Below are 57,671 nucleotides of genomic sequence, written 5' to 3'. Positions count from 1 at the left end.
AAATCCACCTTCCTCTATGTTACCCATGACCAGACAGAGGCTATGACCCTGGGCGACCGCATCGTCATCATGAAGGATGGTGTCATCCAGCAGATTGGAACTCCGCAGGAGGTATTCGATCATCCGTATAACCTGTTTGTTGCAGGCTTCATCGGTATGCCCCAAATGAACTTCTTTGATGCGGAGCTGGTGGAAAAAGACGGTGCTTACAGCGTCAAGGTGGGGGGAATCGAGGTTGCCCTTTCTGCTGAGAAGCAGGAACGTCTGAAAGCAAAACAGGTGAAATCTCAGGAAATCACCCTTGGCGTGAGACCGGAGCATATCACACTGCTGGCAGACGACCAGAGCGGCATCCACGGAACCATTGAAGTAGCCGAGATGATGGGAAGCGCGGTACATCTGCATGCATCCGCCTGCGGCAAGGACACCATCATTATTGTAGATACCATGAACCTGGACAAGGGGCAGAACCTGTCTATCGGTGCAAATGTTCAGTTTACCTTTGACGGAAATGTAGCTCATGTATTTTCAAAAGATGGTCTGAACTTGGAAATGAAATAGGATATTTTGGAAATAGAGGCAGGAAAGAAACTGGCTGGAGTAGCTGGATTCTTTCCTGCTTTTCCTGTTTTTCAGTTCAGGTAATTCCGCATGGCTTTCAGCGCGTTTTTCTCAAGCCTTGACACCTGGGCCTGGCTGATGTGGATTTCCTCAGCAACCTCGGTCTGAGTCTTTCCTTCAAAGAAGCGCAGGTCGATGATATGGCGTTCCCGTCCGGGCAGCCGGTTCATGGCCTCACGAAGGGAGATTTCTTCCACCCAGTTTTCCTCGGAGCTTTTCTTATCTTTGATCTGGTCCATCACATAGAGGGGATCACCGCCGTCGGTGTAGATGGGTTCATAAAGACTCACCGGGCTCTGGATGGCATCCAGCGCGTAGGTGATATCTTCCTTGCTGATGCCAATTTCCTGGGCAATTTCCATGAGAGTTGGCTCTCTGGCATTTTTTCGTGTCAGACCTTCCCGTGCATAGATGGCTTTGTAGGCAGTATCACGTAGGGAACGGCTGACTCGGATGGAATTGTTATCCCGCAGATACCGCCGGACCTCACCCAGGATCATGGGAACCGCATAGGTTGAAAAACGGACATTCTGGGTAATATCAAAATTATCGATGGCCTTGATCAGTCCGATGCATCCGATCTGGAACAGGTCATCCACATTTTCATTGCTGCTGGAAAAACGCTGGATCACGCTTAAGACCAGGCGCAGGTTCCCTTTGATGTACTGTTCTCTTGCTTCTTCGTCACCCTCCAGGATCCGCCGAAAGAGCGTATCCTTTTCTTCATTTGTAAGCAGGGGCAGCTTCGCCGTATTGACTCCGCAGATTTCCACTTTGTAGCCTGCCATGTTCCTTACCTCCGCAAATTGTGTTATGTTCCGGGATGTGATACATAGAACATGATTTACGGAAATGCTCACAATTATACTTCCAGAAAATTGCAGATGAGAAAAAAGTAGGGTAAAATAAGGGAGAAACATAAGCAATTGCAGGAGGATGAAAAGAAATCCATGGGACATTTATATTTTGTAAGACACGGACAGACAATATGGAATGTGGAAGGAAAAATCTGCGGGGCCACAGACATTGCCCTGACAGAGCTGGGACATGAGCAGGCCATTGCGACGGGAAAAAAGATTCTGGAAGAGCATATTTATGCGGATGAGATTTTATATTCTCCCCTGATGCGGGCGGCGGACACGGCAAAGCATATCTCGGAGGTGACCGGCATTCCTGCGAGGGTGGAACAGCGTCTGAAGGAACAAAACTTTGGCAGGTGGGAATCCACACCGAGAAACGGAGCAGAGTTTCAGGTGGCTAAGCAGTCCTTTGTCTGCAGCTATGAGGGCGGCGAGTCCATGTTGCGGCTGGCTCAGCGTATTTACAATCTACTGGATGAAATCAAGGCACAGTCCGGTGAAAAGACCTACATCCTGGTAGCGCATAATGGTATTGCCAGAGTCGTGCAGTCTTATTTTACGGATATGACCAATGAAGAGTTTGCAGGGTATGGCGTGAAGAACTGCGAGGTGGTGCGGTACGATTTTTAGTTTTTTACAGTTTAGGTTCTGCCGGACCTGACTTATAATAAAAATGGTAATTGTGTTTTCTTTGTTAAATTTATTCTTCCCCCTTGCTATTCGTAAAACGCGTGTTATAATACAAATAGAACAAGATGATGTTGTAATATGAACTCATACAGGCTGTTGCCATATGAATTGAACGGGCAGCAGCCGATTTAGAAAGCAGGGTGAGAACAATGGCTGCAAAGAGAGATTTTTATGAAGTGCTCGGTGTTTCTAAAACAGCGAGCGAAGCAGAAATTAAGAAAGCATACCGTAAACTTGCCAAAAAGTATCATCCGGACAGCAATCCGAACGATGCCGTGGCAGCAGAGCGGTTTAAAGAGATAAATGAAGCCTATGATGTCTTGAGTGATCCGGAGAAAAAGAAACTGTACGACCGGTTTGGTGCGGCAGCATTTGAGGCCGGGTTCGATCCGAAGGCGGCAGCCGGAGGATATGGCAGCTTTGGCGGCTTCCATGGCAGTTTTGGCAGTGGAAGCGGCGGCTTCCACAGTTATTCCGGTGACCCGAACAGCGGGTACCAGGAGTTCCACTTTGAAGGAAATCCGGAAGATATGGATGACATTCTGGGCGGCATGTTCGGTGGAATGTTTGGAGGACATGGCGGAAAGAGGAGAACATCCAGTGCCTACGGAAGCAGTTCCCAGGGCAGCGGTTTCCATAGTGGCTTTGGTGGCAGTGGCTATCAGGGCAGCGGCTTCCACAGCGGTTTTGGCGGCAGCGGGTTTGAAGGTTTTACCTCCGGTGCCGGATATCAGAGCCGAGGTCAGGATATCACTTCCGACCTGACTGTTACCTTTGATGAAGCAGCTTTTGGCTGTGATAAGATGATCACGCTGACTGGTTCTGACGGACGAAAGCAGACGCTGCAGCTGCACATTCCGGCGGGCATGGAGGACGGCAAGAGCCTTCGCCTGCAGGGCAAGGGCGGCGCAGGCGTAAACGGTGCTCCGGCGGGTGACCTGCTGATCTGTATTCATGTTGCGGAGAAGCCTGGCTTTACCAGAAAAGGCGCGGATGTTTACACCACAGCGAACATTCCGTTTACTACTGCAGTACTGGGCGGCGAAGCGATCATCAATACCTTAAATGGCCGTGTATCCTGCCGCATCAAACCGGGCACCCAGTCCGGCTCCAAGATCCGCCTGAAAGGTAAAGGCGTAGCCAATATGCGGGACCCGAAGACCTTCGGTGATCTTTATGTAACCGTCCAGATTGAAGTGCCGACCAGCTTAAGCGCCGAGGCACTGGCAAAGCTGAGAGAGTTTGAAGCAGCAAGTGATAGAAAGAAAGGCGGGTTCCACGCTGCTTAATGTGAAGTGAAAAAGTTCTGCACAATGAGAGCGATTTCTCAAAGTGCAGAACTTTTTTCTTCCTTGTGATATGGAACCTGCTGGGGTATAATATGGTTAATATATAGAAATCAGAATGAATCAGCATCTGTTTATGGACAGGCGGGAGGTGTGGAATGGGCAGTTATCTGAATCCGGGAAATGCATTGTTTAAAATGGCGGTAAATTCGCAGATTTTTGTGGATAAAAGTATGCTGATTGATGTGACAAACCGCTATCTGAATACCATGCAGCGTTTTATCTGTGTCAGTCGTCCGAGAAGATTTGGAAAGTCGGTGGCAGCAGATATGCTGGCCGCTTATTATGACAGAAGTGTTGATTCCTCTGCGCTTTTTGAACATCTGGAAATCAGCAGTCAGAAATCATATGGAATACATTTGAATCAGTACGATGTTGTCAAACTGAATATGCAGGAATTTTTAAGCGGAACGAAGAATGTAGATGAAATGCTGGAGCGAATTCAGAAGTTTCTGATTTTTGATCTGCTGGATGCATATCATCAGGTACGTTTTCGTGATGAGAAAAGCCTGATCCAGGTGATGAAAGATGTCTATTCTCATACCGGACATCCGTTTGTGATTTTGATTGATGAGTGGGACTGCCTGTTTCGGGAATGCAAACACAGTGAGGAGGCTCAGAAAAAATATCTGGATTTTCTGAGAGCCTGGCTGAAGGATCAGAGCTATGTGGCTCTGGCTTACATGACAGGAATCCTTCCGATCAAAAAATACGGTTCCCATTCTGCACTTAATATGTTTACCGAGTATTCTATGACAGAACCAGGAGATATGGCCCCGTATTTCGGATTTACGGAAGATGAGGTTCAGACATTATGCGAAACTTACCAGATGAATTATGAAGAGGCCAGAGCCTGGTATGATGGTTACGGCCTGATACAGCACAGCAAAGACGGTGACATCTGCTATTCCATGTACAGTCCGAAATCTGTTGTGGAGGCAATGCTGCGCCACAAATTTGGAACTTACTGGAATCAGACAGAAACCTATGAAGCTTTGAAACTTTACATTCAAATGAATTTGGATGGATTAAAGGATGCAGTGGTACAGATGCTGGCCGGAGAAACAGTCCCAATCAATACCGGAACATTTGCCAATGACATGACCAGCTTTTCTTCTAAAGATGATGTCCTCACACTGCTGGTACATTTGGGCTATCTGACCTATGACAGTGAGAATGAAACGGTAGCAATTCCAAACAAAGAAGTTTCTCAGGAATATATTAATGCCATCAGTACCATGGGATGGCATGAAGTTATGGACGCAGTTCAGGCGTCCAGAAAACTTCTTCAGGCATTGTGGAATATGGATGCAGATACAGTGGCGCAGGGAATTGAGCAGGCACATCAGGAAATTTCTATTCTGCAGTACAATGATGAAAATGCTCTGAGCTGTACCATAAATCTTGCTCTTTATTTTGCAAGGGAATATTACACGATTATCCGCGAACTGCCCACAGGAAAAGGCTATGCAGATATTTGCTATATTCCGAGAAAATTATATGCGGATAAACCTGCGATTGTCGTGGAATTAAAATGGGATAAGACCGCAGAGGGGGCAATTGCACAGATTAAAGAAAAGCAGTATGTAAATGCGCTGAAGGAGTATCGCGGAAATCTGCTTCTGGCTGGAATCAATTATGACCGTGAGACGAAAAAACACTACTGCATAATAGAAAAATTGATCATGGAATAAAAGCAGAGCAGGAAGAACAGTTAAGGTTCTTCCTGCTCTGCTTTGCGGGCAAAGTGATAGGGATTATGCCTTGTTTTTTTCGTAAATGATCATGAGCCCCTTCAGGAGCAGGGCATCGTCATAGATGATTTTGTGTTTGCAGAGCGGAACCACGAAACGGGAGAGACCGCCGGTAGCAATGATGGTAGCCGGTTCGCCCAACTCTTCTTCCATATGCTCCAGGATGCCGTCGATCATGCCGGCATTGCCGTACATGATGCCGCTGCGCATGCAGTCGATGGTGTTTTTACCGATGACACGCTTCGGAATGTCCAGGCTGATGGACGGAAGCTGTGCCGTCTTGCTGCTTAAGGAGTCCAGGGAAACGCGAAGACCCGGATAGATGATGCCGCCGATATAGTTGCCGTTTTTATCCACAACGGACATGGTAGTTGCGGTACCCATATCAATGATGATGATCGGACCCGGGTATTCCCTGATGGCAGCTACGGCATCTACGATCATATCGCTTCCGACGGTTTTCGGGTTATCCATGATGATGTTCATGCCGGTTTTGATGCCGGCGCCTACCAGCATCGGGTGATAGCCCAGGATTTTCTTTACAGCAGAAGAAATCGCTGCGTTTAACGGCGGAACAACGGAGGACATGATAGCTCCTTCAATGTCAGCAGGGTTGATCTGATGGATCTCCAGAATATTTTTAATATTAATTGCATATTCGGTTCCGGTTTTGGCGTGGTCAGTGGTGACACGCTCTACAAAATAAGTTTTCTGGGAATCGATACAGCCAATGACGATGTTGCTGTTTCCCATATCCAGTGCTAAAATCATGGAAAAAACTCCTTCTATTCGTGATAAATGGTGGTGGTTCACAGGTGAAAAAGCCTGTATATTATTTTACATCCTATCACATTTTACAGGGAATGACAATTGAAAAAGGAGCGATCCACTTCACCCTTTTCCTGTCCGGTAAAATATGCTATACTCATAAAATATGACTGATCTGAAGAAGAACGAGGAGGTTCTTATGTTAAAAGGAAAAACCGTAGTATTGGGTGTGACCGGCGGAATTGCTGCTTATAAAATTGCCAATCTGGCCAGTATGCTGGTAAAACAGCATGCCAATGTGCGGGTGATCATGACACAGAATGCAACGAATTTTATCACCCCGACCACCTTTGAGACTCTGACCGGGAAAAAATGCCTGGTAGATACATTTGACCGGAATTTTGAGTTTCAGGTGGAGCATGTCTCTCTGGCCAAGCAGGCAGATATCTTTATGATCGCTCCGGCTACGGCCAATGTGATCGCGAAGGTGGCGCACGGTCTTGCAGATGATATGCTGACTACCACATTTCTGGCCTGCAGGAGTCCGAAGTATATCGTTCCGGCCATGAACACCCAGATGTATGAAAATCCCATCACCCAGGACAATCTGAACATCTGCCGGAAATACGGCATGCATGTGATTGAACCGGCCAGTGGCTATCTGGCCTGCGGCGATACCGGAGCCGGAAAGATGCCGGAGCCGGAGACTTTGTTTGAGTATATTTTACAGGAACTTGCCTGTGAGAAAGATCTGGCTGGAAAGAAGGTTCTGGTAACGGCCGGGCCAACACGGGAGGCCATTGATCCGGTGCGCTATATCACCAATCACTCCACCGGAAAGATGGGCTATGCCATTGCAAGGGCAGCAGCCAGAAGAGGAGCAGAGGTGACTCTGGTAAGCGGACCGGTAGATTTAAAGGCGCCGCTGGGGGTGAGGCTTGTGCCGGTCATCAGTGCGAAGGATATGTTTGACGCGGTAACTTCTGTCAGCGCAGAGCAGGATGCCATTATCAAGGCAGCGGCTGTGGCAGATTACCGTCCGGCTGTTGTCGGAGCCGAGAAAACGAAAAAGAGCGATGGCAACATGAATATTGAACTGGAACGCACCGATGATATTCTGGCATGGCTTGGAGCCCACCGGAGAGAGGAACAGGTGCTTTGCGGCTTTTCCATGGAAACTCAGAATATGCTGGAAAATTCCCGGGCAAAGCTTGCGAAAAAGAACGTGGACATGATCGTGGCGAACAGCCTGCGCACAGCCGGAGCCGGATTCGGAACGGACACGAACCTTGTGACTGTCATCACAAAAGATGGCGCAGAGGAGCTGGAGCTGATGAGCAAGGACCAGGTGGCGCATGAGCTGCTGAACCGGATCTTTGACGGAAAGCATTAAAATCAGGAATTTTTCAATGAAAATGCCATGTTTTCCGGCAACTCTGACTCTTGTCAAAGCGCAGTATGTCTGATAAAATGTAAGATTGGAGTAACTGCGCGGAAGCTGCGCAGTCAGCTAACTGAAACGAACAGAAAAAGCGGATGGATTCAGACCGCTTTCACCTATAGAACGGAGGACTTATTTTTGTCAAATATTACAGAAGAAATTAAGAAACGAAGAACCTTTGCGATCATTTCCCACCCAGATGCCGGTAAGACAACCCTGACTGAGAAATTCCTTCTTTACGGAGGTGCCATCAACCTGGCCGGTACCGTAAAGGGAAGAAAGGCTGCAAAGCATGCAGTTTCCGACTGGATGGAAATCGAGAAGGAGAGAGGTATTTCCGTTACCTCTTCCGTTATGCAGTTTGAGTATGATAACTACTGCATCAACATCCTGGATACCCCGGGACATCAGGACTTCTCTGAGGATACTTACCGTACCCTTATGGCTGCCGACAGCGCGGTCATGGTCATCGACGGATCCAAGGGTGTTGAGGCCCAGACCATCAAGCTGTTTAAGGTCTGTGTCATGAGAGGCATCCCGATCTTCACCTTCATCAACAAGATGGACCGTGAGGCGAGAGATCCCTTTGAGCTGATGGACGAGATCGAAAACGTGCTTGGCATCCGCACCTGTCCGATCAACTGGCCGATCGGCTGCGGCAAGAATTTCAAGGGTGTGTATGACCGCCACGAAAAGACTATCACGACCTTCACGGCTGCCATGGGAGGACAGAAGGAGATTGCGTCCCAGACCTTCCCGGTAGAGGGAACCGATGTTGAATCCGTGATCGGAGCAGATTACCATCAGCAGCTCTTAGATGAGATCGAGCTGTTGGACGGTGCAGCCGATGAGTTTGATCAGGAACGTGTCAGCCGCGGAAATTTATCTCCGGTATTTTTCGGTTCCGCTCTGACCAACTTTGGTGTAGAGACCTTTCTGCAGCATTTCCTGAAGATGACTACTTCTCCACTGCCGAGACGGGCTATCACAAGAGAAATCAGTCCGTTTACCGATGATTTTTCCGCGTTTGTCTTTAAGATCCAGGCAAATATGAACAAGGCCCACCGTGACCGTATCGCGTTCATGCGTATTGTATCCGGCAAGTTCGAGGCCGGTATGGAGGTAAACCACGTTCAGGGCGGCAAGAAGATCCGTCTGTCCCAGCCGCAGCAGATGATGGCGCAGGACAGAAAGATCGTGGACGAGGCCTATGCCGGCGATATCATCGGCGTATTCGATCCTGGTATTTTTGCCATCGGAGATACGCTGTGCCTGTCCAACGAGAAGTTTGAGTTTGAGGGTATCCCGACCTTCGCTCCGGAGCATTTCGCCCGCGTGCGCCAGATTGATACCATGAAGCGCAAACAGTTCTTAAAGGGTGTCAGCCAGATCGCCCAGGAGGGCGCGATCCAGATCTTCCAGGAGTTCAATACCGGTATGGAAGAGATCATTGTCGGCGTAGTCGGCGAGCTGCAGTTTGAGGTTCTGACCTACCGACTGGAGAATGAGTACAACGTAGAGGTGAAGCTGGAGAAGCTGCCATACGAGTATATCCGCTGGATCGAGAATAAGGACGAGGTGGATGTAGCCAAGATCCAGGGAACCTCCGACATGAAGCGCATCAAGGACTTAAAGGACAATCCGCTGCTGATCTTTGTCAACAGCTGGAGCATTGGCATGGTGGAGGACCGTAATCCGGGACTGAAGCTGAGTGAATTCGGACGTAACTAAAAGCAAATAAAACAGAAAAGGAGTGTTACGATATGAGCAAGATTGACGTAGTAAGAGCTGCAATGGTAGAGGCTATGAAGGCAAAAGACAAGGCAAGAAAAGATTCCCTGTCCATGCTGCTTTCCGCACTGAAGAACGCGCAGATCGACAAACGTGAAGAGCTGACTGAGGATGAGGAAAATGCAGTTGTAAAGAAAGAGATCCGCCAGACCCAGGAGACCTACGACATGGCTCCGGCAGACCGCACCGATATCCGCGAGGAAGCCGCTGCGAGACTTGCTGTATACAAAGAGTTCGCTCCGGAAGATATGAACGTAGAGCAGATCACCGAGGTGATCAAAGGGGTGCTCGCAGAGCTTGGTATTGAGAAGCCGACTGCAGCAGACAAGGGTAAGATTATGAAGGTTCTGATGCCGAAGGTAAAAGGTAAGGCAGACGGCAAACTGGTAAACCAGACTCTGGCAGCAATGACAAAATAATTCAGGGGGAATTTGTTATGTATAAAGAGAAAATCAGCGCATGGGTAGACGCGCATAAAGACGAGATGCTGGAAGATATCTGCGAGCTCTGCCGTATCAACAGCGAGAAGATGCCGGCAGAGGAGGATATGCCGTTTGGGCCTGGCACTGCTGAGTGTCTGGACATGGCACTGGACATGGCAGAAGGCTATGGCTTTGAGACCTGCGATTACGATGGCTATGTAGGCTGTGTGGATATGAATGAGCTTCCTCATCAGCTGGATATCCTGGCACACCTCGATGTTGTACCAGCCGGGGAAGGCTGGACTGTGACCGAGCCGTTCAAGCCGGTATTAAAGGATGGAAAGCTGTACGGACGCGGCACCGCAGATGACAAGGGACCAGCAGTGGCTGCCCTTTATGCGATGCGCGCAGTCAAAGAGCTTGGTATTCCGTTAAAGAAAAACGTGCGCCTGATCCTGGGAACGGATGAAGAGTGCGGCAGCAGCGATATCCGCCATTACTACAGCATTGAAAAAGAAGCGCCGATGACCTTTTCTCCGGATGCGGAATATCCGCTGGTTAACACGGAAAAGGGACGCTTCCCGGGCCATTTTACTGCTGGATTTGAAGCATCCGATGCACTTCCAAGACTGGTTTCTATCAAGGCAGGAACTAAGGTGAATGTTGTTCCTGGCAAGGCGAAGGCTGCGGTAGAGGGCTTTGAGATGGCAGCACTGGAAAAAGCTGCGGCCGAGACAAAGGAAGAGACCGGCATCAGCTTTGAGTTTGCGGCAGAAGGAACAGTGACTGAAATTACCGCCACCGGAATCGGTGCTCACGCCTCTACTCCGGATGTGGGCAATAATGCGCTGACCGGCCTTCTGGTGTTCCTTGGAAAACTGGATTTTGCATCCTGCCCGCAGGTTGACATGGTCAGAAAAACAGCATCCCTGTTCCCACATGGCGATGTAAACGGAAAGACCCTGGGTGTGGCTATGGAGGATGAGCTTTCCGGAAATCTTACCCTCTCCTTCAACATGCTGAGTGTAGATGCGGCAAGCATGGATGGTGAGTTTGACGGCCGTATCCCGGTATGCGGAAACGATGAGAATGTGCTTGAGGTTGTAAGAGCACGCATGGCAGAGCAGGGTCTTACTTTGTTAAACAAGGCGTTGATCCCACCGCATCATGTATCTGCAGATTCCTATTTTGTAAAGACCCTGCTGGCTGCGTTCGAGCTGTATACCGGCCGTAAGGGCGAGTGTCAGGCACTGGGCGGCGGCACTTATGTTCATCATCTGGAAAATGGCGTGGCATTCGGCGCAGCTATGCCGGAGACTGACAACAAGATGCATGGACCGGATGAGTTCGCAGTTGTAGACGAGCTTCTGGTAAGCGCAAAGATCTTTGCGCAGGCGATTGTGGATCTGTGCGGCTGATCTGTTATCAAAACGAATACGAAATGGATGAGAGTGCAGCAGTAAAATGTGATTCATTTTACTGCTGCTTTTTTGTATTCTGTTGTATTTTCAAAAAACACCGATAAACCTATTGACATAGTAGGTTATGGTGGCTATAATACAGAACAACGAATCACCTATGGAAATACAGGGTAATTTAAAACACGATCTTAAGTAACGGAACCGTTATGGATGAATGGAAAGGCAGGTACATACCATGAGCAAGAATTACAAGTTTGAGACTCTTCAGCTTCACGTAGGACAGGAAAATGCAGATTCGGCAACAGACTCCAGAGCCGTACCGATCTATGCAACCACCTCTTATGTATTCAAGGATTCCGCACAGGCGGCAGGACGCTTCGCTCTGACTGAGCCGGGCAACATTTACACCAGACTGATGAATCCGACCTCTGATGTCTTCGAGAAGAGAGTTGCAGCCCTGGAGGGCGGTATCGGAGCACTGGCAACCGCATCCGGTTCCGCAGCGATCGCTTACGCAATCCAGAATATTGCAAAGGCAGGAGATCATATCGTATCCTCCACCAACCTGTACGGCGGAACCACCAACCTGTTTGAAAACACACTGCCGGAGCAGGGAATCACTACTACCCTGGTGGATCCGGCCGATCCGGAAAACTTTGAAAAAGCCATTCAGCCGAATACCAAGCTGCTCTATGCAGAGACGCTTGGCAACCCGAATTCAGATGTGGTCGATCTCGAGGCAATCGGAGAGATCGCTCACCGTCACGGCATCCCGTTCATTGTAGACAGCACCTTCGCTACTCCATATCTGCTCCGTCCGCTGGAGCATGGTGCTGATATCGTGGTACATTCTGCAACCAAGTTTATGGGCGGTCACGGTACCGTAATGGGCGGTGTTATTGTGGACGGCGGCAAGTTTGACTGGGCACAGAACGACAAATTCCCGGGCTTAAGCCAGCCAAACCCATCTTATCATGGCATCGTATTCACTGAGGCATGCGGGAATGCTGCCTACATCACGAAGCTCCGTACAACTCTGATGAGAGACCTGGGTGCTACCATTTCTCCGTTCAACTCCTTCCTGTTACTGCAGGGGCTGGAGACTCTGTCCTTAAGAGTAGAGCGCCACGTAGAGAACGCACTGAAGGTTGTAGATTTCTTAAAGAATCATCCACAGGTAGAAAAGGTAAATCATCCGTCCCTGTCTACCGGTCGTCAGAAAGAGCTGTATGACCGCTATTTCCCGAACGGAGCAGGCTCCATCTTTACCTTTGAGATCAAAGGCGATGTCAATACCGCAAAGAAATTTACGGAGAGTCTGGAGCTGTTCTCCCTGCTTGCAAATGTGGCTGATGTGAAGTCTCTGGTGATCCATCCGGCATCCACCACCCATTCCCAGCTGGATGAGGAAGGCCTGCTGGCATGCGGTATCAAGCCGACCACCATCCGTCTTTCCATCGGTACCGAGCATATCGATGATATTATTGACGATCTGAAACATGGCTTTGAAGCAGTAAAATAATAACGGTGCATAATGCAAGGAGGACATCAGGATGGCAAACATTTATACTTCCGCAGATCAGCTGATTGGTAAAACCCCGCTTCTGGAGCTCACAAACATTGAGAAAAAGTTTGGTTTAAAGGCAAAAATCCTGGCAAAACTGGAATATTTGAATCCGGCAGGTTCTGTAAAGGACCGCATTGCCAAGGCTATGATCGATGCTGCTGAGGCAAGCGGTGAGCTGAAACCGGATTCCGTGATCATTGAACCGACCTCCGGCAATACAGGAATTGGTCTGGCGTCTGTGGCTGCAGCCCGCGGCTATCGCATCATAATCGTAATGCCGGAAACTATGTCTGTGGAGCGCCGCCAGTTAATGAAGGCGTATGGTGCAGAGCTTGTCCTCACCGAGGGGGCAAAGGGCATGAAGGGAGCGATTGCCAGGGCAGATGAACTGGCCAGGGAAATTCCGAATGCATTTGTGACAGGACAGTTTGTGAATCCGGCAAATCCCAGGGCACATTTTGAGACCACCGGACCGGAAATCTGGGAGGATACCGATGGCCGGGTAGATTATTTTGTGGCAGGTGTCGGTACCGGAGGCACCATCACCGGAACCGGACGTTTCTTAAAGTCCAAAAACCCGGATGTCAAAGTGGTTGCGGTAGAGCCTGCTTCCTCCGCAGTGCTTTCCACTGGTGTGGCAGGAGCACATAAGATCCAGGGAATCGGAGCCGGCTTTGTACCGGAAGTGCTGGATACCAAGATATACGATGAGATTATTCCGGTCAGCAACGATGACGCGTTTGCAACCGGAAAGGAAGTTGGAAAGAATGAAGGCGTACTGGTAGGAATTTCCTCCGGCGCGGCTCTCTGGGCTGCCATAGAGCTGGCAAAACGCCCGGAAAATGAGGGTAAGACAATCGTAGTGCTGCTCCCGGATACCGGAGACCGCTACCTGTCTACTCCGTTATTTGCAGATTAACAGGAAACTGTGAGGGTAACGGAGCGTTATAGAACGATAGATTGAATATGAGAAGGATGGTTGGGGATTATGATGATTTCAACAAGAGGAAGATATGCACTGCGCGTGATGATCGATCTGGCAGAACATGCCACGGGGACATTTACTCCGTTAAAGGAGGTGGCACAGAGACAGGACATTTCTCAGAAATATCTGGAATCTATCATGTCCAACCTGTCGAAATCCGGTTTTGTGGAAGGTGCCCAGGGAAAAGGCGGCGGATACCGCCTGTCCAGGGCGCCGGAAGATTATAAAGTAGGAGAAATCTTGCGCCTGACGGAAGGCTCCCTGGCGCCGGTAAGCTGTCTGGAGGCAGGTGCCAAGCTCTGCGAAATAGCGCCGCACTGCCGGACCCTGCCTATGTGGACCCGTTTAAACAGCGTGATCAATGAATTTTTTGACAGCTATACCATTGCCGATCTGATGAAGACCGAAGATGGCGGCGACTATGTGATTTAAATGAGCAATGCGAAGCATTTTCGAGCCTGCATTGCAGAGAAAAACGGTCTCAACAAATTTACAGATATCTCTTGACAAACCCCTTTCCCTGGCGTAGAATACGCCACATAGGGTAGTAAAAACATACTACGGAAATGAGGAATCAGCTATGACTCAGGTTAAGACCATGCAGATGAATATGGCTATGATGTGCGGCATGATGATGGACATGTGCCGTATGTTTGTATGCAATCAATTTCATCAGTAATCTGCAGGGTCAGGAAAGAGCATAGAAGAAGCATAAAATCAGAGACGAGAACGCATTCTAAGCCGTAAGCCTGTTGCAGGTTTACGGCATTTTTATTTCATAGGAAAATCCGTCATTTCCGTATCACAGGGAAAGGAAAAGAGTATGGCATTAGAGGAAACCATTATCCAGTTAAAGCACATGGGCAAGGAATTCAAAACGGCTAACGGGCCGGTCAAAGCCCTGGATGACATTAATCTGGAAATCAGGCGCGGAGAAATCTTCGGAATTATCGGACTTTCCGGAGCAGGAAAGAGTACGCTGGTCCGCTGCATCAACATGCTGGAGATCCCGACCTCCGGCCAGGTATTGTTTGAGGGAGAAAACCTGGCAGCATTAAATGACGCCGGACAGAGAAAGGCAAGACAGTCCATGGGTATGATCTTCCAGCAGTTTAATCTGCTGGCGCAGAGAAACATTCTCCGGAATGTATGCTTCCCCATGGAGATTGCGGGAATTCCAAAGCAGCAGGCGAAAGAGCGCGCCATGGAGCTGTTAAAGCTTGTGGGACTGGAGGACAGGGCAAAGGCTTATCCGGCACAGCTTTCCGGCGGACAGCGTCAGAGAGTGGCCATTGCCCGGGCCATTGCAACAAACCCGAAGGTGCTTTTGTGTGACGAGGCTACCAGTGCCCTTGACCCGAACACGACCAAGTCGATCTTACAGCTGATCAAACAGATCAACCGGGACTTAGGCATTACCGTGATTGTAATCACTCATGAGATGGCGGTCATTGAAGCCATCTGTGACCGGGTGGCCATCATCGACCACAGCCAGATTGCTGAGTATGGCCGGGTATCAGAAATCTTTTCTGAGCCAAAGTCTAAGATTGGCCGTCAGTTAATTCTGGGCGATGCGGTGGAAAATGTAAGATTCGACAAATCCAGAAAGATCCGCATCACCTTTGACGGACGTTCTTCCATGGAGCCGGTTCTGGCCAATATGATCCTGGCCAGCAAGGTCCCGGTGAACATCCTGTACGCTTCCACGAAGGATATTGGCGGCACGGCTTATGGCCAGATGATCATTCAGCTGCCGGAGGATGAAGCGGACGCGGCGAGAGCCCTGCATTATTTAAAGACCGTGCAGGTGCCGTATGAGGAGGTGAACAGTGATGCTATTTAGTCAGCAGATTTTAGAACTGATTCGGAACGGAATCGGAGAAACCTTATGTATGGTGATCATTTCCACCATCGTTTCCTATATGATCGGAATTCCGCTGGGCATCATCCTGGTGGTGACCGACAAGGAGGGCATTCGTCCCATCCCGGCCTTGCAGAAGGTGCTGGGACTGATCATCAACCTGCTCCGGTCGGTACCGTTTCTCATTCTTCTGATCATGATGATTCCGGTTACCAGAAAACTGGTGGGAACCAGCCTGGGCTGGAGGGCAGTGGTACCGCCGCTGGTGGCCTCTGCAGCTCCTTATATTGCCCGCATGGTAGAATCCTCCTTTAAGGAGATCGATGCCGGAGTTATTGAAGCAGCAAAATCCATGGGAGCTTCTACGTCCCAGATCATCTGGAAGGTATTGCTTCCGGAGTCAAAGCCGTCTCTCTTGATCGGAGCGGCTATCTCCACCACCACCATACTCGGCTATTCTGCCATGGCAGGCGCGGTCGGCGGCGGTGGACTGGGAGGTATCGCGATCAACTACGGTTATTACCGTTATGAGACCGACATTATGCTGGTGACGGTAGCGATCCTGGTCATCATCGTACAGATCATTCAGGAAATCGGCATGAGACTGGCAAGAAACAGCGACAAGAGAATACGTTAAAATGGATTTAGCAGCCGCAGGACGGCTGTCGGCTAAAGGCCATATAAATCAAAATTATTGATCGAGGAGGATAAGTATTATGAAAAAGAACATTGGTGTAATCGCAGCAGCATTTTTAGCAGCAGCAGCTCTGACCGCATGCGGCGGCAGCAAACCGGCTGAAACCACTGCAGCAGAGACCGGCGCAGAGGCAGCAGAGACTACCGCAGCAGAGGCAGAGAGCAGAGAAGCAGAAGCAAAGACTGACGATTTAAAGGAACTGACTGTAGGTGCAAGCCCGGCTCCCCATGCAGAGATTCTGGAGGCTGCAAGAGAGGAACTTGCAAAGAAAGGTTATGATTTAAAGATCGTTGAGTATACCGACTACGTTCAGCCGAACCTGGCACTGGACGCTGGTGATCTGGATGCAAACTATTTCCAGCATCTTCCGTATCTGGAGCAGTTCAATGAGGAGAGAGGAACCAAGTTAGTCAGCGCAGGCAAGATCCATTACGAGCCGTTCGGCATCTACGCAGGCAAGACCGCAACTCTGGATGCGCTGGCAGATGGCGCAAAGGTGGCTGTTCCGAACGACGCGACCAACGAGGCACGCGCACTGCTGCTTCTGGAAGCACAGGGCCTGTTAAAGCTGGCAGATGGTGCAGGCTTAAAGGCAACCAAGACAGACATTGTTGAGAATCCGAAGAACCTGGATATCCTTGAGGTTGAGGCTGCACAGGTTCCGCGTTCCCTTCCGGATGTTGACATCGCAGTCATCAACGGCAACTACGCAATTGAGGCTGGTTTAAAGGTATCTGATGCTCTGGCAGTGGAGGCTTCTGATTCTGAGGCAGCAACCACCTACGGAAACGTGGTAGCAGTTCAGGAGGGTAAAGAAGATGATGAGAAGACCAAAGCTCTCATTGAGGCCCTGACCAGCGATGCAGTGAAGGAGTATATGGAGCAGACCTACGAGGGTGCAGTAGTTCCGTTATTCTAATCGCTAAGCAGATGTAATAAAATCAGACAGTTTTCAGGAACTGCCTGGAAACTATACGCATAGACTACAGTAAGGACGTTTCATTCCGGATGTGGCCTATGCGTATTTTTGATTTAAAAAAAAAGAAGTCATCAACATCTGTGACTGTAAAAAGCTGGGCTTTGTGGGCGATGTAGAATTTAATCCGGAAAACGGCTGCATCACGCATCTGATCGTCCCGGGACCCGGGTGCCTGTGCGGGATTTTTGGGCGAGAGAAGGAGTATATCATTCCGTTTCAGGATGTGTGCCAGATTGGGGATGATATCATTCTGGTGGAGGTGCGCAAGCTGAAAGATGTGGAAAAACCATGCAAATGCGACTGAACGTGTGGGAAAGAGCATAATATTTTGTTTTACAAAAAAGAACCGGGGAGCTATCCTAAAAGAGACAGATGGCATCAAATGGGAATCCGTTTTCGTGAAATTTAAAACCGCTTGCGCCTGTGGGACAGATAGAGTAAAATAAAAGCAAAGGTACACAGGAGGAAAAAAATTTGAAATGTCCATTTTGCAGTGCAGCAGATACCAAGGTCATTGATTCCAGACCGGCTGAGGACAACAGTTCCATCCGCCGTCGCCGTCAGTGCGTAGTCTGCGGAAAGCGCTTTACCACATATGAGAAACTGGAAACCATGCCGCTTATGGTCATCAAAAAAGACCAGACAAGAGAACCGTATGACCGTTCTAAAATCGAGTCGGGCGTGGTTCATTCCTGCCATAAACGTCCGGTTTCCATCCAGCAGATCAATCAGATGATCGATGAAATTGAGAACGAGATCTTTACCATGGAGGATCGGGAGGTGGAAACTTCTGCCATCGGCGAACTGGTCATGCAGAAGTTAAAACAGCTGGACGAAGTTGCCTATGTGCGTTTTGCTTCTGTTTACCGGGAGTTCAAAGACGTGAATACCTTTATGGAGGAGCTGGGAAAGCTTCTGGAAAATAAGCGAAAGTAGGACAGGAATACAGACGTGATATTAGAACCATTTTATCCGAAAGAGTGGGTGGACAGTACCTACGAAATAAACTGGGAAGATTGGAAAGAGAAGGGGAAAAAGGGGGTCATTTTTGACATCGATAATACCCTGGTGCCTCACGGAGCTCCGGCGGATGAGCGGGCACTGCTCCTGTTCCGGCGTCTTCATGGATTGGGATTTCAGACGCTCCTACTGTCCAACAATAAGGAGCCGCGGGTGAAATCCTTCGCGGAGCAGGTGCATTCTCCTTATATTTACAAGGCTGGAAAACCGGGGGTGAAGAATTATAATCGTGCGGTAGAGGAGATGGGGCTTTGCAAAGAGGAGGTACTGTTTGTGGGTGACCAGCTTTTTACCGATGTGTACGGTGCAAACCGCGCCGGAATCTACGGAATCCTGGTAAAACCCATCAACCCCAAAGAAGAAATCCAGATCGTGCTGAAGCGCTATCTGGAGGCAGTGGTGCTGCACTTCTATAAGCGTGAAATGCAAAACAAATCATAACAATAAAAAAGAGGCAGTTCCTGAAAATGGAATTGCCTCTTTTGCATTCAATCAGTTCAGATCAAAAACTGTGCGGAGTATTAAACTCTGGACAGATACTCACCGGTACGGGTGTCGATCTTGATCTTATCACCGTTGTCAACGAACAGCGGAACGTATACGGTTGCGCCAGTCTCAACGGTTGCCGGCTTGGTAGCGCCCTGTGCGGTATCACCCTTGAAGCCCGGCTCGGTGTTGGTGATCTCAAGCTCTACGAATAACGGCGGCTCTACGGAGAATACCTTACCATTGTAAGAGCAGATCTTAACAATCTCATTCTCCTTAACGAACTTTAATGCATCACCGATCACGTCTGCTGCGAGAGCCATCTGCTCGTAGTTATCCATGTTCATGAAGTTGTACAGATCGCCATCTTCATACAGATACTGCATATCAACACGGTCGATTCTTGCAGACGGGAACTTCTCAGTCGGACGGAAGGTTCTCTCTACTACGGAACCGGTCATAACATTTTTGATTTTGGTTCTTACGAAAGCAGCACCCTTACCCGGTTTTACATGCTGGAACTCTACGATCTGGTATACGTTACCCTCGATTTCCAGGGTAATGCCGTTTCTAAAATCACCTGCTGAAATCATGTGATATTCCTCCTTGAATTTGCGTACTCGCGATTAATCTACTATATTCTATACTAAAAACCGCTGTTTTTCAACTGTTTTTTCGTGTTTTGCCGTGTTTTGCCGCGATTAGCAGGGGCTTTTGCGGTATTTTTGCTGCATCCGGACTGATGTTTGGTCCTGCCGCGGGTTATCGGCTGAGCTGGTCCAGGATATCTTTGGTATCGGACATGAGCTGAGAATCCGTGGAATGTTCCATCACATACTCAAAATCAGCTTTGGCCAGACTGGCTTCATCTGTATGAAGATAGCAGACTCCTCGGTTGTAGAAGGCAAAATCCGCAAAGCAGTTTCCCTCGATTGCGGCAGTGAAATACGGAATAGCCGTTTTATAGTCTTCCCGGTTCATGCTGATGGAACCAAGGTAGAAATTGCATTCAGCCAGGTAAGCACCCTGTTCATAGGCTTTTCGGAGATAGCTTTCCGCGGCTTCTTCCTGTTCCAGGTTCATGTAGGAAGAGCCAATGAGGAAATTCAGTTCTCCGTCCTCTGGCTTTGCGACGGCATATTTCTGAAAATCGGCAAGAGCACCCTCAAAATCTTCAAGGGAATAACGGCAGACACCGCGGGCATAGGCAATTGCATCGGCATATTCCGGGAGTGCTTTTTCCGCATTGTTGTAAGCGGTGATGGCATTTTCGTAGTCCATCTGCTGCTGGTAACAGTCTGCGATGTACATCAGTACATCCGTCTGGGATGGATCAATTTGGTACATGGTTTCGTAGTCGGTACGGGCTTCGGCGTATTTGCCGTTTTCCTCCAGAAGCTGTGCCCGGAGCTGTCTTGCATCGTAGAGATCCGGGGCCAGGCGGATAGTGGTTTCCAGATCGGCCATGGCTTCATCGGACCGGTTTAACAGGACATAAAGTCCGGCTCGTTTCAGGTAATACTGGGGATTAGCGCTGTCCAGTGCAAGCAGATGATTGATTTCATCAAGTGCTTCATCATAATTGCTCTGGGTCACAAGTTCAGAAAAATGATCCAGGGCAGCATTTTGCTTGTCCAGTGACAGCTGCAGCTTTTCCTGAAGCTGTTCGGCTGCCTGATGTGACCGGTGCTGTTCATACTGTTCCAGAAATGCAGTGGACACGTAGGGGAGCGCCAGAGATACAATGAGAATCAAGGCAATCCCCTTTTTTCGTGCGTTGATTTTAAAGAAAAGACCGCGGCGGCCTGTAGAATGATGTTTCATAAATGCCCCTTTCTCTTATGCAGGTTCATAAGGGTTAAAATTATGGATTAATAACCTCAGAGTATCATAAGTAATCTAAAAACTCAATAAAAATAGCAAAACTTTGACATTAGAGCCGGCAAAATGCTATAATTTATGACAATAACAGCGGATTTTTAGGACAGAGAGGAGAAATGCTTATGCAAAAAAAGGTGGCGCAGGAGGCACTGGAACTGACGCGGGAGTGCCTGATGCAGTATTGGCAGCTGAATCCGGAACTGGTACTGTCTTACTGTGATGAGGATGTATTATGGACCGGGACACTGCAGAAGCAGTTTATTGTCGGGAGGGAAGCGACTGCGGAAGATCTGCGGGGTACTATGCGGGATTTAAAACCATGCCATTTAATGGAACAGGATTTTTTTGTAGTGCAAAACAGTGGAAATGTCTGTACGGTGGCAGGGCGTTATCTGGTCACGACTGATGAGCGTGTGGAATTTTTCCTTCAGGTGCAGCAACGCTGCACGTTTGTCTGGGAGCAGAGAGATGGGAAACTGAAAATCTGTCATATGCATATTTCCAATCCGCTGGGCGAACTGAAAACAGTGGGAGATGAGATGTTTCCCAGCACCATGGGCAGAATGGCGCATAAATATCTAATGCGCCGGTTTAGTACACTGACAGATAAAACCAAGCTGATGGCTGCAGATCTGGAGGACCGGGAACACATCTTTCTTTTATCTGAGATTCTTTATGTGGAGGCAGGCGGACGCATAAGCATCATTGCTTTTCTTTCCGGAGCGAAAATACCAGTGCGTATGACATTAACAGAGTTTCAGGAGAAAGCAGATGAGAGGTTTGCGGCAGTGCACCGGAGCTATATTATCAACGCGGAGTGCATTTCCCAGATCCAGAAATATGAGGTGGTACTGATCGACGGGACGCGGATTCCAATTCCGGTGAAGAAGTACCGGGAAACCAGAGAAATGCTGTTAGAGCGGCTGCAGTAGGAAAATTTCAAAAATAAGTTTTCGATGTCAATATTCATGCCTTTCATGCAGAAAGCATTGAATGAAGAAGTCTATTTCTGTATAATCAAAGTAGAAAACTGTATTTTTTTTAAAAATGACAAAAAAGTCAGAAAACATAAAAACTACGGATACATATAGTAAACAAGGATGAGTCAGTTACATTTAGAAAGGAATGGCGAATCTATGGGTATACAGGAAAAGGCAATGTTAGAGTACCGAAAGACCATGAAACGGGCAAAAGGAATGATCGCGGTTCTGGGACTGTGTATGGCAGTTACAGGGACATCGGTTTCTTATGCGGCCGGCGGCACTGTAGATTCCGGCTATGAAAGCAGTCAGGATGCTGCGGTCGGAGACAGCGCAGATTCTGGCGGCGGAAGCTTTGAGGCCGGTGACAGTTCGGGCGGAGGAGGATCCGGCGGGGGCGGCGCTTCTGAAAGCGGAGACAGCTCCAGCGGTGGCGGAAACTCTGAGGCCGGAGACATTTCTGGAGGAAGCGAAGCTGGAGGAAATTCCAGTGAAAGCAGAGACAGCTCATCTGGAGAAAGCAGTTCCGAAAGCAGCGGTTCTGAGAGCGGAAGCAGTTCGGAAAGTAACAGTGGGAATTCTGAGAGCAAGGACAGCTCAGAAAATGACGGCGAAAGTTCTGGGGACGGAGATAACTCAGAAAATAACAGCGGAAATTCCGAGGATGGAAACGATTCGGAAACTGATTCCCAAAAAGGATCTGAATCCGGAAATCAGTCCGGCAGCGGATCTGAAACAGGCAATAATTCTGAGACAGGCACTGGTTCTGAGAATGACAAGAATTCCGCAGACAAGAGTAATCCTGGAATTGGAACAGGTTCAGAAAATATACAGGAACCGGAGCAGGGAAGCGTTTCTGACGGAAGCGTGAATTCTGGTGCAGATTCGGAAGATAAGAACCGTGCAGACGCTGGAAATACACAGCAGGACACGGGAATGTTCGGAGAAGGCCAGGACAGCAGCATTGAAACATCTGGAACAGATACAGTGGGCGCTGGAGAAAATCCGGATGGAGCGGAACAGACCAAAGCCGGTCAGCCGGAGACAGGTGCAGCTGATGCGAAATCACCGGAATCGCCGGAGACAGCTGTAGCTGAAGAAAAAACTGCCGCAGGGATACCGGAAGAGCAGAAGCAGGAGATTGCAGCACAGGCGGCTCCGAAAGCAGCTCCTGCAGTGCAGGCAGCGAATGAGCTGGAAGTGGAGGATGCAAACTCTACGGCAATTGATGTCAGAAGTGATGAAGCCATTGAAATTTCCATCGGTGATAACTCAAAGCTGACCGTTATCGTGAAGAATGGGGCAGCAACAAAGAAAACCGCCTACACGAATGCAAACATCACCTCAGTAAAGATCGCTTCAAAGACGAAGATCAGCTTCCGGGATCCAGTGAATACAAAGAATAAAGTCCTGGATCTGGCAACAGCCATTATGGAACTGATTGCTAAGCAGATTGAATTGAAGCCGAGTCAGAACGTGACGCTGAAAGTCAAAGAACTGAAACTGACAGCTCAGGATACCGGCTCTGCCACAGCGGGGGATGTATTTCTGAATGTGGTGAAGAAGGTGTATGATTCGGATACTACATATGCCGGCATAAAAAATATGACGATTGTCGCCAGTGGTGATACGGACGATAAAGACAAGGGATCCGAGATCACCATTACAGCGACAAACAAAGCATCTTCAGCGGCGGACAGTACATCGGCAGGACAAGAGGCCGATGCAGATACCAGTGATTCAGGCGTATGGTCATCCGTCAATGGCAAGATTGAGGATATTGACGGATACCTGGCAAATGTAAAAAATATCGAGACCATCATTGAGATTGAGGATTGCAGTTTTACCGCAGATACGATCACCTTATCTTCTATGAATGATCTGACCATGAGCACGAAGAGTGTTGGTATTGGAGTGGCAGTCAATGTAGCGAATGTTTCTTCAGCAGTTCTGGTAAAGAACAGTGATTTCATATCCACCAAAAACATTGAAATGACAGCAAAATCCGTGATCAAATCGGATGTAAATGCAGATGCAAAAGCAGGAAATATTGCAGTTGGCGTTTCTGTCATCGGCGGAACTACTAAAGTAAGTATTGATAGTACAAGACAGAACAGCATTTCTGCAGGCGGCGACCTGATTCTGGCGGCAGAAAGCAATGCTGCAGCAGCAACCAATGCGCTGGGAAAGAAAACCAATTCCAGCCAGAGCGGAGCATTTGCAGGTGTGTCAGTGATCAATTATGATACGCTGGCAAATATTGGCGGAAATGTCAATGTTACAAAAGTAGAAAACCTGAAGGTTTCCTCCACGCAGCATGGAGTGAATGGCACCACTGTAAAATCTGTAAAGTCGGAGGAGAAAAATTCTTCTGTAAAGGAAACAGCCCTGAATACGATCCTTGGAATCATCAACAATTCCTTGGAAAACATTCAGCTGACTACCAGATTGAAACAGAAGGGCAGCGAGATGGCTTCTGATGCCAAGACGAAGATCAGCAGCTGGTTCCACAAAGATGAAGTAGAAGGCAAGTTAAGCGAGTCTCTGGAAACAGCCAGCGGCGAAGACAGCGGAGTGGGAAGCCTTTTTGAAGAAGCAGAAAAAGAAATCAGCAATAAAATCAAACTTACATTTAAAGACACAACTGGAAAAGATGTAACAGGCGTTACCGTAAAGATTACGCCAAACGAAGGGACTGCATCAGCTCCAAGACTCTGGACACTGGATAAGAGTAATGTTTATGAAGGAACGGAGTTTGCGAATGGTTCCTATACCATAACCATCATTGTACCGAGTGGTTATGCAGTTCCGGCAGATCAGGTAATCGAGATTGCTTCCGGAAAAGGGTATAACGGAATTGTGAAACTGGCAAAGACAAGTAATACTAAAAATCAGCTGGTTGGAGCAATCGCAGTAACAATTGTAAATTCCACAAATGAAGCATCTATTACAACAACAGGCACAATTAATGCCGGCGGAAAAGTAGAAGTGCTCGCAAACGCAGTTTCCAATAATACAACGGTTGCAGATGCTTCTACCATTCCAAGCGGATTAGAGAATGACGCGGATGACAATGAATTCCGGTTTGCGGCAGTGACAGAAGATGGATCTACCACACTTCCGGTAACGGCAACTCTGACGAAAGTAACACAGGACGGTCAGACAGATACCGGCAATCCATATAATCAGACATTCCTGGACAAAGACGGACTGATTAAATTTACAAACGGAGCCACACAGAATGAAGACCAGTCAATAAATGGAAATCAGCAATTAACAGCAGGAAAATACAAGCTGGTATTCAAACTTCCAGGCAGTTTCGGTTTTGCTCCGAAGGATATGACAGGAATCGAAGTTACGGATGAAACAAAAAATGGAACTACTTACAAAGTATATACCATGTATATTACTTTAACAGCAAACAACACCAATGGAGTAAAAGGTTTAAAGCAGCTGATCACTATGAAAGCCAATGGTGATACCTCCGGAAAGAGTGGTACCAACATTTCAGCAGGCGTGGCAATCGGAGTTGGAGTTGTGAATAACCGCAATGAAGCTTATATTTCAAATGCAACGATCAACGCACAGGATCTTACAGTTGCGGCAGTTACAGGCGGACAGAGTGTCCAGGTGGAAGTGGACGAAAATGGAACAACAAAAACAGAAACCAGGAACTACGATAATCTGTCTTCTGTAAGTACAACAGCAGGATTTAACTCGGGCAATTTTGGACTGGGCGGAGCTGTTTCAGTAAATGTAGTAAATGACATTACAAATGCCTACATCAGCAAGGCGACTATTAATATAGAAAGAGATCTTTCTATTACAGCGAGCAGTAAGAGCAACGCAGCAACAAAAGCCGGATCCGATGATTCCCAGAAAGAATTTGCAAAGTCCACCGGTGTCGGAACGGCAATTGGTGTTGGTGTAGTCAGCAATACTACAACCGCAGATCTGGAAGAGACGACAGTAGTAAACGGAACAGGAAACAGCAACAAGTTTAACTCCCTGACCGTGAAAGCAGAATCTGAGGGTGAGATTACTGTGGAAGCCATTGCCGGAGCAGCCGGAGGCAAGGCAATCGTTCCGGTGGTTGTAGTAAACATTTTAAATGGAACCACAAGAGCAAAGGTTGCAGCGAACAGTCAGCCAGTCGCACTGGTCGGAAATTTGACGGTCTACGCAAAATCAAATAAGAAGAAATCCACCAGGGCCAGCGGAAAGGCTGCAGGCAGCAGCGTGGCAGTGGGCGGAGCCGTGACCGTATCCGCAGGAAAGCTTCATCAGTATGCGTACATGAACCGTAAGGTGACAGGTGCAAAGGACATCAGTGTAAAAGCAGAAAGCGGAAACTCGGCAGAGACCATCAGCATTGCCGGTGCCAATGGAGCAGATGCACCGAGTGAAGATGACAGCAATTCTGATAGCAGTGATGACAGTGATCCGCAATCGCCGGATAATCTGGTGAACAAGGCACTGGCAAGCGGCAAAAAAGTCGGTTCCGGTACGGATGGAATCTCTGAGACAGAGTCAAAGACTCCACAGTCCGCAGAGACCACCGAAGGAAAAGTAACCGCAGCGGCGGCTGTGGCAGTGGAAGTATGGAATGATGAAACTGTAGCCAGTGTCAAAGCAGATACAGTTTCCAGTGGTAAGCTGGAAGTGATTGCCCTGGCACACAACAATGTAACTGTGAAAGCCAATGCATCTTCCACTTTAAGCACTAATGGTGTAGGCGTCAGCGTAGCAATTCTGGTCGGTAATTTAGTGAACCGGGCAGAGATTTCCGAAAGCCACAAGACCGGTTATTTCCTGGTTCGTGCAGGAATGCCGACTGATAGTAGCGGAAAAGAAACAGCCAATACCATCGAAGTGATCAGTATTTCCGGTGCAGGTGCTTCCAACGTAGGCGTAGCCGGAGCGGCTGCAATCAATATTTTTAATACTGCTTACACTGCAAACGTGAATGGAAACCTGACAGCACAAAGCAGTCAGGAGAGCAGTGTGACAGCAAAGGTGAACCAGAAGATTACCACCAAGGCAGGTGCAAGCGCAGACCTTGAGGGAGCAGAATCTGGAAACAGCAGCAGCACCGGAAACAGCGGCAGTACCGGAAACAGCGGCAGTACCGGAAACGGCAGCAATAGCGGAAGCAGCTCTGGCGGAAGTGATAAGAGTGTTGGCGTAGGCGCGTCCTTCGGACTGACCATTGCGGACACAACGGCAGATGCAAAAGTTGCAGGCGGCAATATTAAAACAGCAGGCAATTTCGCTGTGAAATCTGTGATCAACAGTGAAATGGAAACTTATGTGGAAGCTGGTAATGATGCATACGAAGATGCCGATGGCAAGAGTACTTCTGATAAGGCTGATAGAAAGTATGATTCCCTGGACGCAGCAGTTTCTGTATCTCTGGTAAGCAGCAATGCAAACGCAGAGATCAGCAGCGGAACAACTGTTGATACCGGTGGCAATCTGGATATTTACGCAGAGAGTGTCTCTAAGACGGAGACCACCGCAAAGGGCGATGCGGAAGCGAAGAACGCAGCAGTTGGTGCCTCCGTAGCCGTAAACCTGGTGGCAGAGAAAGTCAGCGCACTTCTGGCAGGAACTGCATCGGTTGACGGAAACTTTACCGTACATGCCATTGCCAAAGCACAGGATCTGGCAAAAGCGTACGCAACGGCGTCTGGTGTAGATTTATCCCGTTACGAGAAGAAGTACAATGCAACCATTGCTTCTATATTAGATGGTTCAGCATTTAAGAAAAACAATAACAACTCTGGAAAGAGCAATACTTCTTCTGATAATAAAGTAAACGAGAAGATCGACAGCAAGCTGAACGCTGAGGATAAGAACAAGACCAGTTCTGATACCAGTCTTTCCAACAAAGTCCTGGCGGCAGCAGATGTGAAGACTTCCGAGCATTCTGTGGACAGTGGTTCAACCGACACTACAGGAGCGAATGCAGCCAATGCGGCAAATGCAAAGAAGGATGCTCAGAGCGGCAAGACCGGAACCACAACCAATCAGGAAAATCCGGTATCCGTGGCAGCAGCAGTCGGCGTTTCCATCGTATCCCACGATGTAAGCACAAGAGTATCCGGTACTGTGAAGAAGGCTAAAACAGTTACCATCAAAGCAGAGAACCTTGACAACTTTGAGATGCTGGCAACCGGAGCGGCCGTTTCTAAAAAGAATTCGATTGCTCTGGGCGTGGCAGTTGTCATCAATAACAGCAAGACAGTGGCACAGCTGACTGGTAATCTTGGAACCAGCGGAACATCGGTTGGTGAGATCCTGATTCAGGCAGTTACCAGACATAACATGGATGATGATTACAAGACCAGACTTGGTGCGGAAGCTATCGCCGGTGCAGGAAGCGGCGGAAGCGGAGGCTTTGCAGTAGCAGGCGCGGTAGCTGTAATTGTATCCAATGCGGAGACAAACGCTAGTGTTGGAAATGGCGTAATCATTTATTCGAACGGAAACATGACCGTAGAAGCCATTGAGCAGAGTAAACTGGCAGCCCGGGCATGGGGCGCATCCTTAACAGACAGCCGGTTCAACGAGCAGAATGGCAGCGGAAAGACCAGTGGTTCCAATGGAAACTCTGATTCCAAGGCAGGAGTCGGTGGCGCTTACGCCATGATCTATGTGAACAACAAGACAACTGCAGAGATCGGTGACAATGCGCAGATCACAGCAAAGAGTCTTCTGGTCAAGGCAGAGAAACAGCAGGTAAGTGCCAAGGCTGATGATATTGGCGGAAACATCAAGATCAACGGCGTGATCAAAACTGGCTCCACCCAGATCAAAGATGGCAAGGTTGAGATCAATACAACCGATGATACACAGAGTTCTGAAGACCTGAAATTATCTGATCTTGCCAGTGTAGTAAAGGATCTCTGGAATCTTCTTTCCAATAATAACTACTACCTGGAAGCAGTCGGTGGCGCAGCTTCTACAGAAAATACAAAATTTACCGGAGCAGGTTCCTTTACGGTTCTGGTGATCAATGATTATGTGGCAGCACTGGTTGGCAAGAATGTAACTTTGATTCTGACCGATGGTCTGACCGTCAAAGCAGCTTCCAAAGTAAATGCAGTGACCATCGCAGGTTCCGTGGCATATGGCGGCAGCAAGAGTGCCGGTGTTGGCATCAATACCATCATTCACAATTCGAAGGTGAATGCAGGCCTCGGTGATGGTTCCACAGTGACAGGAGCAAATGGCGGATCATGGAATGGTGATGTGACCATCAGCGCATCCGGTGAACTGGATCTGACTTCGATTCTGGTAGCAGCAGCGGCTTCTTCTTCCAAGTCAGGCAATGGAACACAGGCTGCGGGAGAAGGTGTTGTTAACATTTTCGTAAATGGAAACAGCGTAACCGCAGAGATTGGCAAAAACGCAACCATTAAAACGAAGGGTAACGTAAAATTAACCGCAGCATCCAGACTTGGCTATACCGGAATTACCGGCGGTATCGCGGCATCTGGCGGACATGGAATCGGTGCTTCTGTCAGCGTGATCGTGGTCAATACCAATACTCTGGCACAGATCGGCAATGGCGCAAACATTACGGCTGGCGGAAACTTAACCGTAAGTGCAGACAGCGAAGAGACCATCGTGGCAGTGATTGTCAATGGCGCGGCAGCTGGAAGCAATGGTGTGGCAGCAGCAGTCAGCCCGGCAGTCAATGTGATCAGGGGCAGTACCGTTGCAAGAGCTGGAACCGGAACTTATAACGTCAATGCGATGTCTGTAACTGCAAACAGCAAGACTGTCATCGTGATCGTTTCCGGCGGCGCGGCAATCAGCAGCGGAAAATCCGGTGTCGGCGGTTCTGTACAGGTGAACGTATTCTTAAAGAAGGTTCTGGCAGAGATCGCAGACGGAACCAGCAGTGATTATGCAGCGATTATCGCTCCTGGCGGATTGACTGTAAGTGCAGATGCGACAGAAAAGAATTATATTTTTGTCATTGGTTTAGGCGGCGGCAAGAGCGCATCCGTATCTGGTTCCATCGGCGTCATCGTCATCAGCAACGATGTTATGGCGAAGATTGGCGATTATACACAGATCGGTAACGCAAATAGCCGCGGCAATGTAACTGTATCAGCGAAAGATTCCATGATCAACGTGGTTCTGGCTGGCGGATTTGCCGGTTCTGCAAGCGGTGCAGCAGTTGGACTTTCCAATGCAGATGTGATTGCAGATGGAAAGACTCAGGCACTGATTGGTGACCATGCAACGATCTATGGAAACAATGTAGCTGTAACAGCAGCATCAGATAAGAAATTTATCAACATCGTCATCAGCGGCGGCGTATCCGCAGGCGGAACAACGGTAACCGGTTCTGCAGCAGTGGTAGTTGTCGGGGACACGGTGAAGTCAGTGGTTGGTAAGAATTCCGTGATCAATGCCAACGGCGATGTACAGATCATTGCTCTGGGCAGTACCGATATCATTGATATCGTTGGCAGCCTGGGATTATCTACCAGTGGTGCAGCTGTTGGAGCTTCCATCGACACTATCGTATATCGGGGACTGATTTACGCAGGTGTTGGCAAGGGAACAAAGATTACCACCAGCAATAGCGGCAACGTGATCGTTTCTGCAAAGAGTGATGATACTCTGGTGGATCTGGTGATCGGAGCTGCCGGTGGTTCCAGTGCGGCAGTGAATGGTTCTGTAGCAGTGATTGTAGCAAAACAGAACGTATTCGCGCTGATCGGAACTCCAGACAGCAACAATGAGAACGCAGACGCATCAGAAACTGTGATTTCTGCAGATGGCAGTATCCAGGTAACCGCAGAAGCAGAGCAGACCATCCTCTCCGGAGCAGGTTCTGCAGCAATCAGCGCTGGAAGCGCAGGTGTTGGCGCAGGTGTGATTGTGATTACGGATACTCACAGAACATGGGCAGAAGCAGGAATTGGCGCTGCACTGGATGCTCTTGGCAAGAACAGTGTCAGCGGTAATTTTGGCAAGCTGACAATTACAACAGACAGCACCAGCGGCAATGTGGTTTCCAGACGCGGAAAACATAACCAGATGACCATCAACGGCATCATCATTGGTGCTTTCAACACAACCAATATTCACGCGATCGCAGTTACCGGAGCAGGCGGATCCAGCGCAGGTGTCGGCATTGCAACAGTAACAGTAGTAGAAAAGGCGAAAGCCCAGGCGGTTATCAATGCAAATGCCAGAATAAATCAGGGCAGCCGTCAGGGAGCGCATCAGCAGTCCGGCGTTCATGTCATCGCATCCAATGACACCGTAGAAAGTGTCTCGGGTGGTGCGGCGTCAGGCGGCGGAACAGCAGGTGTCTCCGGTGCAGTGGTTGTCTACACAGGAATTAAAGAAACCACAGCAAGAATTGGTGATGGAGTACAGATCTTTGCAGAAAATGCAATTGTAGTTCTGGCTCATTCCGACAATCAGATTTACGCCAATGTCATTGGCGCAGCAGCAGGCGGAACCGCCGGTGTGGGAGCAACCGTATCGGTTATCGTTCTTCAGGATACTACAACCGCAAGTGTTGGCGGAACCTTAAAAGCTGGAACTATTACCATTCAGGCAGAGTCCAATCAGTACCTGCAGCTTTCCGCAACATCCATTCAGGGCGGCGGAACGGCGGCAGCAGGCGCATCTGTGGGAACCATCGTATTCAAGGGCAAAACTCTTGCAGAGGTTCGTCCAGGTGCAACCTTAATTGCAGCAAGTGGCGATATTCTGATCTGTGCAGTATCCAAAGAAACCATCGATATGACGGTGATTGGTGCGGGCGCAGGCGGAACAGCAGCCGTGAACGGTTCCTTCGCAGTGTTAGTCATGAATGTGACCACACAGGCAATTGTTGGAAACGGATGTACTCTGAAAGCAGAGAATGGAACGATCACAGTAAAAGCAGAAGATGCAACCAGCCTGAATTTGAAGACAGGTAATGTAACTGTTGGCGGAACTGCGGCAATCGGAGCAGCGATTGAAGTTGCGATTTACCGCAATACCGTAACTGCAATGATTGGCAACAATTGTACAGTGCTTGCAAAGGCAATCTTAGTTCAGGCAGCGTCAGACCGCGGCATTACAGCGAAAGCTGTCATGGCAGGCGCAGGCGGAACTGCAAGTGTCAACGGAAGCATTCTGGTACTTTCCATTGGTGCTGCAACTACAGACAGCGACGCCAACAAGGCCAATACAAACGGCGGCGGTAATTCTTCTGACAAAGCAAGTGATGAAGCATCAAAGCGTGGCCAGGCGGCAGTAAATCATGGTTATGGTCAGACAGTTGGCGCTGGCGACCAGAATAATCAGTATGTGGATGAGGCAAATAGCATCATCACCGGACTGAAAGAAGAGAACAAGTCTCTGATCAGCGGATACTTTACCAGTGCTTCTGTAGATGATAAGACATATGCAGGCATTGGCGATGGTGGTTCCACAACCGCAACAGACGGCGATGTTACTGTAGAAGCAACAGAAAAGACAAAGTTAGACGCAATTGCAGGAGCAGCAGGCGGAAGCGGCACAGCATCCGTTGGTATCTCCATGAATCTGGCGATCATCAACGGCACTGCTGAGGCAAGACTTGGCGGTACGGTAAGAGCTGATAAAGGAAATGTCAAAGTTCACGCACAGAATATTTTAGAGATTCCGAACTTCATTTCCAGCGGCGGTGGTGCAGCTGGTTCTGCATCCGTGGCAGGAACCATCACAGTCATCAAAGCTGGCGAGCAGGCAGCTGCTTATATCGCACCGAATGCAAACGTATACGCAGATGGCAACGTGATCGTTCTGGCAGAAAGTGCTCAGGACATCCGGGTGATCAACGGAAGCGTAAGCGGCGGTGGCGCAGCAGGAATTGGTGTGGCTACCAATGTGATCATTTTCTCTAACAAGACACATGCTTACGTTGGCAATGGTGCAATCGTTACTGCCAATGCAAACAGAGGAAAAGTACAATTTGTAGACGGCACAGCAACTTCTGATGTAAATAAGAATTATAAGAACTTAAATGATAAGGATACGACGATCGATTATGTGTCTTCTAAGTCCAATGAGTCTGCTCAGTCTGGTGTTTTAGTAGGTGCGAAATCTTCCCAGAAGATCCGCAGCTGGGTAGTCAGCGGAGCAGCAAGCGGAGCCGTATCGGTAGTTGGTTCTGTCAATGTATTAGTATTTGGCAGTGAGACCAAAGCATGGATCGGAAAGAATGCCAAAGTTACAACAAAGAACAATGGTGATATTCTGGTGATCGCAGTGGATACCACTTCCATTCAGGATGTGGCAGGTAATATAGCTGCCAGCGGCACAGTCAGTGCAGGCATCTCCAACGACACCATTACCTTCCGGAAGGTGACCAGCGCCTATGTAGATGAAGGCGCAGTATTAACCAGCGGAAGAAATATCATCATCAAGGCAATCAGTGATGAAGCTTATGTGGTAGTTGTAGTCAGTGCCGGTGCGGCAGCTGGTGCAACACCAACGGGTGCTGTGAACGGAGCAGTTTCTACGATCATCATAAAGAATGGGACTACAGCAGAGGTGAAAGCCAATACGGCAGCCACCGTTCTGACTGCAAACGGCAGCATCGCAATCTGGGCAGAAGATAACCAGAATCTGTATGTGATTGCAGGATCAGCCAATACTGCCATCAGCGCAACCGGAGTATCCGTCAGCGGCGCGGCAGGTGTAGCGGTTGTGAAAGCAAGCAATACGGTTCAGGCATTGGTTGGAAAACTGGCTCAGTTAGATGCTTATGGAACGACAGGTATTACTTTCTATACCGGCGAGTTAGATGGCAATGATGGCGACCGGAAGAGAAACCGCAAGAAAGCGACTCAGTACGGCGTTCTCATCGGAGCATTTAACACCAATAATCTGATGGCAATCACTGCTTCTGGTTCTGCTGGTACTGGCGCAGCGGGATCCATTGCTTCTACTACAGTTGTTTCCGATACGGTAGTACGGGCAAAAGTAGAACAGGGCGCGCAGATCAACCAGAAGGTAAAAGCAAACCGGGAACAGAAGACATCCGCATCCAGCGTGAAAGTCATCGCCATGGATTCCACGGAGGCTGACACGGCAGCCGGTGGTGCGGCAGTCGGTATCGCAGGAGCAACTGGAACCATCGTAGTGACTTATTTAAAGAAGACTGTAGAGGCCATCTTAAATGGTATGGTTTATGCACCGGGTGGGGTTGACGTCCTGGCAGTCAGCGATAACAATGTATTCTTGCTGACAACCAGTTTAGCAGGTGGCCTGGCAGGCGGCGCGGGAAGCGCATCCGTTCTCTACACAGAGAATACCGTAACCAGCCAGCTTGGCGGAACTATTGAGGCAGGTACAGCAGCAGTCAATGTAAAAGCCATCAACTGGCAGTACATTACTTCCGGTGCGGCATCCGTATCTGGCGGCGCAGTCGCAGTGGGCGGCGCAGGAGCAAGCATCATCTTCAAGAGCCATACCAAGGCGGAAGTGCTGGATGACACATCCATCCAAGCCGGTTCTCTGAATGTGAATGCACAATCCAAAGAAACTATCACCGGTGTGGTGGCAGCAGCAACTGGCGGAAGCACTGCAGTGGGCGGATCCCTGATCCTGATCATTGCCAATGCAGATACAACCGCAAGAATCGGAAACAACGTAACCATCAATCTGAGCGGTGATTTAACCGTTCAGGCAGAAGATATTGTAACCATTGACATGACAGCAGGTACCGTATCTGGCGGTGGAACAGCTGTGGGCGGTGCAGCAGCAGTTCTGATCTTCAAGAACACTGTTCTGGCAGAGATTGGAACAAACGGCAGTATTACAGCAGTGAACCTGAATCTGACAGCAAACTCTAAACGGGACATTACGTCTTATGTAGTTGCAGGTTCCGCAGGTGTCGGCGCTGTATCCGGCAGTGTACTGGTAATTCTGGTTGGCAGCAAGCAGAGTGATGATGCAAAGACGGCTATGAAGCGTGATGACACGAACAACGTAAGTTCCAATAGCCAGAGCAGCATTAACGAGGCTCTGAATAATGCCAATGGTTTGACTGACGAAAGCCTGAAACTGGATATCACAGGTTACTTCACAGGAGAAACTGCCAATGCAACAACGGCGAGAATCGGTTCTGGAACTGTGATCACCTTAACAGGCAACGCCAATATCAAAGCAGCAGAAACAACCGCAGTAACCGCATATGCAGGTTCTGTATCTGGAGGTGCACTGGCAGCAGGCGGTGCGGTGGCTATCGCAATCTTAAATGGCACGGTTCAGGTGGAGATCAACGGAACTATCAATGCAAGTGGCACCGTAACCATCAACGCAGAGAACCAGATTACCAGCAATGCGTTTAAGGCGGCAGCAGGTTCCGCAGGAGTCATCGGACTGGGCGCAGCCGTAGCTTACATGGATGTGACCGGAACGACGAAAGTTCTGATCGGAAGCACCGGTTCTTTAAATGGTAAGTCCGGAGTTCATGTATCAGCACGGTTAATCATCAATGCAAATCCAACAGCAGATGGTTATGCTGGTGGATGGGCATCCGCTGGAATGGCAGCAGCCAGATTAAAAGTAACTGGAACAACCATCGTAGAAGTACTTAGCGGCAGCAGTTTGGCATCTATCAATGGCAATGTGAAACTGAATGCAAATCAGAATATTACCTCTACAGCAACCACCACAGCAGCAGGTGTAGGTTATGGAGCAACAGGATCTGTGACTCTTGCACTTGTAGAGGTAGGAAATACAACAAAAGTAGCAAGTGGAGCCAATGTAACAGCATCAAAGGGTACTTACGATATTCTGGCCCACAGTATTTTAACTGCAACAGCAAATGCGTATGGTTTGTCAGCAGCAGTAGGCGGATCTGTTCAGGCGGCGATTGCCAGACTGACAGTAAAACCGGTTGTGCTGGCGGCTGTTACGGGCGGCAAGATTCAGGCTAAGAATATAAGAGTACGGGCATTGTTTAATGTAAATGACGATGAATCTTATAGCAAAGCCGGCAATCTGGAATCCAATGCATATGCAGGAGCAGCCAGTGGTCTGGTAAGTGGTTCCGGTGCATCTTCGGAAATCATTGTAGACGGCAGTGCAACTGCGGAAGTAACTAATGCAACTCTGACACTGACAGAGGACGCCCTGGTACTCAGCAAAGCCAACGGAAGTTTAACCGGTAACGGAGCAGGCTTAGCGGCAGCTGGTGGCGCGGCAGTGGGTGGTGTTACGGTGAAGATCGAAAATACCTTCAAGACTATTGCACAGATCACCGGAACAACCATTATCAATGCAAGAAACGTCTCCGTTCTGGCAGATTACAGCGGAACTGTAAAAGGAACTGCCAAAGGAACCGCAGGCGGACTTCTGGCAGCCGGAACTGCACAGAACCTGGAAATCACAGAAGATATTACAACCACAGCTGAGATTGCAAACAGTACCATCACAGCGAATGGAGCGGCATCTGCAATAGCACAGGATGAGCATGATGTAAATGGCAATGCATCCGGACACAGTGCAGCGGGCTTTGCGGCAGGCGGTCTGACTAAGATCACCACGAAGATTACCAATAAGACTACTGCAAGAGTAACCGGAAGTACCATTACCGCACAGAATATCCTGATCCAGGCAGCCGCAAGCATCAACAAAGACACCACAGCGACGGCATCTTCCGGAGCATTTGGCGGATCAGCCAATGACGTCAGCGATGATACCACGGTAAATAATCAGACTTACGCAGAAGTGGGAAGCGGAAGCAAGCTGACAGCAATCGATGCAGATCAGGATGGTGACGCAATTGTGATCATCGCGGCATCCAATAACTCTTATAAAGGTTACGCAACTGCAATCGCAGGCGCAATCATTGCCAAAGGTGTCGCGAAGGCAATTCAGAATGTGACCGATGATGTACGGGTTAAGATTTATCCGTCCGCGATTCTGGCAAATAAGGGCAATATTAAGATTTATGCGTCAGCGAAAGACATTACTTCCAACTTAACCGCTTACGGCGGAGCTGGCGGAGTGGCAGCAGGAACCAACGTAAAGGCAGAGGCAACCACTACAGCCAATGCAGTGGCAGAGTTCTTAAATGGAATTTCCGGCAGCCATGCGTCAGTGAATGCACAGTCCGGAGATGTATTTATTGGAACAAGTACCAATACAGAAGCGAAGGTTTACAGCAGAATTAAATTTACCGTAGATGGCCTCAGCCACATTTCCACCGATGTCGTGAACAGGATGACCATCAATTCGCTGATCAATCTTGGAAGTTACACAGAGTTGTCAGCGGCGAAAAAACTGGATATTCAGGCAGTGATCGGCCGGATTTACGCATATGCATCGGCATATTCCGAGACTGGTTCTATCATCAATACCCAGTCTAAGCCAAACGCGACGGTAAATGTGACAGCAAACGCAAAAGTAACTGGCACCAACGTAAGGCTGCACGCAGGTCAGACACTGACTCTGTATGCAATTTCGACCAATGATATTTATACCAATGCTTACAGCTATGGCTATACCGCAGGCGGTACTGGTTCTGTCATTTCTACAGCAACCAATAACACAAAAGTCTATGGCAATGTAGAAATTTACGGAAGTGATTCTTCCATGAACGCAAAGGATATCGCCATTGGCGCGGCAGCAAAGAGCGAGAGCGAAGTGTCTTATACAAAGAAAGCAGAGTATAAGGCAGAAACGGTAACGGAATTTATCAAACAGACTGTTACCAGAACCAAGAATGTCATTGAAAAGGTTTCCGAAAAGATTTGTAAAAAGCTTCCGTGGCCTCTGAATAAGATCGTCAAGTGGATTACAAAGACAATCGTGAAGGTCATCACCTGGGTAGAGGAGATTGTAGTAGAAAAGATTCTCCAGAGTGCAACCGATAAGAAGGAAAACGGGGAATACAAATCTGAAAACAACGTAATCTTAAATGGTAATATCTATTATGGAAGCAATGCGGACGTAAATATTGTCATTGACGAAAATGGAAATATTGCGAACAGCGATGTAACCTATGAGAAGAATGATGACAATGTCATCATCAAATCTTTCAGTTCCAAGGCAAACGGAAGCTTAAAGATTGAGTCACTCTATGGCAAAGTAAGCGGAACCGTGAAGATTCACAGCAACAATGTGATCACCAGATTAAATATTACCAACAACTCTGCGAAGAATCTGATTTTGAAAAATATCGATCTTTTAGCAGAGTACGATGCAGACAGCTGCGCGTACACCATCCTTTGCAGTGATTATTCCAAGTTTGTGATGGATGATGTGGTGGATAACACCAATCAGCCAGAAGTAACCATTACAACCAATACCGGAAAGAATGTAACCTTTGATGGATGGTTCTCCTATTACACAGCAGTCTTAAATGTTCTGTTCAATGGACAGCGAGGCAGCGTATACTTTGGAGATAATGCGAAACTCGATGTAGCAAAGCTCAATATTCAAAATGCTGAAAATGTAGGAACTGATGGCAGACCGCTTCATGTAAATCTGTTTGTAACGGGCAATGATGATAATAGTCTGAAACGTCCGGAACTGATTGTGGATGCAGCAGGCAATGTTTATCTCCAGGTTGGACTGAAACGCTATATTGAAGTCCAGGGAACAACGACAGCAGAAGCAGAGAAGGCAGCAAACGCAGCAGCAGCGAAGATCAGAAACGTAGATAAGGCTCTGATTCAGTCTGTTAACTGCAGGAATGTACGCCTGATCATGGCTCTGCCGAAGCTGCTGGTTGGTGTTCTGGTTGAAGATCCGGTAACTGGAAAACAGACCTATACAACCACAGAATCTGTGAATACTGCATTGAATATTGTGTCAGCAAGCACCAGGGCAGTACAGGAAATTTCTCAGACATTGTATGAGAAAACGGAATTAGATGCCAATGGTGAGTGGAAGACCAGGTATTATACAGATTCCGCATGTACAACCGAATATCAGGAAGCAGATGGAAAACATGTAGAAGAGCGGTATGACACCACAGGTTTTGAGTATTATCTGGTAACCACAGATAGGGATGGAAATGTGAATTATCAGAAACTGGATCGGTCAGCGGAGTATCTGACTGATGAAGCTGGCAACTTTACTGGTGAGGTAAAAGTTGTGATCAATGGTCAGGCGCAGATCATGACACTGGGAAGCGACGATGCAATCCGGTATCTGAAAACATTGGCTGATGGAACTTACACAGATCAGCTTTCGAAGACCTTCTGGCTAGTGGATGATGAGGTCACTTTGATTTACAAATCAGCAGAGGGAAGTGCTGATGCAGGTGAGTATGATCAGATCCGTTACAACAAGGATACAAAGAAGTATGAAGTAGTAAAATCTGAAACGGTAATTAAGGAATATGATTACATTACCTATGATGAAACGAAGAATCAGTATGTTGGTGTAACGGTAAAATCCGTTGAGAAAACCCAGGATATAACTGATATGACTCAGGGTAAGACCGTTGAGTACGAGTATGACAGTCTCGGCACATATGATCTTGGAAGCATCAATGCCAGGAATGATGCAGAAATCCGCGGTCTTGGCAATGCGGATGTGGACGTCAATCTGACAGAAACCATCACTGCTGGTGATGACCTGACTCTGGTGGCCGGCACTGTAACAAGACAAGGAAACCAGAGTGTGGATCTGAGCGCGGCTGGCATGTCCGTTCAGATAACAAAGAACTTTGGTACTTCCGCAGATCCGATTCGTGTATCGGTTGGAACGAAGGGATTCAACACTGCGGCAAACAGCACCGGAGCAATCTATCTTGAAGCAAAGAACCGGGAGCTGGCCATTGGCTCCATCACTTCCGATGGTGTGGTAGAGATCAGCACTGACAAGGCAGTGAAGGCACTTGACTCAGACATCAACATCAAGGCAGACGCTCTTCGGATCTTAAAGAGCAGTGCAGTGGGAACGGCAGATCAGAACTTAAGAACTAATATTTCCGGCAATATGGAAATCATTTCCATGGGTGATATCTATGTAACACAGCAGGGCACAGCCTATGTGAAGAATATCACAAGCAGCAGAAATAACGGTACGGTTTCCCTGACAGCTGGAAGTATTGCAAATGAAGCAGACGGAACTACCGCAGCGATCACCGCATCCAGCATACTTCTTCACGCAACCACAGGAAGTATCGGAAACACCGATAAAGTGATGAATGTGGAAGCAGGAAACAGCACTCTCAGCGCAGTGTCAGATAGGAGCAGCATTTATCTGACCGATCTGACCGGAAATGTAAACCTGGGACAGTTAAAGGCGGCAGGTAATATCGTCTTTAAGACAGCAGGCAGCATCATCGGCAAGAACACCGCAGCAACTGTGATCGCAGCAGACGCTGACTTAACCAGTACAAACGGCAGCATTGGAACCGCAGAAAGTCCATTAAAGACCCAGGTAACCTCCATCACTGCGGCCGCAGAAAACGGAAGCATCTACTTAGACAACACAGGAGAGAGCGGAATTTTATCCATCGGCAGAGTTAAAGCCGGATCCGACATTCAGATCACGGCAAATGGCATGACCGGAACTGAAGATGGAGATCAGGCAGATGTGACCGGCGAAAATCTGAAACTGACTGCAGTGGATGGCTCCATCGGAACCGCGGACCGGACGCTTAAGGTACAGGGAACGACACTGGATGGTGATGCAGCGGAGAGTATCTGGCTGAAAGTACTGGACGATATGACAGTAAACCATCTGACAGCACAGAAGGGCATTGAGCTGGAAGCACTGAAAAATGTAACTGTGAAGCAGCTGACTGCACCGGAGCATATTCTGGTTAAGGCAGCTGGTAAGGTAATTGCAGGAAGCATTGGAAACGATGATGTTCATGCAACAACCAAGAAACTGGATATGATCGCAGAGCAGATCGCGGAAGACACCAGTTACTTGAAAGTGAAAGGTTACGGAAGTGAGGCTGAACTGGAACTGCAGGTGAAAACCATGACAGGCGTGTATATCCAGGATAACAGCAAGATTTTGAAACTGAAGAAAGTTTCTTCTGACAGCAGTGACGTGAAGATTAAGACAGTCGGAGCTATGGAAAATGGTCTGGAAGACACGGACACTGAGGCTAATGTCACTGCCAGAAACATTGTTCTGGAAGCAGATACTGTTGGAACGGATGAAAAAGCGCTGACCACTAACCTGATCGTGGATAAGAGTCCGGATCCGGCACAGAATGCGCTGATCGTAAAGGCCAACGGCAGCATCAACCTTCACGATATCGGAACCGAAGGAATTCTCCCGATTGCCGAGTTAAGTTCCGCAAACGGTGGCATTTTCTTACGCATGGATCGCAGCACTGCTATTGAGAGTATCAAAGCAGAAAACGGAAGCATTACCAGCCATGTACAGGGCGACTATACGGTGAATCATATGACGGCTGGAAAACAGGTGAATATTTACGCGACCGGAACCATTACCGGAAATGTGAATGGAACCTTTACCATCGGCCATGTGGAAGCAGGCACGGAGGATGACCGTAATGACATCACCTTTACTGTGACCGGCGGTGATCTGTTAAACGGCCTCGCAGAAGAGGAAGAAGACCAGACCAACTTCCGGGGCAGCAATATTACTCTGACTGCGAAAGCCGATGATTCTGGAAACATTGGAAATATCGGATCTTCAGAGCACTGGATCACCACGGAGACGGAAGGCGTTTTAAATGCAGAGGCTGACCGTCAGATCTGGTTAAAAGACAGTAGGGCAGAAGGCATGCTGAAGCTTGGCAGTCTGAAAGCAGCTGACCGGATCACCCTGACAGCTGCCGGAGATATTGTAAACGGTATTCCGGATCAGGAAAACAGCGTGAATGTATCAGCAGAGGAGATTTCCCTCCGGGCAGATGGAAATATCGGCGCGAAGGACAATGTGCTTCTGACTAAGGCCAGGAATGCAGCTCTCACGGCAGAAAACATTTACTTAAAGAATCAGGGAAGCCTGAATCTGAGTAAGGCAGAGGCAACAGCAGATATGGAACTGGAAGTATCCGGAAACCTGACATCTGCTGGTACAACTGTGAAAGCAGATCACCTGGTTGTAAAAGCGGACAACGCAGACTTAAAGACCCGCGTGAATGAGATGACCGGAGTGGTATCCGGAAATCTGGCTCTGGATAATGAAGGAAACCTCAGTGTGAAAAACCGTCTGCAGGCCGGTGATACCGTGGAAATCCGCACAGACGGAGGAACCCTGGATATCAGCGGAAGCCTGGAAGCAAAGAACACGAAGCTTTCCGGCGCGGATCAGGTAAATGTCCGCGTAACCGATCAGATCGGCAATCTGGATGTGGCAACCTCAGAGAGTGAAACTTCCGATATTTCCCTGGATATGGAAAGTTCTTCTGAGAAACAGCAGTTTACGTTAGCTACACCGGGCAGCGTGAAGCTGACCACCACCATGGAGGATGAGCAGATTGATCTCTTCGGAAACCGTGTGAAGATCGCAGGCGGCGCAAACAGTGCGCTCTTGCAGTTCAGCCGGATCCCGGGCAGCCTGTTTGTTCTGGTACCGGGCGGAAACAACCGGATTAACGTAGTAACTACTATGGCAGAGACTATCATCCGAACTGGAAATGGCAGTGATACCTTTATCCTGGGTGGAGCGGTGGACGATGAAGAAGACATGGAGTACACCTTTGATTACTCAGGTAAAAATGGAGGAGAGGCCCAGAGCGGCATGATGGGAGCAGGAAATCAGCATAAGCTGGATATTTCCACCGAGGGCGGAGAGAACACCTGGCATCTGTGGATGAGCGGCGCTCCGTTCTACCTGGAAGGCGGAACCGGCCACGATACCTTCATCCGCTACACCTTCACCATTACCGATAAGGATGGAAACACAAAAATCTTTGCAACTCCCCATTACAATATTTCAAGTAAGGGCGGAAATATCACAAAGATTGGATTCCCGTCATACGGAGGCAACAGACGGCCGGTTGTGAGCGGAACCCAGGGAACCTGGATCCTGACTGAGGCAGGAACCTGGCAGTTTGCAAAACAGACCGGCGGATACCAGACCGGCTGGATGTACCGAGGCGGCAAGTGGTGGTACTTCAACGAAGAAGGCATTATGCAGACCGGCTGGATCTTATCCGGCGGACGCTGGTACTACCTGCTTCCGGGTGAAGGCTCTATGCTCACCGGATGGCAGCAGATTGACGGCGTATGGTATTATTTCGCACCGTATGATCACGTGCAGTATCCGGCAGGGAGCATGTTCTGTCAGGAACAGACTCCGGATGGCTATTCTGTAGATGAGAATGGCCGGTGGATCGCGTAACAGAAGCAGCAAAATGATGTGGCTGTCTGCATAGTGTGTGAACAGCTGTCACAGAAAAGGGATTGTGCCGTGCGGTGCGATCCCTTTTCTTGCATTTTACCCGTAAATCAGGTATAATAATACATCAGGATAAAAGGAAGAACTAAGATCAAAGGAGAGAAAAAGGTGAAGAGAATTCTGGATCTGATCGCAGACGAGATGAAGTCTGCATTTACCGCCTGTGGCTACGATGCGTCTTATGCAAAGGTTGTCTTATCCAACCGCCCGGACTTATGTGAGTACCAGTGCAATGGTGCTATGGCTGCAGCCAAGGCTTATAAAAAGAAACCCATCGACATTGCAAATGAGGTGGTAGAGAAGTTAAACGGCGACACCATGTTTTCCGAGATCAATGCCGTGATGCCTGGTTTCATCAACATCCGCTTAAATGCCGCTTATCTTGCTGATTTCATGAACGGCATGGCCAGGGAAGAGAAGCTTGGTGTGGAGGAAGAAGGCCACGGTGAGACCATCATTGTGGACTACGGCGGAGCCAACGTGGCAAAGCCGCTGCATGTCGGCCATCTGCGTTCTGCTGTTATTGGTGAAAGCGTAAAGCGCATGGGCCGATATTTAGGCTACAATATGATTGGTGACGTACATCTGGGTGACTGGGGTCTGCAGATGGGACTCATTATCGAGGAACTGCGTGACCGTAAGCCGGATCTGGTTTATTTTGATGAGAATTACACCGGAGAGTATCCGTCTGAGCCACCATTTACCATCAGTGAGCTGGAAGACATCTACCCGACCGCCAGCGGCAAGTCCAAAGTGGACGAGGCTTTTAAGGAGCGCGCCCAGACTGCTACCTTTAAGCTTCAGAAAGGCTATCCGCCGTTTACTGCCATCTGGAAGCACATTATGAACGTTTCCCTGGCTGATTTAAAGAGAAACTATGACAACCTGGATGTTCATTTCGAACTCTGGAAAGGCGAGAGCGATGCGGAAGAGTATATTCCGTGGCTGATCCAGGATCTGCAGGACAAAGGCCTGGCATACGAGAGCCAGGGCGCTCTGGTTGTAGACGTCACCGAACCGACCGACTCCAAGGAGCTGCCGCCGTGTATCGTCCGCAAGTCTGACGGAGCTGCTCTGTATGCAACCTCTGACCTGGGAACCATCATCCAGCGTGAGAAGGATTTTCAGCCGGTTAAGTATGTTTACATTACAGACAAGCGTCAGGAGCTTCACTTTAAGCAGGTATTCCGTGTGGCGAAGAAGGCCGGTTATGTAAAACCGGAAACTCCTATGATCCATATCGGTTTCGGAACCATGAACGGTAAAGACGGCAAGCCGTTTAAGACCAGAGAGGGCGGTGTGATGCGTCTGGAACACCTCATCGCGGATATCGATGAGGCTGTTTACAACCGTATCATGGAAAATCGCAGCATGGACGAGGCAGAGGCCAAGGAGACAGCAAAGATTGTCGGACTTGCAGCCTTAAAATACGGTGACCTGTCCAATCAGGCAGCCAAAGATTATGTGTTTGATATTGACCGTTTCATCTCCTTCGAGGGAAATACCGGCCCGTATATTCTGTACACCATTGTCCGCATCAAATCCATTCTGGGCAAGTATGAGGCACAGAATCCGGGTATAAAGGCAGAGACGATTCTTCCGGCAGTCAGCGACGCGGAGAAGACCCTGATGCTGGAACTGTCCAAGTACAACGATGTGATGGAGAACGCCTTCGCAGAGACCGCACCTCACAAGATCTGTCAGTACATTTTCGACCTGTCCAATGCCTTCAACAGCTTCTACCACGATACCCGTATCCTGGCAGAGGAGGACAAAGCGCGCCAGGCAGGCTGGATCGCCCTTATTACTCTGGTAAAACGCGTGCTGGAGGCATGCATCCAGGTACTCGGATTTGAGGCGCCATCTAGAATGTGATGTTACAGCAGTGACATGCAGAGGACAGTGAATCCCGAAGGCGAGTGAGCTTGCTCGCAGAGCCTTTGGGATTTGCTGGCATCTATAGGGCGAAGCCCGCGCAGCGAGATGGAGCGAAGCGGAATCGAGCTGAGGCATGTATAGGCGCAAGGAGGCACTTTATGAAGATAACGGAGTCCGCCACCAGCACGTTCTGGAAGGGGGAGCAGGGAATCCGGGCTTCTGTCCAGGACGGAGATACTTTATATAAGGTGAGCTTATATGTCAAGGGTAGTCAGGTTCGTGACTACTCTTGTTCTTGTGTAAATGGAAATTCCTGCAGAGGCATGTGCGCGCACGCAAAGCTTGTGTGGGAACAATGGAAAAAAGAACAGGAGCAGCATTCCGGCCGTCCTGTCTCCACGTCTCAGGAAATTCGTACCATGATCCGGGAGTATACCAACCGGGAAGTGGCAAAGATCATTGAAGATGCTGAAGAGACAGAAATTCGGCTGGTGCCGCGCCTGATGTTAAAAAACGGTTCTGCCAGTCTGGAATTCAAACTGGGTCGGGATCGTTTTTATATTATAAAGGACCTGATGGCCTTTGCTGAGGCTGTGCGTACGGGGGCCAGCGTATCCTACGGAAAGCAGCTGACCTTTCATCACAGCCTGAACGTTTTTGCGGAGGAGGACAGGGAGCTTTGCACCTTGCTGCTGGAGCTGGTGCAGGTCTATCAGGAGCATTTTGAGCAGTTTCGGAAAAGCTCCTTTGTCACCATGCAGGGACTTCGCACCCTGAATTTAAACCGGGCCAACCGGGACCGTTTCTTTCAGCTGATGGAGAACCGGAATCTGGAGGTGGAGTTCGGTGACGGAACCCACTGCACGGTGCAGGTGAAGCAGGACTGCATGCGCCTTCCGATACAGATTTGCCGGGCAGGACGCGACGGTATTGCCGTTTCCGTAGACCAGGAGCTCTTTGGCATTCCCGGAGAGCGGGGCTGGTATGTGGGCAACGATACAAGCCTGGTGTGTCTTGATGAGAATGAATCTCGGGAACTTGGCGTGTTTTTAGAGCAGGTGCTGAAAGATAAAAAGAGCCACACCCTGGACATTCAGGAGCGTGATATTCCGCTGTTTTATGAGCGTGTGCTGCAGAAAATCCTTCCCTACGCGGAGCTTGCCGTCCACGATGTAGACCTGGAAAGCTACCGACCGAAGGAGCTGAAAGCGCAATTCTCCTTTGACAGTTCCGGACCGGACGAGATTACCATGAAACCGCTTTTGTCCTACGGCGATTTTTCTTTCTCGCCCCTCAATGATGACAAGGTGCCGCGGATCATCTGCCGTGACGTGCCGGGGGAGTTTAAGATCAGTCAGGTGATTACCCGGTATTTCCAGTACCGGGATGGCGAGTCGGAATATCTGGTGATCCGAAATGACGAGGAAGCATTGTACCGCCTGCTTTCGGAGGGAATGGAAGAATTCATCTCCCTGGGGCAGGTCCTGATAACAGATGCGGCGAGAAAGATCCGCGTGTTGCCGTCACCGCAGGTGAAGGTAGGCATTCAGACATCGGGAAGATGGCTGGAACTGAACGTGGATGCAGAGGGTATGAGCCGGAGCGAGCTATTAGATATCCTGGCCGGCTACGATCCGAAGAAGAGGTATTATCGCTTAAAGAACGGAGAATTTTTAGATGTCGGTGAAAACGGGCTGATGACGGTAGCCCGTATGACAGACAGTCTTGGTATTGGGCGGGAAGAATTGTTATCCGGCACTGTCAAGGTTCCGGTCTACCGTGCTCTTTATTTAGACAGTGTGTTAAAAGAGGGCAGCGGCATTACCTTTTACCGGGATAATCTGTTTCGGGCGGTGGTCCGCGGTATGAAGTCAGTGGAGGACAGTGACTATGTGGTTCCGGCGTCTCTTGTGCAGGTGCTGCGCGGTTACCAGAAAACTGGTTACCGATGGTTAAAGACTCTGGATGTGAATGGCTTTGGCGGAATTCTGGCAGACGATATGGGACTTGGAAAGACGATCCAGATCATTGCGCTTTTGCAGGCCGAGGCCCAGGAGCATCCGGAGTCTCAGTCCCTGATCATCTGTCCGGCATCCCTGGTTTACAACTGGGAGAATGAGCTGAAACGGTTTGCGCCGGGACTCACGGTGCAGACTGTGACCGGCACTGCGCCGGAGCGGGAAGAGATTCTGCGCATTGCAGTGCAAACAGGAATGGAAACTACGCAAGCAGCCTTGAAAACAGCAGTAATCCGCCACCCTCAGATCCTCATCACTTCCTACGATCTGCTAAAGCGCGATATCACCTGCTATGAACCATTCCAGTTCCGTTTTCAGGTCATTGATGAGGCGCAGTATATCAAGAACCCGCTGACCCAGAGCGCCAAGTCAGTGAAGCTGATCAAGGCTCAGACCCGCTGCGCGCTGACAGGTACGCCGATTGAAAACCGTCTGGCGGAGCTGTGGAGCATTTTCGATTACCTGATGCCGGGATTTTTATTCACCTATTCCCACTTCCGCAGGCAGTTTGAAGCACCCATTGTCAAAGACGGAGATACGTATGCATTGGAGAGTCTGCGGCGCCTTACCGGGCCCTTTGTTCTGCGGCGTTTAAAGAAGGATGTCTTAAAAGATCTTCCGGACAAGCTGGAAACTGTGGTTTATTCTATGGCAGAGGATGAGCAGAAGCAGCTCTATACGGCTCATGCGCTGGCATTAAAGGAAGAACTGGAGCAGATGAGCGGCGATACCTATGGAAGCGAGCGTATCCAGGTGCTGGCAGAGCTCACCAGGCTGCGCCAGATCTGTTGTGATCCGTCACTGTGCTTTGACCGTTATAAAGGCGGTTCTGCAAAACTCGATACCTGTATGGAGCTGATCACGGGTGGTATCGCAGGCGGACACAAGATTCTGTTGTTTTCCCAGTTTACATCCATGTTAGAACTGATCGGAGCACGCTTAAAGAAAGAGGGTATCACCTTCCATGAACTGACGGGGGCAACCCCGAAGGAAGAGCGTATCCGCATGGCCGGAGCATTTCAGACTGATGATACACCGGTCTTTCTCATTTCCTTAAAGGCCGGAGGAACCGGATTGAATTTAACTGCTGCCGATGTTGTCATCCATTACGATCCGTGGTGGAACGTGGCAGCCCAGAACCAGGCAACCGACCGCGCACACCGCATCGGTCAGGAAAAACAGGTATCGGTATTTAAGCTGATCATGAAAGATACCGTAGAGGAAAATATCTTAAAGCTTCAGGAGCAGAAGCAGGATCTGGCAGACCAGATTATATCCGGGGAGCAGGTTTCCATCGGCAGCCTCACCAGGGAAGAACTGCTGAAAATTTTATCCCCGCAGCTGTAACTGTTTGGGAATAGTAATGTTCTGGCAGTGTTTTATTTTATGGCAGAGTGAATATGGGTTGTAGTCCATGTCTTTTGTAGCGGAGCCAATACAATAGGAAATGAATGAGACCGCCTTCCGGGATTTTCAGCATATCAAGATGCAAACAAGGATATGTGAAAATAGAGGAAGGCGGTCTCGTTCTCTTCCGGACCTTTATTAGTTCCGTCCTATAATTGCTATTTTTATGAAATCGCTTTGTCATTTTCCGCGAGCAGCTGTTTCTGCGCTGTGGCCAGCATCAGCTTGATCCGGTTTAACTGGTTTACTTCGCTGGCACCAGGGTCGTAATCGACTGCGATGATGTTGGCTTCCGGATGAGATGCGCGCAGTTCTTTGATGACGCCTTTTCCTACGATGTGGTTCGGCAGACATCCGAACGGCTGGGTGCAGACGATATTTTTGACATCGCTGTGAATCAGCTCCAGCATTTCGCCTGTTAAAAACCAGCCTTCACCGGTCTGGTTGCCCAGGGATACATAATGCTTTGCCATATCTGCCAGTTCCCAGATGCGGGACGGCGGGGTGAAGTTCTTGCTGGCTTCCAGTTCTTTTCGTGCAGTCTTGCGGAAGTATTCCAGTAAGGAGATTCCTAAATTGCACAGGCGGGCAGTGGAGCGCTTGCCGCCAAGATGGTCTGCTTTGAAGTTGCTGTTGTAGAAGCAGTAAAGTAAGAAGTCCATCAGATCCGGCATCACAGCTTCGGCTCCTTCGGATTCCAGCAGGTCCACGATGTGGTTGTTGGCCAGTGGGGAGAACTTAACCAGAATCTCACCGACAATGCCGACCTTCGGTTTCTTCACGTCTAAACGTGGCAGTTCATCAAAATCGTGGATGATTCCTTTAATGTTTCGTCCGAACTCCATCATATTTGCAGAACGGGTGGAGAGACTCTTGATGCAGCGTGCCTTCCACTTTTCATGCAGCGCGTTTGCGGAGCCCGGCACTTTTTCGTAAGGACGTGTTGCGTAGAGCACGCGCATGAAGATATCGCCGTAAACTACGCCCTGCATAGCCTTGGTGATCAGGCTTGGGGTGAAGGTAAAGCCCGGATTCGTCTCCATGCCGTTGGCATTGACGGAGATGACCGGAACCTGCGGCATGCCTGCCTTGTCCAGTGCACGGCGGATAAATCCGATATAGTTGGAGGCACGGCAGCCGCCGCCGGTCTGGCTCATGAAGACGGCTGTATGGTCTAAGTCATATTTGCCGGATAACAGTGCATCCATGATCTGGCCAATGACGATCAGGGACGGGTAGCAGGCGTCATTGTTGACATACTGCAGGCCCACATCTACGGCACTTTTACTGTCATTTTTCAGAACCTCAATCTTGTAGCCGAAGGCGCGGATAGCCGGTTCGATCAGTTCAAAGTGGATGGGAGACATCTGCGGGCAGAGCAGGGTGTAGTCCTTCTTCATCTTCTTGGTAAAGATGACACGGTTGTAAGCGCTGGATACAACTTTGCGCTCGAAATGCTTCTGCTGGCGCACCTTTAAGGCTGCGATAAGGGAACGGATACGGATTCTTGCCGCGCCCAGGTTATTGACCTCATCAATCTTTAATACGGTATAAATTTTGCCGGAACCGGTCAGGATATCATGTACCTGGTCGGTGGTGACGGCATCCAGGCCGCAGCCGAAGGAGTTAAGCTGGATCAGATCCAGGCATTCGCTGTTCTTCACATAGGTTGCGGCGCGGTAGAGTCTGGAGTGGTACATCCACTGGTCGGTAACGATGAGCGGGCGCTCTGCGTCAGCCAGGTGGGAGATGGAATCCTCGGTAAGAACCGCAAAACCGTAGGAGGTGATGAGCTCCGGAATACCGTGGTTGATTTCCGGGTCTACATGGTAAGGCCGGCCGGCCAGCACGATGCCGTGACGCTCATGCTCCTTTAACCAGGCGATGGTTTCCTCTCCTTTTTTCTCCATGTCGCGGCGGGATGCCAGAAGCTCCTCCCATGCAGCGTGTGCTGCCTTCTGCACTTCGACAGAGGATATATCATATTCTTTGCCAAATTCTACGATGAGCTGTTTTGTCAGCACTTCCTCGTTGGTGAAGGCGAAGAACGGATTCATGAAGTGGACATCAAACTCAGTGAGCTCTTCCACATTGTTTTTGATGTTCTCGGCGTAAGAGGTGACCATCGGGCAGTTGTAGTGGTTGCCTGCCTGCGGAGTTTCGTTACGCTCGTAGGGGATACACGGATAGAAGATATCGCGTACACCCTGACGGATGAGCCAGGAAATATGACCGTGCACCAGCTTGGCCGGGTAGCACTCAGATTCACTCGGGATGGACTCGATGCCCAGCTCGTAGATCTTTCTGGTGGACTGCGGGGACAGGATCACACGGAATTTCAGTTCCTTTAAGAAAGTAGCCCAGAATGGGAAATTCTCGTACATGTTCAGGACCCGCGGGATACCGATGGTACCGCGTTCGGCTTCATCTGCCGGAAGGGGCTCATAGTCGAACATGCGGTGATACTTGTAGTCAAACAGGTTCGGAATCTCTTTTTTGGCCTTTTCTTTTCCAAGGCCGCGCTCGCAGCGGTTGCCGCTGACGAACTGACGTCCGCCGTCAAACCGGTTGATGGTGAGGACACAGTGGTTGGTGCAGCCCTTGCAGCGTGCCATGGAGGTTTCATATTTTAAGGAAAGAATCCGGTCAAGGGACAGCATGGAAGTGCCCTTCTGCGGATTGCAGCGTTCTCTCGCGATGAGAGCGGCTCCAAATGCACCCATGATACCGGCAATGTCCGGGCGGACGGCCTCGCAGCCTGCGATTTTCTCAAAGCTTCGCAGAACAGCATCATTGTAGAAGGTACCGCCCTGAACCACAACGTGTTTGCCCAGGTCGGATGCGCTGGTGATCTTGATAACCTTAAACAGCGCATTTTTGATGACGGAGTACGCAAGACCGGCGGAGATATCCGCAACGGTAGCCCCTTCCTTCTGGGCCTGTTTGACGTTGGAGTTCATGAATACGGTACAGCGGGTGCCCAGGTCAGTCGGATTCTTTGCAAAGAGAGCTTCTTTCGCAAAGTCGATGACAGAATAGTTTAAGGACTTTGCGAAGGTCTCGATGAAGGAGCCGCAGCCCGAAGAGCAGGCCTCGTTTAACTGGACGCTGTCTACGGTATGGTCTTTGATGCGGATGCACTTCATGTCCTGGCCGCCAATGTCCAGAATACAGTCTACATCCGGTTCAAAGAATGCAGCTGCGTAGTAGTGGGAGATGGTCTCCACCTCGCCTTCGTCTAACATCAGGGCGGATTTTAACAGGGCCTCACCGTATCCGGTGGAGCAGGACCAGGCAATATGAGCGGTCTCTGGCAGTTTTTCCTTAATCTCGGAAATAGCCCGGATGGCGGTGGCAATGGTGCTTCCGTTATTGTTGTCGTAAAAGCTGTAAAGCAGGCTTCCGTCTTCGCCGACCAAAGCCACCTTGGTGGTGGTGGAACCGGCATCAATGCCCAGGTAGCAGCTGCCGCTGTAGGTGGATAAGTCACCTTTTTTCACCTGATGCTGTGCATGACGGGCCTGGAATGCGTCATAATCTTCCTGGGATGCAAAGAGCGGATCCATACGCTTGACTTCAAACTCCATCTTGATGCCGGAGGTGAGGCGGCTGATCATATCGCTTAAGGATACGGTCACCTTCTCGTCTGCGTTCATGGCTGCGCCGATGGCAGCAAACAGATGAGAATGATCCGGTGCGACAATGTGATCGGCATCCAGGTTCAGGGTGCGGATGAAGGCATGGCGAAGCTCCGGTAAAAAGTGGAGCGGGCCGCCAAGAAATGCCACGGTGCCGCGGATCGGCTTGCCGCAGGCCAGACCGCTGATGGTCTGGTTGACCACCGCCTGGAAAATGGATGCGGACAGATCTTCCCTTGTAGCTCCTTCATTGATGAGCGGCTGGATATCGGATTTTGCGAAAACGCCGCAGCGGGCTGCAATCGGGTAGATCATCTGGTAATTTTTGGCATATTCGTTCAGACCGGCTGCATCCGTCTGTAAGAGGGACGCCATCTGGTCAATGAAAGAACCGGTGCCGCCCGCGCAGATTCCGTTCATGCGCTGGTCGATGCCTCCTGTAAAGTAAATGATCTTGGCATCTTCACCGCCAAGCTCAATGGCCACATCGGTCTGCGGGGCATAATCCTGAAGGGCAGTAGCAACGGCTACGACCTCCTGGGTGAAGGGCACGTTTAAGTGTCCGGAAAGTGTCAGTCCGCCGGAGCCGGTGATGCTTGGGGAAACAGTCATCTCACCGAGCTTTTCTTTTGCCTTTGATAATAAAAGAGCGAGCGTCTCCTGAATGTTAGCATAGTGGCGCTCGTAGTCGGTAAATAAGATATGCTGTTCACTGTCTAATACTGCGATTTTAACGGTTGTTGAACCAATATCGATTCCTAGGGTATTATTATGTAATAAATTCATTTGATGCGGGGAAAACCCCTGCCTCCTTATCTAAAAACACACACTCTCTCAGTGTACAGTGCAGAGTTTAACATAAAATCTTCCATATTACAATTTATAGAAGCGTAAAAAATTAGTTAAGAAATTGTATAACTTCTGTCAGAAGTGAAAAAGAACGGTCAATAGATTTGACAAACAGGAACTCAGAATTTATAATAAGATAGCCGAAACAGGGGAAAGGAACCAAAGACGCATGATACGCATATTTAAAACGGAAGATGGCGCGATCCATCAGATCGATGAAGCAGAAGCTGGCTGCTGGATTGCATTAACCAACCCGACAGCGACGGAGATCCTCGAGATCGCGGAACGTTATGAGATCGACCCGGATCATGTCCGGGCACCTCTGGATGAGGAAGAACGGTCCCGTATTGAAATTGAAGATCACTACAGCCTGATCCTCGTGGATATCCCTGTGATCGAGGAACGAAACGAAAAAGACTGGTATGTAACCATCCCTATGGGCATTATCATGTCTGACACCATCATCATTACCGTGTGCCTGGAGGAAACTCCGGTCCTGAACGCATTTATGGATGGAAGAGTCCGTGACTTCTTTACTTATATGAAGACACGCTTTATTCTTCAGATCCTGTACAAGAATGCGTCCCTTTACCTGCAGTATCTGCGTATTATTGATAAAAAGAGTGATATTGTAGAAAAAGAACTTTACAAATCTCCACGAAACCAGGAGCTCATCGAGATCCTGGAGCTGCAGAAGAGCCTTGTGTACTTTACTACCTCCCTTCGTTCCAATGAGGTGGTGCTGGAGAAGCTCTTAAAGAGTGAGAAGATCAAGAAGTATCCGGAAGACACAGACCTCCTCGATGATGTCATCATCGAGAACAAGCAGGCCATCGAGATGGCCAACATCTATAGCGGCATTTTAAGCGGAACCATGGATGCGTTTGCATCGGTTATTTCGAACAACCTGAATATCGTCATGAAGTTTCTGGCTACCATCACCATCGTCATGTCGATCCCGACCATGGTGTCCAGCTTTTACGGCATGAATGTCTTGAGCAGCAGTATGCCGTTTGCAACGAATCCCTATGGATTCGTCATCGTCATCGTACTTTCCGTGATCCTGACTTGCGCGGTAGCGTGGATCTTTGCAAAACGGAACCTGTTCTGATGATATTTTATAAGGAAGGAAACTGCATGAAATTTTTTTCGAATTTTGAACGAAAGTATCAGAAATACGCGATCCGCAATCTGATGTATTACATCACCATTCTTTATGCGGTCGGCCTGATCGTGTGGATGCTAGATCCCATGATCTACTATAACTATTTGAGCCTGAATGTGGGTATGATCCTGCATGGACAGATCTGGCGCCTGGTCACTTTTCTGATCTATCCGCCGGCCTTTGGCTCTTTTAGCTTCACCCAGATCTTTTATGGACTGATCGCGTTATTTCTATATTATAATCTGGGACAGACACTGGAATATGTCTGGGGCTCTTTCCGCTTCAACGTATTCTTCTTTATGGGAGTGCTGGCACAGATTGCGGCATCCTTTGTGGGCTACCTGGTATTTCATCAGTACTGGCTGTTATCCACCGGATTTTTGAACGCTTCTCTGTTCCTGGCCTTCTGCATCATCAACCCGGATGCGCAGTTTTATCTGTTTTTTGTGCTTCCGGTCAAGGCAAAATGGATGGCAGTTGCGGAGACAGCCGTTTATCTGTATGATTTTATCACAGGAGGAATCGCCGTGAAGGTAGAGCTGGTGATTTCCATGATCACCATTATCCTGTTTTTCCTGATGACCCGAAACTACAGGCGCTACGCGCCGAAGGAGATCAAACGCCGGCAGGAATTCAAACAGCAGGCGAAGATCGTCGTTCCGGGCAAGACCCGTCACCGCTGTGCGGTGTGCGGCAGAACCGAGCTGGATGGTCCGGAGTTAGAGTTCCGGTACTGTTCCAAATGCGAGGGCAATTATGAGTATTGTCAGGATCATTTGTACACGCATCAGCATGTTACAAAGGATTCTGTGCAATAAATAGATTAGTTTCATGTTAACAGATTTATAAAACTATTTTGGAGGACAACACATCAATGAAAAAAACAAAGATCATTTGTACTATGGGACCAAACACCAACGACCGCAATCTGATGAAGGCGCTTGCTGAGAACGGCATGGACATCGCGCGTTTCAATTTCTCCCATGGTGATTATGAAGAGCAGAAGTCCCGCCTGGATATGTTAAAGAGCATTCGTGATGAGCTGGATCTCCCGATCGCAGCACTTCTGGATACCAAGGGACCGGAGATCCGTACCGGCCTGTTAAAAGACGAGAAGAAAGTAACCTTAAAAGAGGGTCAGACCTACACCCTGACCACCCGTGAGATTGTCGGCGACGACCAGATCGGCTTCATCAACTACAACGGACTTCCGGCAGATGTTGAGGCAGGCAATACCATCCTCATCGATGATGGCCTGATCGAGCTTAAGGTTCAGGAAGTAGTAAACGGCACCGATATCGTCTGCACCGTTGTAAACGGAGGCGAGCTCGGAATGCGCAAGGGCGTAAACGTACCGAACGTTAAGATCAAGCTTCCGGCACTGACTGAGAAGGATAAAGCAGATATCCGCTTCGGTATCGAGCAGGGCTTCGATTTCATCGCAGCTTCCTTCGTCCGTACCGCAGATGCTGTCCGCGAGATCCGTGCTATGTTAAATGAGGCTGGTTCTTCCATCCAGATCATCGCAAAGATCGAGAACGCAGAGGGTATCGAGAACCTGGATGACATCATCGAGGCCAGCGACGGCATCATGGTAGCGCGTGGTGACATGGGCGTAGAGATTCCGGCTGAGCAGGTTCCGCATATCCAGAAGACCATCATCCGCAAATGTAATCTGGCATGCAAGCCGGTTATCACCGCAACCCAGATGCTGGATTCCATGATCCGTAATCCGCGTCCGACCCGTGCAGAGGTAACCGACGTTGCAAACGCAGTTTACGACGGAACTGACGCAGTAATGCTTTCCGGTGAGACCGCTATGGGTAAATATCCGGTAGAGGCTCTGAAAATGATGGCTCAGATCTGTGAGACTTCCGAGCAGTACCTGGATTATAATGCATACCGCATGAGAAGAGTTTCCACTGCAAATCGCAAGAATATTTCCAACGCAGTTTGCTACTCATCTGTATCCACCGCTCATGACCTGGAGGCAGATGTTATCATCGCTCCGTCCATCAGCGGATTTACCACCCGTCTGCTGTCCAAGTGGAGACCAAGCACAACCGTAATCGGCCTTTCCCCGAGCGCAACCGCAGTACGCCAGATGCAGATTTACTGGGGCGTAAAGCCGTTCCAGGCAAGACGCGCAGACTCCACAGACCTTCTGATTGAGTCCTCGGTTGAGCTTCTGAAAGAAAAAAATGTAGTCAAGAGCGGAGATGTGGCAGTTGTAACCGCAGGCGTGGTAAGCAAGAACACCCGCCACGAGCCGGCAAGCAGCACCAATATCATGCGTGTGGTAGTTGTTGAGTAATTTTTCATATTCATAGAAAGAACTGGACAAAGAAGTCTGATATAGGTTACAATCAGTTTGATTGCGGCCTGATCAGGCTTCTTTCTTTTATTTTGTATATTGAGGAAACGCCATTGGCGCATCCGTTGATTTTAGAGAGGAGATACCATGGAGAAGAAACCATTTGTAACCAAAGCACAGTTAGAGGAGATCACAAAGACCTATCCGACACCGTTTCATCTGTACGATGAAAAAGGAATCCGTGAGAACGCAAAGCGTTTAAAAGAGGCATTTTCCTGGAACAAGGGATATAAGGAGTATTTTGCGGTAAAGGCAACTCCGAATCCTTATATTCTGAAAATCCTGCAGGAGTATGGCTGCGGTACGGACTGTTCCTCTGCAACTGAGCTGATGATGTCTGATGCAACCGGTTTCTCCGGCCATGATATCATGTTCTCCTCCAATGATACTCCGCCGGAGGAATTCAAGCTGGCCAATGACCTGGGCGCTATCATCAACCTGGATGATATCACCCACATCGAGTGCGTAGAGAAAACTCTGGGCTTTATCCCGAAGACGATCAGTTGCCGCTATAACCCGGGCGGAATCTTTAAGATCAGCAACGACATCATGGATAATCCGGGAGATTCAAAATACGGCATGACTACCGAGCAGATGTTTGAGGCCTACAAGATCCTGAAGGAAAAGGGCGCGGAGAACTTCGGTATGCACGCATTCCTCGCAAGCAATACGGTAACCAACGAGTATTATCCGATGCTGGCAAAGGTTCTGTTTGAGCTGGCTGTTAAGCTGAAAGAGGAGACCGGTGCGCACATTACCTTCATCAACCTGTCCGGCGGAATCGGAATCCCATATCGCCCGGAGCAGGAGCCGAATGATATTATGGCGATCGGTGAGGGTGTCCGCAAGGTATATGAGGAGGTTCTTGTTTCAGCTGGTATGGGCGATGTGGCAATCTATACCGAGCTTGGCCGTTTTATGCTGGCACCTTACGGCTGTCTGGTGACCAGGGCCATTCATGAGAAGCACACTCACAAAGAGTATATCGGCGTGGATGCCTGTGCAGTAAACCTCATGCGCCCGGCTATGTATGGTGCTTACCATCACATTACCGTAGCAGGAAAAGAGGATGCTCCGTGCGATCATAAGTACGATGTAACAGGTTCTCTCTGCGAGAACAACGATAAATTCGCCATCGACCGCATGCTTCCGCAGATCGATATGGGTGATTTGTTAGTCATTCACGATACCGGAGCACACGGATTCGCTATGGGCTACAACTACAACGGAAAGCTGAAATCCGCTGAGCTGCTCTTAAAGGAGGATGGCTCCGTACAGATGATCCGCAGAGCAGAGACCCCGCAGGATTACTTTGCGACACTGGATGTGTGCCCGATGATGGAGAAATACCTCAAATAAAAATTTGAGTTACAAAGCTGAATAAAGGTCCGGAAGTGAAAGAGACCGCCTTC

The 57,671-nt window shown here is 49.1% G+C and carries 29 protein-coding genes and 1 pseudogene (1 of these 30 running past the window's edge); 25 read left to right on the top strand and 5 right to left on the bottom strand.

The features are described from left to right. Positions 1-561, top strand: partial view of a sn-glycerol-3-phosphate ABC transporter ATP-binding protein UgpC gene (gene ugpC / locus DW819_RS07655; RefSeq protein ID WP_118732792.1) — the final stretch only. 612 nt of this gene lie to the left of the window's left edge; 561 of the gene's 1,173 nt are visible here — the last part of the coding sequence; its start codon lies beyond the left edge, outside the window; its stop codon occupies positions 559-561. A 71-nt stretch (positions 562-632) separates the two neighbouring features. On the opposite strand, the gene sigG is transcribed toward ugpC, so the two are convergent. Continuing rightward, positions 633-1,409, bottom strand: coding sequence for an RNA polymerase sporulation sigma factor SigG (sigG, locus tag DW819_RS07650; RefSeq protein WP_118732791.1), 777 nt, complete (start codon positions 1,407-1,409; stop codon positions 633-635). 162 nt (positions 1,410-1,571) lie between these two features. Between sigG and DW819_RS07645 the strand changes: the two genes are divergently transcribed. The 3 genes from DW819_RS07645 to DW819_RS07635 all read left to right on the top strand — a co-directional run bounded on the left by DW819_RS07645 (position 1,572) and on the right by DW819_RS07635 (position 5,211). Continuing rightward, complete coding sequence (locus DW819_RS07645; protein ID WP_118732833.1) at positions 1,572-2,111, top strand: histidine phosphatase family protein; 540 nt, start codon at positions 1,572-1,574, stop codon at positions 2,109-2,111. Positions 2,112-2,320: 209 nt separating this feature from the next. Then, positions 2,321-3,460 carry a J domain-containing protein gene (locus DW819_RS07640; RefSeq protein WP_118732790.1) on the top strand — a complete coding sequence of 380 codons (1,140 nt, stop codon included), beginning with the start codon at positions 2,321-2,323 and terminating at the stop codon, positions 3,458-3,460. A 155-nt stretch (positions 3,461-3,615) separates the two neighbouring features. Next, on the top strand, positions 3,616-5,211 hold the full coding sequence (locus DW819_RS07635; RefSeq protein WP_118732789.1) for an AAA family ATPase: 1,596 nt from the start codon (positions 3,616-3,618) through the stop codon (positions 5,209-5,211). Between the two features lie 63 nt (positions 5,212-5,274). Here the strand turns inward: DW819_RS07635 and DW819_RS07630 are convergent, their stop codons facing one another. Then, a complete protein-coding gene (locus tag DW819_RS07630) occupies positions 5,275-6,042 on the bottom strand; it encodes a type III pantothenate kinase (protein ID WP_118732788.1) in 768 nt (255 codons plus the stop codon). Positions 6,043-6,238: 196 nt separating this feature from the next. Between DW819_RS07630 and coaBC the strand changes: the two genes are divergently transcribed. The 13 genes and pseudogenes from coaBC (at position 6,239) to DW819_RS07565 (ending at position 18,664) form a co-directional block, all read left to right on the top strand. Further along, positions 6,239-7,432: a bifunctional phosphopantothenoylcysteine decarboxylase/phosphopantothenate--cysteine ligase CoaBC gene (coaBC, locus tag DW819_RS07625; protein ID WP_118732787.1), complete on the top strand. Its 1,194-nt coding sequence runs from the start codon at positions 6,239-6,241 to the stop codon at positions 7,430-7,432. Between the two features lie 186 nt (positions 7,433-7,618). Continuing rightward, positions 7,619-9,211: a peptide chain release factor 3 gene (locus DW819_RS07620; protein WP_118732786.1), complete on the top strand. Its 1,593-nt coding sequence runs from the start codon at positions 7,619-7,621 to the stop codon at positions 9,209-9,211. A gap of 32 nt (positions 9,212-9,243) precedes the next feature. Further along, entirely contained in the window at positions 9,244-9,690 is a 447-nt protein-coding gene (locus DW819_RS07615; RefSeq protein WP_118732785.1) for a GatB/YqeY domain-containing protein, read from the top strand. Between the two features lie 17 nt (positions 9,691-9,707). Beyond that, positions 9,708-11,111, top strand: a complete 1,404-nt coding sequence (pepV, locus tag DW819_RS07610) for a dipeptidase PepV (RefSeq protein WP_118732784.1) — start codon at positions 9,708-9,710, stop codon at positions 11,109-11,111. Between the two features lie 238 nt (positions 11,112-11,349). Continuing rightward, entirely contained in the window at positions 11,350-12,636 is a 1,287-nt protein-coding gene (locus DW819_RS07605; protein WP_118732783.1) for an O-acetylhomoserine aminocarboxypropyltransferase/cysteine synthase family protein, read from the top strand. Positions 12,637-12,667: 31 nt separating this feature from the next. Then, positions 12,668-13,600, top strand: a complete 933-nt coding sequence (cysK, locus tag DW819_RS07600) for a cysteine synthase A (RefSeq protein WP_118732782.1) — start codon at positions 12,668-12,670, stop codon at positions 13,598-13,600. Positions 13,601-13,669: 69 nt separating this feature from the next. After that, positions 13,670-14,098, top strand: coding sequence for an RrF2 family transcriptional regulator (locus DW819_RS07595; RefSeq protein WP_118732781.1), 429 nt, complete (start codon positions 13,670-13,672; stop codon positions 14,096-14,098). A 391-nt stretch (positions 14,099-14,489) separates the two neighbouring features. Then, on the top strand, positions 14,490-15,509 hold the full coding sequence (locus DW819_RS07590) for an ATP-binding cassette domain-containing protein (protein ID WP_118732780.1): 1,020 nt from the start codon (positions 14,490-14,492) through the stop codon (positions 15,507-15,509). Then, positions 15,499-16,164, top strand: a complete 666-nt coding sequence (locus DW819_RS07585) for a methionine ABC transporter permease (protein ID WP_243025681.1) — start codon at positions 15,499-15,501, stop codon at positions 16,162-16,164. The genes DW819_RS07590 and DW819_RS07585 overlap by 11 nt, the downstream gene beginning before the upstream one ends. A gap of 79 nt (positions 16,165-16,243) precedes the next feature. Beyond that, entirely contained in the window at positions 16,244-17,143 is a 900-nt protein-coding gene (locus DW819_RS07580) for a MetQ/NlpA family ABC transporter substrate-binding protein (RefSeq protein ID WP_118732779.1), read from the top strand. A gap of 127 nt (positions 17,144-17,270) precedes the next feature. Continuing rightward, positions 17,271-17,507: pseudogene (locus DW819_RS07575) on the top strand (PRC-barrel domain-containing protein); the annotation flags it as partial. 170 nt (positions 17,508-17,677) lie between these two features. Next, positions 17,678-18,139, top strand: coding sequence for a transcriptional regulator NrdR (gene nrdR / locus DW819_RS07570; RefSeq protein ID WP_118732777.1), 462 nt, complete (start codon positions 17,678-17,680; stop codon positions 18,137-18,139). A gap of 18 nt (positions 18,140-18,157) precedes the next feature. After that, positions 18,158-18,664 (top strand): YqeG family HAD IIIA-type phosphatase, encoded by a 507-nt coding sequence (locus DW819_RS07565; protein WP_118732831.1) that lies wholly within the window; start codon positions 18,158-18,160, stop codon positions 18,662-18,664. Positions 18,665-18,744: 80 nt separating this feature from the next. Here the strand turns inward: DW819_RS07565 and efp are convergent, their stop codons facing one another. Both efp and DW819_RS07555 read right to left on the bottom strand, forming a co-directional pair. Next, complete coding sequence (gene efp, locus DW819_RS07560; RefSeq protein WP_118732776.1) at positions 18,745-19,302, bottom strand: elongation factor P; 558 nt, start codon at positions 19,300-19,302, stop codon at positions 18,745-18,747. A 169-nt stretch (positions 19,303-19,471) separates the two neighbouring features. Further along, entirely contained in the window at positions 19,472-20,533 is a 1,062-nt protein-coding gene (locus DW819_RS07555; RefSeq protein ID WP_118732775.1) for a tetratricopeptide repeat protein, read from the bottom strand. Between the two features lie 179 nt (positions 20,534-20,712). Here DW819_RS07555 and DW819_RS07550 point away from each other — a divergent pair, with 179 nt between their 5' ends. From DW819_RS07550 to DW819_RS07535, 4 genes are all read left to right on the top strand, one after another. Next, positions 20,713-21,522 (top strand): LytTR family transcriptional regulator DNA-binding domain-containing protein, encoded by an 810-nt coding sequence (locus DW819_RS07550; protein ID WP_182432592.1) that lies wholly within the window; start codon positions 20,713-20,715, stop codon positions 21,520-21,522. A 204-nt stretch (positions 21,523-21,726) separates the two neighbouring features. After that, a complete protein-coding gene (locus DW819_RS07545) occupies positions 21,727-42,873 on the top strand; it encodes a hypothetical protein (RefSeq protein WP_182432591.1) in 21,147 nt (7,048 codons plus the stop codon). Between the two features lie 165 nt (positions 42,874-43,038). Continuing rightward, entirely contained in the window at positions 43,039-44,805 is a 1,767-nt protein-coding gene (argS, locus tag DW819_RS07540) for an arginine--tRNA ligase (RefSeq protein WP_118732772.1), read from the top strand. A gap of 161 nt (positions 44,806-44,966) precedes the next feature. After that, positions 44,967-48,173: a DEAD/DEAH box helicase gene (locus DW819_RS07535; protein ID WP_118732771.1), complete on the top strand. Its 3,207-nt coding sequence runs from the start codon at positions 44,967-44,969 to the stop codon at positions 48,171-48,173. A gap of 224 nt (positions 48,174-48,397) precedes the next feature. On the opposite strand, the gene DW819_RS07530 is transcribed toward DW819_RS07535, so the two are convergent. Then, positions 48,398-52,657: a 2-hydroxyacyl-CoA dehydratase gene (locus DW819_RS07530; RefSeq protein ID WP_118732770.1), complete on the bottom strand. Its 4,260-nt coding sequence runs from the start codon at positions 52,655-52,657 to the stop codon at positions 48,398-48,400. A 232-nt stretch (positions 52,658-52,889) separates the two neighbouring features. On the opposite strand from DW819_RS07530, the gene DW819_RS07525 reads away from it, so the two are divergent. The 4 genes from DW819_RS07525 to DW819_RS07510 all read left to right on the top strand — a co-directional run bounded on the left by DW819_RS07525 (position 52,890) and on the right by DW819_RS07510 (position 57,618). Continuing rightward, complete coding sequence (locus tag DW819_RS07525) at positions 52,890-53,831, top strand: magnesium transporter CorA family protein (RefSeq protein WP_118534430.1); 942 nt, start codon at positions 52,890-52,892, stop codon at positions 53,829-53,831. A gap of 26 nt (positions 53,832-53,857) precedes the next feature. Then, on the top strand, positions 53,858-54,703 hold the full coding sequence (locus DW819_RS07520) for a hypothetical protein (RefSeq protein ID WP_118732769.1): 846 nt from the start codon (positions 53,858-53,860) through the stop codon (positions 54,701-54,703). Positions 54,704-54,759: 56 nt separating this feature from the next. Next, complete coding sequence (gene pyk, locus DW819_RS07515; RefSeq protein ID WP_118732768.1) at positions 54,760-56,199, top strand: pyruvate kinase; 1,440 nt, start codon at positions 54,760-54,762, stop codon at positions 56,197-56,199. 147 nt (positions 56,200-56,346) lie between these two features. Then, positions 56,347-57,618: a diaminopimelate decarboxylase gene (locus tag DW819_RS07510; RefSeq protein ID WP_118732767.1), complete on the top strand. Its 1,272-nt coding sequence runs from the start codon at positions 56,347-56,349 to the stop codon at positions 57,616-57,618. Positions 57,619-57,671 lie beyond the last annotated feature (53 nt).

The sequence above is a fragment of the Clostridium sp. AM33-3 genome, assembly GCF_003480315.1.
Taxonomy (GTDB): domain Bacteria; phylum Bacillota; class Clostridia; order Lachnospirales; family Lachnospiraceae; genus Brotaphodocola.
This window is presented reverse-complemented; position numbering and strand designations above follow the sequence as displayed.

Bases quoted from the DNA above. Each gene is read 5' to 3' on its own strand.
- sigG (WP_118732791.1), bottom strand. From the start codon at position 1,409: ATGGCAGGCTACAAAGTGGAAATCTGCGGAGTCAATACGGCGAAGCTG.
- DW819_RS07645 (WP_118732833.1), top strand. From the start codon at position 1,572: ATGGGACATTTATATTTTGTAAGACACGGACAGACAATATGGAATGTG.
- DW819_RS07640 (WP_118732790.1), top strand. From the start codon at position 2,321: ATGGCTGCAAAGAGAGATTTTTATGAAGTGCTCGGTGTTTCTAAAACA.
- DW819_RS07635 (WP_118732789.1), top strand. From the start codon at position 3,616: ATGGGCAGTTATCTGAATCCGGGAAATGCATTGTTTAAAATGGCGGTA.
- DW819_RS07630 (WP_118732788.1), bottom strand. From the start codon at position 6,042: ATGATTTTAGCACTGGATATGGGAAACAGCAACATCGTCATTGGCTGT.
- coaBC (WP_118732787.1), top strand. From the start codon at position 6,239: ATGTTAAAAGGAAAAACCGTAGTATTGGGTGTGACCGGCGGAATTGCT.
- DW819_RS07615 (WP_118732785.1), top strand. From the start codon at position 9,244: ATGAGCAAGATTGACGTAGTAAGAGCTGCAATGGTAGAGGCTATGAAG.
- pepV (WP_118732784.1), top strand. From the start codon at position 9,708: ATGTATAAAGAGAAAATCAGCGCATGGGTAGACGCGCATAAAGACGAG.
- DW819_RS07605 (WP_118732783.1), top strand. From the start codon at position 11,350: ATGAGCAAGAATTACAAGTTTGAGACTCTTCAGCTTCACGTAGGACAG.
- cysK (WP_118732782.1), top strand. From the start codon at position 12,668: ATGGCAAACATTTATACTTCCGCAGATCAGCTGATTGGTAAAACCCCG.
- DW819_RS07595 (WP_118732781.1), top strand. From the start codon at position 13,670: ATGATGATTTCAACAAGAGGAAGATATGCACTGCGCGTGATGATCGAT.
- DW819_RS07590 (WP_118732780.1), top strand. From the start codon at position 14,490: ATGGCATTAGAGGAAACCATTATCCAGTTAAAGCACATGGGCAAGGAA.
- DW819_RS07585 (WP_243025681.1), top strand. From the start codon at position 15,499: ATGCTATTTAGTCAGCAGATTTTAGAACTGATTCGGAACGGAATCGGA.
- DW819_RS07580 (WP_118732779.1), top strand. From the start codon at position 16,244: ATGAAAAAGAACATTGGTGTAATCGCAGCAGCATTTTTAGCAGCAGCA.
- efp (WP_118732776.1), bottom strand. From the start codon at position 19,302: ATGATTTCAGCAGGTGATTTTAGAAACGGCATTACCCTGGAAATCGAG.
- DW819_RS07555 (WP_118732775.1), bottom strand. From the start codon at position 20,533: ATGAAACATCATTCTACAGGCCGCCGCGGTCTTTTCTTTAAAATCAAC.
- DW819_RS07550 (WP_182432592.1), top strand. From the start codon at position 20,713: ATGCAAAAAAAGGTGGCGCAGGAGGCACTGGAACTGACGCGGGAGTGC.
- DW819_RS07545 (WP_182432591.1), top strand. From the start codon at position 21,727: ATGGGTATACAGGAAAAGGCAATGTTAGAGTACCGAAAGACCATGAAA.
- DW819_RS07535 (WP_118732771.1), top strand. From the start codon at position 44,967: ATGAAGATAACGGAGTCCGCCACCAGCACGTTCTGGAAGGGGGAGCAG.
- DW819_RS07530 (WP_118732770.1), bottom strand. From the start codon at position 52,657: ATGAATTTATTACATAATAATACCCTAGGAATCGATATTGGTTCAACA.
- DW819_RS07525 (WP_118534430.1), top strand. From the start codon at position 52,890: ATGATACGCATATTTAAAACGGAAGATGGCGCGATCCATCAGATCGAT.
- DW819_RS07520 (WP_118732769.1), top strand. From the start codon at position 53,858: ATGAAATTTTTTTCGAATTTTGAACGAAAGTATCAGAAATACGCGATC.
- pyk (WP_118732768.1), top strand. From the start codon at position 54,760: ATGAAAAAAACAAAGATCATTTGTACTATGGGACCAAACACCAACGAC.
- DW819_RS07510 (WP_118732767.1), top strand. From the start codon at position 56,347: ATGGAGAAGAAACCATTTGTAACCAAAGCACAGTTAGAGGAGATCACA.